The sequence below is a fragment of the Streptomyces sp. SID3212 genome (genome assembly GCF_009865405.1).
Lineage (GTDB): Bacteria > Actinomycetota > Actinomycetes > Streptomycetales > Streptomycetaceae > Streptomyces.
Genome location: NZ_WWJY01000968.1, coordinates 1 through 46,195, shown reverse-complemented (window position 1 = coordinate 46,195; position 46,195 = coordinate 1). Strand labels below are relative to the sequence as shown.

71 protein-coding genes are annotated in these 46,195 nt (G+C 70.3%); 62 read left to right on the top strand and 9 right to left on the bottom strand.

Going from position 1 to position 46,195, the window contains the following annotated elements:
* Positions 1-102: 102 nt before the first annotated feature.
* The 39 genes from GT042_RS29025 (at position 103) to GT042_RS39960 (ending at position 28,840) form a co-directional block, all read left to right on the top strand.
* Positions 103-483 carry a hypothetical protein gene (locus GT042_RS29025; protein ID WP_161311674.1) on the top strand — a complete coding sequence of 127 codons (381 nt, stop codon included), beginning with the start codon at positions 103-105 and terminating at the stop codon, positions 481-483.
* Between the two features lie 157 nt (positions 484-640).
* Entirely contained in the window at positions 641-1,003 is a 363-nt protein-coding gene (locus GT042_RS29020) for a hypothetical protein (protein ID WP_161311673.1), read from the top strand.
* 227 nt (positions 1,004-1,230) lie between these two features.
* Positions 1,231-1,656, top strand: coding sequence for a hypothetical protein (locus tag GT042_RS29015; RefSeq protein ID WP_161311672.1), 426 nt, complete (start codon positions 1,231-1,233; stop codon positions 1,654-1,656).
* A 61-nt stretch (positions 1,657-1,717) separates the two neighbouring features.
* On the top strand, positions 1,718-1,945 hold the full coding sequence (locus tag GT042_RS29010) for a hypothetical protein (protein WP_161311671.1): 228 nt from the start codon (positions 1,718-1,720) through the stop codon (positions 1,943-1,945).
* A 103-nt stretch (positions 1,946-2,048) separates the two neighbouring features.
* Complete coding sequence (locus tag GT042_RS29005) at positions 2,049-2,498, top strand: hypothetical protein (RefSeq protein ID WP_202534085.1); 450 nt, start codon at positions 2,049-2,051, stop codon at positions 2,496-2,498.
* 79 nt (positions 2,499-2,577) lie between these two features.
* Positions 2,578-3,153, top strand: a complete 576-nt coding sequence (locus GT042_RS29000; protein ID WP_161311670.1) for a hypothetical protein — start codon at positions 2,578-2,580, stop codon at positions 3,151-3,153.
* A gap of 311 nt (positions 3,154-3,464) precedes the next feature.
* Positions 3,465-4,016 carry a hypothetical protein gene (locus tag GT042_RS28995; protein ID WP_161311669.1) on the top strand — a complete coding sequence of 184 codons (552 nt, stop codon included), beginning with the start codon at positions 3,465-3,467 and terminating at the stop codon, positions 4,014-4,016.
* 5 nt (positions 4,017-4,021) lie between these two features.
* Complete coding sequence (locus tag GT042_RS28990; RefSeq protein ID WP_161311668.1) at positions 4,022-4,306, top strand: HNH endonuclease; 285 nt, start codon at positions 4,022-4,024, stop codon at positions 4,304-4,306.
* Between the two features lie 2 nt (positions 4,307-4,308).
* On the top strand, positions 4,309-4,524 hold the full coding sequence (locus GT042_RS28985) for a hypothetical protein (RefSeq protein ID WP_161311667.1): 216 nt from the start codon (positions 4,309-4,311) through the stop codon (positions 4,522-4,524).
* Positions 4,525-4,580: 56 nt separating this feature from the next.
* Positions 4,581-5,078, top strand: a complete 498-nt coding sequence (locus GT042_RS28980; protein WP_161311666.1) for a hypothetical protein — start codon at positions 4,581-4,583, stop codon at positions 5,076-5,078.
* A gap of 19 nt (positions 5,079-5,097) precedes the next feature.
* Complete coding sequence (locus tag GT042_RS28975; RefSeq protein ID WP_161311665.1) at positions 5,098-5,343, top strand: hypothetical protein; 246 nt, start codon at positions 5,098-5,100, stop codon at positions 5,341-5,343.
* Positions 5,344-5,347: 4 nt separating this feature from the next.
* Positions 5,348-5,788, top strand: a complete 441-nt coding sequence (locus tag GT042_RS28970; protein ID WP_161311664.1) for an AAA family ATPase — start codon at positions 5,348-5,350, stop codon at positions 5,786-5,788.
* Between the two features lie 253 nt (positions 5,789-6,041).
* Positions 6,042-6,329 (top strand): hypothetical protein, encoded by a 288-nt coding sequence (locus tag GT042_RS28965; RefSeq protein WP_161311677.1) that lies wholly within the window; start codon positions 6,042-6,044, stop codon positions 6,327-6,329.
* The gene (locus tag GT042_RS28960; protein WP_161311663.1) at positions 6,313-7,824 is read left to right on the top strand and encodes a terminase; all 1,512 of its coding nucleotides are present in this window, start codon (positions 6,313-6,315) and stop codon (positions 7,822-7,824) included. Before GT042_RS28965 ends, GT042_RS28960 begins: the two co-directional genes overlap by 17 nt.
* Complete coding sequence (locus GT042_RS28955) at positions 7,821-8,018, top strand: hypothetical protein (RefSeq protein WP_161311662.1); 198 nt, start codon at positions 7,821-7,823, stop codon at positions 8,016-8,018. The genes GT042_RS28960 and GT042_RS28955 overlap by 4 nt, the downstream gene beginning before the upstream one ends.
* Positions 8,015-9,316 carry a phage portal protein gene (locus tag GT042_RS28950; RefSeq protein WP_161311661.1) on the top strand — a complete coding sequence of 434 codons (1,302 nt, stop codon included), beginning with the start codon at positions 8,015-8,017 and terminating at the stop codon, positions 9,314-9,316. The genes GT042_RS28955 and GT042_RS28950 overlap by 4 nt, the downstream gene beginning before the upstream one ends.
* Positions 9,313-10,536, top strand: a complete 1,224-nt coding sequence (locus tag GT042_RS38380; protein ID WP_202534084.1) for an HK97 family phage prohead protease — start codon at positions 9,313-9,315, stop codon at positions 10,534-10,536. Before GT042_RS28950 ends, GT042_RS38380 begins: the two co-directional genes overlap by 4 nt.
* A 64-nt stretch (positions 10,537-10,600) precedes the next feature.
* A complete protein-coding gene (locus GT042_RS28940; protein ID WP_161311660.1) occupies positions 10,601-11,845 on the top strand; it encodes a phage major capsid protein in 1,245 nt (414 codons plus the stop codon).
* Between the two features lie 67 nt (positions 11,846-11,912).
* The gene (locus GT042_RS28935) at positions 11,913-12,317 is read left to right on the top strand and encodes a hypothetical protein (protein WP_161311659.1); all 405 of its coding nucleotides are present in this window, start codon (positions 11,913-11,915) and stop codon (positions 12,315-12,317) included.
* Positions 12,317-13,015 carry a hypothetical protein gene (locus GT042_RS28930; protein ID WP_161311658.1) on the top strand — a complete coding sequence of 233 codons (699 nt, stop codon included), beginning with the start codon at positions 12,317-12,319 and terminating at the stop codon, positions 13,013-13,015. The genes GT042_RS28935 and GT042_RS28930 overlap by 1 nt, the downstream gene beginning before the upstream one ends.
* 13 nt (positions 13,016-13,028) lie before the next feature.
* Positions 13,029-13,841 carry a hypothetical protein gene (locus GT042_RS28925; protein ID WP_161311657.1) on the top strand — a complete coding sequence of 271 codons (813 nt, stop codon included), beginning with the start codon at positions 13,029-13,031 and terminating at the stop codon, positions 13,839-13,841.
* Complete coding sequence (locus GT042_RS28920; protein WP_161311656.1) at positions 13,842-14,309, top strand: hypothetical protein; 468 nt, start codon at positions 13,842-13,844, stop codon at positions 14,307-14,309.
* A 26-nt stretch (positions 14,310-14,335) separates the two neighbouring features.
* Positions 14,336-14,557 (top strand): hypothetical protein, encoded by a 222-nt coding sequence (locus GT042_RS28915; RefSeq protein ID WP_161311655.1) that lies wholly within the window; start codon positions 14,336-14,338, stop codon positions 14,555-14,557.
* A gap of 3 nt (positions 14,558-14,560) precedes the next feature.
* A complete protein-coding gene (locus GT042_RS28910; protein WP_161311654.1) occupies positions 14,561-15,550 on the top strand; it encodes a phage tail tube protein in 990 nt (329 codons plus the stop codon).
* Positions 15,551-15,563: 13 nt separating this feature from the next.
* Positions 15,564-16,085: a hypothetical protein gene (locus GT042_RS28905; protein ID WP_161311653.1), complete on the top strand. Its 522-nt coding sequence runs from the start codon at positions 15,564-15,566 to the stop codon at positions 16,083-16,085.
* Positions 16,086-16,102: 17 nt separating this feature from the next.
* Positions 16,103-16,570 carry a hypothetical protein gene (locus GT042_RS28900; protein WP_161311652.1) on the top strand — a complete coding sequence of 156 codons (468 nt, stop codon included), beginning with the start codon at positions 16,103-16,105 and terminating at the stop codon, positions 16,568-16,570.
* Positions 16,571-16,711: 141 nt separating this feature from the next.
* Positions 16,712-20,182, top strand: coding sequence for a hypothetical protein (locus tag GT042_RS28895; protein WP_161311651.1), 3,471 nt, complete (start codon positions 16,712-16,714; stop codon positions 20,180-20,182).
* 1 nt (position 20,183) lies between these two features.
* Positions 20,184-22,658 (top strand): LamG-like jellyroll fold domain-containing protein, encoded by a 2,475-nt coding sequence (locus GT042_RS28890; RefSeq protein WP_161311650.1) that lies wholly within the window; start codon positions 20,184-20,186, stop codon positions 22,656-22,658.
* A gap of 8 nt (positions 22,659-22,666) precedes the next feature.
* Positions 22,667-23,116, top strand: coding sequence for a hypothetical protein (locus GT042_RS28885; RefSeq protein ID WP_161311649.1), 450 nt, complete (start codon positions 22,667-22,669; stop codon positions 23,114-23,116).
* Positions 23,113-23,607, top strand: a complete 495-nt coding sequence (locus GT042_RS28880) for a hypothetical protein (protein ID WP_161311648.1) — start codon at positions 23,113-23,115, stop codon at positions 23,605-23,607. Before GT042_RS28885 ends, GT042_RS28880 begins: the two co-directional genes overlap by 4 nt.
* Positions 23,608-23,671: 64 nt before the next feature.
* Positions 23,672-23,860, top strand: coding sequence for a hypothetical protein (locus tag GT042_RS28875; protein WP_161311647.1), 189 nt, complete (start codon positions 23,672-23,674; stop codon positions 23,858-23,860).
* A 3-nt stretch (positions 23,861-23,863) separates the two neighbouring features.
* Positions 23,864-24,724: a peptidoglycan-binding protein gene (locus GT042_RS28870; protein WP_161311646.1), complete on the top strand. Its 861-nt coding sequence runs from the start codon at positions 23,864-23,866 to the stop codon at positions 24,722-24,724.
* Between the two features lie 97 nt (positions 24,725-24,821).
* The gene (locus GT042_RS28865; RefSeq protein WP_161311645.1) at positions 24,822-25,001 is read left to right on the top strand and encodes a hypothetical protein; all 180 of its coding nucleotides are present in this window, start codon (positions 24,822-24,824) and stop codon (positions 24,999-25,001) included.
* On the top strand, positions 25,001-25,429 hold the full coding sequence (locus GT042_RS28860; RefSeq protein ID WP_161311644.1) for a hypothetical protein: 429 nt from the start codon (positions 25,001-25,003) through the stop codon (positions 25,427-25,429). The genes GT042_RS28865 and GT042_RS28860 overlap by 1 nt, the downstream gene beginning before the upstream one ends.
* Positions 25,416-25,817, top strand: coding sequence for a hypothetical protein (locus tag GT042_RS28855; protein WP_161311643.1), 402 nt, complete (start codon positions 25,416-25,418; stop codon positions 25,815-25,817). Before GT042_RS28860 ends, GT042_RS28855 begins: the two co-directional genes overlap by 14 nt.
* A 121-nt stretch (positions 25,818-25,938) precedes the next feature.
* Positions 25,939-27,189 carry a helix-turn-helix domain-containing protein gene (locus tag GT042_RS28850; protein ID WP_161311642.1) on the top strand — a complete coding sequence of 417 codons (1,251 nt, stop codon included), beginning with the start codon at positions 25,939-25,941 and terminating at the stop codon, positions 27,187-27,189.
* A 100-nt stretch (positions 27,190-27,289) separates the two neighbouring features.
* Positions 27,290-27,754: a hypothetical protein gene (locus tag GT042_RS28845; RefSeq protein WP_161311641.1), complete on the top strand. Its 465-nt coding sequence runs from the start codon at positions 27,290-27,292 to the stop codon at positions 27,752-27,754.
* Between the two features lie 315 nt (positions 27,755-28,069).
* Positions 28,070-28,390 (top strand): hypothetical protein, encoded by a 321-nt coding sequence (locus GT042_RS28840; RefSeq protein ID WP_161311640.1) that lies wholly within the window; start codon positions 28,070-28,072, stop codon positions 28,388-28,390.
* A 327-nt stretch (positions 28,391-28,717) separates the two neighbouring features.
* Positions 28,718-28,840, top strand: coding sequence for a hypothetical protein (locus GT042_RS39960; RefSeq protein ID WP_272925769.1), 123 nt, complete (start codon positions 28,718-28,720; stop codon positions 28,838-28,840).
* A gap of 96 nt (positions 28,841-28,936) precedes the next feature.
* Here GT042_RS39960 and GT042_RS28835 read toward each other — a convergent pair whose 3' ends face one another.
* The 5 genes from GT042_RS28835 to GT042_RS40195 form a co-directional block, all read right to left on the bottom strand.
* Positions 28,937-29,890: a hypothetical protein gene (locus GT042_RS28835; protein WP_161311639.1), complete on the bottom strand. Its 954-nt coding sequence runs from the start codon at positions 29,888-29,890 to the stop codon at positions 28,937-28,939.
* Between the two features lie 483 nt (positions 29,891-30,373).
* Positions 30,374-30,631, bottom strand: coding sequence for a helix-turn-helix transcriptional regulator (locus GT042_RS39955; RefSeq protein WP_161311638.1), 258 nt, complete (start codon positions 30,629-30,631; stop codon positions 30,374-30,376).
* A gap of 84 nt (positions 30,632-30,715) precedes the next feature.
* Positions 30,716-30,925 (bottom strand): hypothetical protein, encoded by a 210-nt coding sequence (locus tag GT042_RS28825; protein ID WP_161311637.1) that lies wholly within the window; start codon positions 30,923-30,925, stop codon positions 30,716-30,718.
* 271 nt (positions 30,926-31,196) lie between these two features.
* Positions 31,197-32,372, bottom strand: a complete 1,176-nt coding sequence (locus GT042_RS28820; RefSeq protein ID WP_161311636.1) for a site-specific integrase — start codon at positions 32,370-32,372, stop codon at positions 31,197-31,199.
* Between the two features lie 9 nt (positions 32,373-32,381).
* Positions 32,382-32,627, bottom strand: a complete 246-nt coding sequence (locus GT042_RS40195; RefSeq protein WP_237531306.1) for a hypothetical protein — start codon at positions 32,625-32,627, stop codon at positions 32,382-32,384.
* A 346-nt stretch (positions 32,628-32,973) separates the two neighbouring features.
* Between GT042_RS40195 and GT042_RS28810 the strand changes: the two genes are divergently transcribed.
* The 20 genes from GT042_RS28810 (at position 32,974) to GT042_RS28715 (ending at position 42,400) form a co-directional block, all read left to right on the top strand.
* The gene (locus GT042_RS28810) at positions 32,974-33,204 is read left to right on the top strand and encodes a helix-turn-helix transcriptional regulator (RefSeq protein WP_161311635.1); all 231 of its coding nucleotides are present in this window, start codon (positions 32,974-32,976) and stop codon (positions 33,202-33,204) included.
* Between the two features lie 50 nt (positions 33,205-33,254).
* On the top strand, positions 33,255-33,410 hold the full coding sequence (locus tag GT042_RS28805; RefSeq protein WP_345943961.1) for a helix-turn-helix domain-containing protein: 156 nt from the start codon (positions 33,255-33,257) through the stop codon (positions 33,408-33,410).
* Positions 33,411-33,498: 88 nt separating this feature from the next.
* Positions 33,499-33,915: a hypothetical protein gene (locus tag GT042_RS28800; RefSeq protein WP_161311633.1), complete on the top strand. Its 417-nt coding sequence runs from the start codon at positions 33,499-33,501 to the stop codon at positions 33,913-33,915.
* A complete protein-coding gene (locus GT042_RS28795; protein ID WP_161311632.1) occupies positions 33,912-34,301 on the top strand; it encodes a hypothetical protein in 390 nt (129 codons plus the stop codon). Before GT042_RS28800 ends, GT042_RS28795 begins: the two co-directional genes overlap by 4 nt.
* Positions 34,298-35,194: a hypothetical protein gene (locus tag GT042_RS28790; RefSeq protein WP_161311631.1), complete on the top strand. Its 897-nt coding sequence runs from the start codon at positions 34,298-34,300 to the stop codon at positions 35,192-35,194. Before GT042_RS28795 ends, GT042_RS28790 begins: the two co-directional genes overlap by 4 nt.
* Positions 35,191-35,457 (top strand): hypothetical protein, encoded by a 267-nt coding sequence (locus GT042_RS28785; RefSeq protein WP_161311630.1) that lies wholly within the window; start codon positions 35,191-35,193, stop codon positions 35,455-35,457. Before GT042_RS28790 ends, GT042_RS28785 begins: the two co-directional genes overlap by 4 nt.
* Positions 35,457-35,735 (top strand): WhiB family transcriptional regulator, encoded by a 279-nt coding sequence (locus GT042_RS28780; protein ID WP_161311629.1) that lies wholly within the window; start codon positions 35,457-35,459, stop codon positions 35,733-35,735. The genes GT042_RS28785 and GT042_RS28780 overlap by 1 nt, the downstream gene beginning before the upstream one ends.
* Complete coding sequence (locus GT042_RS28775; protein WP_161311628.1) at positions 35,732-36,040, top strand: hypothetical protein; 309 nt, start codon at positions 35,732-35,734, stop codon at positions 36,038-36,040. Before GT042_RS28780 ends, GT042_RS28775 begins: the two co-directional genes overlap by 4 nt.
* Positions 36,041-36,099: 59 nt before the next feature.
* Complete coding sequence (locus GT042_RS28770) at positions 36,100-36,774, top strand: hypothetical protein (RefSeq protein WP_161311627.1); 675 nt, start codon at positions 36,100-36,102, stop codon at positions 36,772-36,774.
* A gap of 213 nt (positions 36,775-36,987) precedes the next feature.
* Positions 36,988-37,401, top strand: coding sequence for a hypothetical protein (locus GT042_RS28765; protein WP_161311626.1), 414 nt, complete (start codon positions 36,988-36,990; stop codon positions 37,399-37,401).
* A gap of 72 nt (positions 37,402-37,473) precedes the next feature.
* The gene (locus GT042_RS28760; protein ID WP_161311625.1) at positions 37,474-37,995 is read left to right on the top strand and encodes a hypothetical protein; all 522 of its coding nucleotides are present in this window, start codon (positions 37,474-37,476) and stop codon (positions 37,993-37,995) included.
* Positions 37,992-38,372 carry a hypothetical protein gene (locus GT042_RS28755; RefSeq protein WP_161311624.1) on the top strand — a complete coding sequence of 127 codons (381 nt, stop codon included), beginning with the start codon at positions 37,992-37,994 and terminating at the stop codon, positions 38,370-38,372. The genes GT042_RS28760 and GT042_RS28755 overlap by 4 nt, the downstream gene beginning before the upstream one ends.
* Positions 38,373-38,384: 12 nt before the next feature.
* A complete protein-coding gene (locus GT042_RS28750) occupies positions 38,385-38,708 on the top strand; it encodes a hypothetical protein (RefSeq protein WP_161311623.1) in 324 nt (107 codons plus the stop codon).
* On the top strand, positions 38,693-39,178 hold the full coding sequence (locus GT042_RS28745; RefSeq protein ID WP_161311622.1) for a hypothetical protein: 486 nt from the start codon (positions 38,693-38,695) through the stop codon (positions 39,176-39,178). Before GT042_RS28750 ends, GT042_RS28745 begins: the two co-directional genes overlap by 16 nt.
* Before the next feature lie 71 nt (positions 39,179-39,249).
* A complete protein-coding gene (locus GT042_RS28740; RefSeq protein WP_161311621.1) occupies positions 39,250-39,687 on the top strand; it encodes a hypothetical protein in 438 nt (145 codons plus the stop codon).
* Positions 39,684-39,893 (top strand): hypothetical protein, encoded by a 210-nt coding sequence (locus tag GT042_RS28735; protein ID WP_161311620.1) that lies wholly within the window; start codon positions 39,684-39,686, stop codon positions 39,891-39,893. Before GT042_RS28740 ends, GT042_RS28735 begins: the two co-directional genes overlap by 4 nt.
* Complete coding sequence (locus tag GT042_RS28730) at positions 39,890-40,972, top strand: hypothetical protein (RefSeq protein WP_161311619.1); 1,083 nt, start codon at positions 39,890-39,892, stop codon at positions 40,970-40,972. The genes GT042_RS28735 and GT042_RS28730 overlap by 4 nt, the downstream gene beginning before the upstream one ends.
* On the top strand, positions 40,969-41,268 hold the full coding sequence (locus GT042_RS28725) for a hypothetical protein (protein WP_161311618.1): 300 nt from the start codon (positions 40,969-40,971) through the stop codon (positions 41,266-41,268). The genes GT042_RS28730 and GT042_RS28725 overlap by 4 nt, the downstream gene beginning before the upstream one ends.
* A complete protein-coding gene (locus tag GT042_RS28720) occupies positions 41,261-41,470 on the top strand; it encodes a hypothetical protein (RefSeq protein WP_161311617.1) in 210 nt (69 codons plus the stop codon). The genes GT042_RS28725 and GT042_RS28720 overlap by 8 nt, the downstream gene beginning before the upstream one ends.
* A gap of 192 nt (positions 41,471-41,662) precedes the next feature.
* Entirely contained in the window at positions 41,663-42,400 is a 738-nt protein-coding gene (locus GT042_RS28715; RefSeq protein WP_161311616.1) for a hypothetical protein, read from the top strand.
* A gap of 13 nt (positions 42,401-42,413) precedes the next feature.
* On the opposite strand, the gene GT042_RS28710 is transcribed toward GT042_RS28715, so the two are convergent.
* The 4 genes from GT042_RS28710 to GT042_RS38375 all read right to left on the bottom strand — a co-directional run bounded on the left by GT042_RS28710 (position 42,414) and on the right by GT042_RS38375 (position 44,853).
* On the bottom strand, positions 42,414-43,001 hold the full coding sequence (locus GT042_RS28710) for a hypothetical protein (RefSeq protein ID WP_161311615.1): 588 nt from the start codon (positions 42,999-43,001) through the stop codon (positions 42,414-42,416).
* A gap of 175 nt (positions 43,002-43,176) precedes the next feature.
* Positions 43,177-43,389: a hypothetical protein gene (locus GT042_RS28705; protein WP_161311614.1), complete on the bottom strand. Its 213-nt coding sequence runs from the start codon at positions 43,387-43,389 to the stop codon at positions 43,177-43,179.
* Between the two features lie 23 nt (positions 43,390-43,412).
* Complete coding sequence (locus tag GT042_RS28700) at positions 43,413-43,757, bottom strand: DUF6233 domain-containing protein (RefSeq protein WP_161311613.1); 345 nt, start codon at positions 43,755-43,757, stop codon at positions 43,413-43,415.
* 52 nt (positions 43,758-43,809) lie between these two features.
* Positions 43,810-44,853 carry a helix-turn-helix domain-containing protein gene (locus GT042_RS38375; RefSeq protein WP_202534096.1) on the bottom strand — a complete coding sequence of 348 codons (1,044 nt, stop codon included), beginning with the start codon at positions 44,851-44,853 and terminating at the stop codon, positions 43,810-43,812.
* A 290-nt stretch (positions 44,854-45,143) separates the two neighbouring features.
* Between GT042_RS38375 and GT042_RS28695 the strand changes: the two genes are divergently transcribed.
* The 3 genes from GT042_RS28695 to GT042_RS28685 all read left to right on the top strand — a co-directional run.
* Positions 45,144-45,395 (top strand): hypothetical protein, encoded by a 252-nt coding sequence (locus GT042_RS28695; protein ID WP_202534075.1) that lies wholly within the window; start codon positions 45,144-45,146, stop codon positions 45,393-45,395.
* Between the two features lie 214 nt (positions 45,396-45,609).
* Positions 45,610-45,921: a hypothetical protein gene (locus GT042_RS28690; RefSeq protein WP_161311612.1), complete on the top strand. Its 312-nt coding sequence runs from the start codon at positions 45,610-45,612 to the stop codon at positions 45,919-45,921.
* Positions 45,921-46,195: hypothetical protein (locus tag GT042_RS28685; RefSeq protein WP_161311611.1), on the top strand; the 275-nt coding region annotated here is incomplete at its 3' end. The genes GT042_RS28690 and GT042_RS28685, both read left to right, overlap by 1 nt.

Genomic DNA, 46,195 nt, shown 5'->3' with positions numbered 1-46,195 from the left:
TCCCCACCCCACTGGTGTTGCAATTCAACACGCGAGGTGTCATACTTGAGACACAAGGGCGGGGCCGCGAACCCCGCCCACCACCCAACCGAAAGGCATACAGTGTCCGATCTCGAAGACGGCGTGATGCAGCGCCTGACCGCCCGCATCGCGTTCACCTACGCCCGGCTGGTGACCGTCTGCGCGGCCCTCCCGATCCCGGTGGCCCTCCCGAAGGGTCAGGTCTCCCACCGGGAGACCGTCCCGGCGGTCCGCCGGATCACCGAGCTGATCACGGAAACCCTCCTCCCGGACGAGCAGAGGGGGCAGCTCGTCACCGCCGCCACCATGTGGCTGATCGCGGTCGACCTGCACATCCTTCTCACGGATGAGGACGGGGAGGGGTTCATCGAATCCCGCGCCGTCGGCGCCCTGGGGGTCCTGATCATGGCCATGGGGGATCTTGACGCCCTGGGTCGCTGGCAGGCGCTCAACCCCAGCTAGGCCCAACCCCCACCCCGCGCGCGCCCCCGGCATCCAGCCGGGGGCGCGCCCCATTCCCCACCCCATTGGTGTTGCAATTCAACACGCGAGCTGCCATACTTGAGACACAAGGGGCGGGGCCGCGAACCCCGCCCACCACCCAACCGAAAGGGATGCGATGTCCGACTTCGAAGAGAACGCCCGGCGGTCCGTGATCGTGCACCTGCACCACGCCTACCTCCACCTGGTGGCCGTCTGCGCCAACCTCCCCGTGCCGATCTCCCTGCCGGAGGACTTCGAGCCGCGAGAGACCGTGGCGGTCCTGGAGCGGGTCGCGGAGATCTCCGACGACCAGCCCATGCCCGAGGACCAGCAGGCCGACCTGTTCACCGGCGCGATCATGATCCTCGCGGCAACGGACCTCGTCGCCGCGATGAACGCCCGGTTTGTCGAGTGGAGGCCCATGGCGGCCATGGCGACCCTTGAGGTTGCCCTGGACGCCCTGCACGACCTGATGGAGTGGCAGGCCGAGAACGACTGACCAACCCCTCGCTGCGCCCCCGGCACCCAGCCGGGGGCGCGCCCCTTTTTGCTGCATGCGAGGGTTGCAATTCAACACGCGAAGGGTCATACTTGAGACCACGGGGAAGAGCAGCAGCAGCCCGGAAATGAAGCGACCGGCAGGACCGGGCCGAGGCCCAGACGCCCCGAGGGGCGCTCGCGAAACCCTGCCGGTCTCACCCAACCCTCCTGAAAGGGTCACGACCAATGGTAGCCACGCCCAGCGCCCGGGACGAAACGCTCGCCGAGATTGCGGTCCGACACGGCCGCGACTACGAGACAGTGCGCGGCCAGTGGGCCCGCCAAGCTGTCTGGCCGCCCGCCACCGGCAAGCGCGGCAAATGGAAGCTCTACGACTCCGCCACCGTCGACGCGGTGATCGCCCGGCACTTCGTCCGGGACACGGGCAGCCTGGAACCCCGCCGGCTGTACACCGCGAAGGAGATCGAGGCCGCCACGGGCATCAGCGCCGGCACCATCCGCACCGACCGGACCAAGCTGCGCGCCGACGGCACACCCCGCTGGCCCGCCCCCGACGACACCAGCGAGAAGGCCCACCGCTGGTACGGCGACACCATCACCACCGAACTGAAAAAGCGGCGCAAGTACAAGCGCTCAGCGCCGAAAAAGTAGCCTCGCCGCCGACCTCCGCAGTTTCCGCACATGCCCGTACGCTCTGCGTCACCATGGACTCATGGCCGACGACATCAACTGGGCTGAGCGAGCTGCCCGACTTCGAGCTTCGTACTACCGATACCTTGCCGCCCGTTCCGACGTCGAGGCAGCAACAGCCCGCATGTCCGTGTCGATGCGGCGCTTCGCCGAAGCCATTCAGCGCGGCAACGATCAAGAGATCGCCCAGCACCCCGACCTCGCTGAGGTCAACGTGATCCTCGACGCGTACTACGACCCACCCGCCTGACGCCCCGTTGTCGGCCCCCGCCGAACGGTGGGGGACATCCCACCCGACTCTGCTGCGCCGCTATTCGGCAGGGCCTCACTCCGTTCCGACCCAAGGAGGACCGTTGATCAGCTCACGAGCCGCCGCAGCAGGCGCCCTCTACGCGCTCACCCGCGTCTCTGCCGACCTTGGCGACCACTGGATCCAAACCCACAACCAAGCCCTTACGAAGGCCCAGGACAGCGCCGCTGGCCGCCGAGCGTGCGCGGCCCACGTCGCCACCTACGTCGCCGCCCAGGCCGTAACCGTCGGAGCCGGAGCACTCCTGCTCGGCATCCGCATCACCCCCGGCCGCGCCATCGCCGCCCTCGCCGTCTCTGGCATCACCCACTACGCCGCCGACCGCCGCGCGCCCGTACGACGCCTGGCCGAGACGATCGGGAAGAAGGGGTTCTACGACCTCGGCGGCCCGCTCGGCGGGTCCTATCTGCTGGATCAGTCACTGCATCACGCCGCCGAGGCTGTGGCTGTCGCCATCCTCGCGACCGGCACACCGCGCGCCTTCGTCGTGTAACGGACCCATCACCCCGGGGACGCGCACACCGCCCGTACGGCACGCTGGCCTCTCCGCACACACAGTCCTGGGGGGACCCATGCGCACCCGCAACACCACTGCCCTCGCCGCCACGATGCTGCTCGGCACGCTCGCTGCGTGCAGCAGCGGCACCGACGACCAGGAGGCGACCAAGGCCTCGCCGGTGTCGACCAAGGCGCCGGCCAAGGCCTCGCCGAGTCCGGCCGCACCGATGCCACTGGGGACGGTCTTCACGCTCCCCGTAGCTGAGGACGGGTCGATCACCACGGCGACTGTCCTCGGCTACGAGCAGGGGACCATCAAGCCCCAGAGGTCAGCCGACGCCGAGTTCGGCACCAAGGGCTACGTCTGGGCGGCCATCGAGCTGAAGGTCTGCAACAAGAAGGGCAACCTTGGCGTCACGCGGTACCCCTGGGCCCTCGCCTACACCGACGGCACCCGCATCGAGCCCAGCGGCGTGACGTACGGCGACTTCCCCAAACCTGAGTACCCGTACGAGGCGACCGTGAAGACCGGGGACTGCGTGCGCGGCAAAACCGTGTTCCCGGTCCCCGGTAACCAGCGACCCGAGCGGGTGCTCTACACCACCGACATCCTGCCCGAGCCCGCTGAGTGGGCCGTCCCCGCCAAGTAGCGTGCCCTGGCGGCCGGGTGGCGCCCCACAGCCTCCCGGCCGCCAGACCGGCAACCTGCGGACCAATTTCGCAGCCCACGAGACCTCTCACAGCCCATGCGCCGCTTGCGTTCTGTGTGATCATCCCGCATATTGGGGGCACGTCCACCGTGCCAGGACACGGACGAAGGCCCGCCCCGAGCGGGCCTTTCGCATGTCCAGGCCGACCCCCAGACCACTCAGGGGCGAGTGGGGCGAGAGGAGAGCCGCCCGGCGTGTGCGGCGCCGGGCGGCCACCCGCCACACCCGAACCAACGTCCCCAGGGGGCCTCATGACCGTGATTGCCGGGCTCGTCCACACCGGCCGTGTCCACCTGGCCGGAGACTCCGCCGGAGTCGGCGGCTACAGCCTTACAGTCCGCCGGGACCCCAAGGTCTTCCGCAACGGCCCCTACGTCATGGGCTTCACGTCCAGCTTCCGCATGGGCCAGCTGCTCCAGCACGCTCTGCGGCCGCCACGTCCCAAGGGCGACCTGGAGGAGTTCATGGTCACCAAGTTCATCGACGCCGTACGTACCTGCCTCAAGGACGGTGGATGGGCGAAGAAGGACAGCGAGCAGGAAGAGGCCGGGATCTTCCTGGTCGGCGTGGTCGGGCGTCTGTTCGTCGTGCACGCCGACTACCAGGTCGGCGAATCCGCCGACGGATACATGGCGGTCGGCTGCGGAGACGACCTCGCTCTCGGCGCCCTCCACGCAACCGCCGCGCTCGACATGAAGCCCAAGGCGCGCCTCACCGCCGCGCTCGCGGCCGCCGAGCGCCACAGCGCCGGCGTCACCGGACCGTACGCGTACGCCAGCACACCCCGCCTGCGCGCGACGTAACGCCCATGGCTGGCAACCTCCGCAACGGCCGCCCGTACCGAGCCCTGTGCGTCTGGCAGCGCAACCTCGGGCTTCCGTGCTGGTTGTGCGGCCACAACATCGCCTACGAGATCACCGGGCCCGAGGCGGGCAAGCACCCGCTCGCCTTCACCCTGGACCACCTCGTGCCCCTGTCGCGCGGCGGCGACCTCCTCGACCCGGCCAACGCCCGCTCAGCGCACAGGAGATGCAACAGCGCCCGCGGCAACCGCACGTCGATCAAGCAACCCCGAGCCTCACGGAGATGGTGACCATGGCCGTACCAGCAGTCCCCGCTTCCTTCCTCGTGCACCTCGCCGACGGGCGCACTTGGAGCGGAGTGCAGTTCATCCCCGGCGGCTTTGTCTGTGTCCACACGCCCGACGACCCCGGCGGCATCTGCACCATCGCTACGTCCACCGATGACCTGCTGGCCGACCGGGCGCCGGGGCACCCGCTCCACGGCGCCCGAGTGGAATGGGCGGACTGAGCATGGCCGGCGGCGAGACCACGGCAGAGATCACCTGTCCTGCCTGCCAAGCAGCAGTGACCGTGCCCGTAACGGTCCGCTACCGACCCGGGGTTGACGCACTGGTAGCCGTCGACACGAGCCGGATGTGGCAGCACCTCGCCGAACACGAGACGGAGATGGCCTCCGAGCCGACCGTGACGTTGGCCAGCGCCTGCCTTCTGTCGAAGTGGGGCTTCAACGACGGCCAAGCCCCCGAGCAGTGGCTCGACTGGTGCGAGGCCAACGGCATCGACTACAACCGGCTCGACTACCCGCTCGCCCGCCTCGTTCGCGACCACCTTGTCCCCGCCCTCGACCAGGCCGTCACCGTCGTGGACATCGGGACCTCCCACAACCCGATCCGCGCCGAAACGGTCGACGGGGCCGACACCACCGAAGCCTGGTACGGACGAGCACCGGAACCGACGCTCACCCCGGACACGGTCGACGTCCCGATGACCGAAGTGCTGCGCCTCGCGCTGGAGGAAGCCGGCCTCGCAGAGCCGCCCCGCCTTCCCCCGAGCCTCCTCTGACCCGCCCGACCTCACGGAGATGGTGACCATGACGGCGGCGCGCCCGAAGCGATCCGACCTGACCACGGTCGCGCTCCTCACGGCAGTCCAGCGCCACGGGTTCAACGCTTGGGAGACTTTGGCCGCCGCATACCCGCCGAAGCTCGTCCAGGCCGCCATCCAACGAGACATCAAGGCTGGGCACCTGGAGTACGGCGTGTCGCTGGAGCGACCCTGGCTGACGCCGCAAGGGACGTGGCGGCTGAACGCCGACAGCCGGAGGTGAGCCCGTGCTGTACGTAGTCACCGGCCCACCCGGGGCGGGCAAGTCCTCCTGGATCCGGGCCCACGCCAAGGCCGTCGACATCGTCATCGACCTGGACCTGATGGCGCTGGCCATGGCCGGGCCGGGCGCTGACCACCACAGCCACACCAAGGCGCTGCTGCGCGTCGTCCACCGCGCCCGCCAGGCGGCCGTGTACGAGGCGGAGCAGGTACTCGACACCACCGACGTCTACCTGATCCACACCATGCCCCAGGCCAAGGCCCGCGCGCGCTACAAGCGGCTCGGCGCGCGGATCATCGTTGTCGATCCGGGCGAAGCGATCGTGCGCCAGCGGGTGCGGGACATGAGGCAGCCCGCGATGGAGGGTGTCGTGACCCGCTGGTACCGGGACCACCGGCAGGGCGGATCGCGTCCCGTCACCACCCAGGCGTCCCGGGCATGGTGACCGCCGGGCACTGACCGACGGTCACGGAGCGCCAGCAGCCGCGCCGGTGATCGCGTCCCGGCGGGGAGAGTGGATTCAAAGTTCAGGGGGAAGGCGGGCGACCCAAACGCCCTTCTCGCCCGGACTTTTGCGCGGCCATTTTTGAAGCCGCTATTCACCCGCAGCTCGACTTGGCCACTTTAGCGACCGTCACAGTCCGTAATCACCCGCCGGTGACCCTGAGTGAATTAGCAGATGGTCACGGGGGGTGACGATGGGGATCGCCGACCAAGTCCGCGCCGAGATCGACGGCCTCGGTGTGGAGTCGGTCGCCCCCGGCCTCGCCGCAGTGGTCGTCCGCCTGGCCGAAACGCTGGACGCGATCCCGGTCGGGGAGGCCGCGACCGCCCAGGCCGTCGTCGCCGACAAGCTCGCCGCAGCCCTGAACCGCCTCCGGGCCCTCGCCCCGCCAGCGACCAAGGGGGACGCGGTCAATGAGCTTGCGGAACGGGCCGAGAAGCGGCGAGCGGCAGCCCAGCAGCGGCATGCCGGGTCCGGCTGAGCCGACTGTCTACGGGTCGCAGGAGCCGCGGATCCGGACCGCGCCGGCGGACTCCATCACCAGCGCCGGCCAGGAGGCCGTCGAACTGGCCGCGCAGGCCGGCCTGCACCTCGACCCGTGGCAGCAGCTGGTGCTGCACGAGGGCATGGGCGAGAAGCCGGGGGGCGGCTGGTCCGCGTTCGAGGTCTGCACGAACGTCCCGAGGCAGAACGGCAAGGGCGGGATCATCGAGGCCCGCGAGCTGTGGGGCCTGTTCCTCGGCGGCGAGCGGATGATCCTGCACTCCGCCCACCAGTTCAAAACGTCCAAGGTGGCGTTCCGCCGCATCGTGGGACTCATCACCAACTGCGATGACCTGCGCAAACGCGTCAAGGCCGTCCGCTACACGACGGGTGAGGAGTCCATCGAACTCCTCGACGGGGCGATCCTCCAGTTCCTCGCCCGCTCCGGGGGCAGCGGGCGCGGGTTCACGGGCGACTGCAACATCATGGACGAGGCGATGTACCTGGGGCGCGACGCCATGTCGGCCTTGATGTTCACGATGGCGGCCATCGCCGACCCGCAGCTGTGGTACTTCGGCTCGGCCGGCGTCGGCTCCCCGTCCGTACAGCTCGCCCGGCTGCGCCGGCGGGCCCTGGAAGCGCTGGAGTTCGGCAGGCCCGACCCGTCGCTCGCCTACTTCGAGTGGTCGATCGACCAACACCGTGACGAGTGCCCGCCCGACTGCGCGGAGCACGACGACCCCGAGTCGCCCGAGGCGGTGCTCAGGGCCAACCCCGGCGTTGGCTACCGGCTGACGCTGGAGAAGTCCATGAACGAGCGCCTCAGCGTGAGCCCCGAGGACTACGCCCGCGAGCGCCTGGGCGTCGGCGAGTACCCGTCGGACGTCGAGGACACCTGGCGGGTGATCCCCGAGGACACGTGGCGGGCCCTCGGTGACGGAACGTCAGTCCCCTCGGACCCGGTGGCGTTCGCCGTCGACACGACCCCCGAGCGGTCACACAGCGCGATCACCGTGGCCGGGCCCAGCGGTGACGCTGTGCACGTGGAGGTGGTCGACCACCGGCCGGGGACCGGGTGGGTGGTGACCCGGCTGGTGGACCTGGTCGAGAAGTGGCGGCCGTGCGCGGTGGTCATCGACGCCGGCGGGCCGGCCGCCTCCCTGATCCCCGCGTTGAGGAAGGCGCTGGTCGAGAAGAAGCTGGACCAGGTCGGCGGTAGGGACCTGCTGGTGGAGATGAAGACGCGTGAAGTCGTCGCGGCCGCCGGCCAGTTCTACGACGCGGTCATCGAGCAGGGCATCGTCCACCTGGACCAGGCGCCGCTGGCCACCGCGCTCGCGGGGGCGGACAAGCGGCCGGTGGGCGAGGGCTGGGCCTGGGCGAGGCGCGGCGTGACCGTCGACATCAGCCCGCTGGTCAGCGCCACGCACGCCGCGTGGGGCTACGCCGAGCGGGCGCACGTGGAGCCGGAAGGGGCGCCGAACCTGTGGTGAGCGAGCGAGCACTGTTGATCGCGGAGGTGCTGTTCGTCCTGGTCGCGGTCGCGGGTATCGCCTTGTGGAGCGTGCCGGCCGGGCTGCTGGCCGCCGGGGTCCTCGGGACGCTGGCGTGCGAGCGCGCGTCGGCCGCCGGCCGTACGGGCAGCGGCGTACGGGCTGAGGACGCGAAGGGGCGTGAGGGCCGGTGAGCCTGTTCGGTCTGTTCGAGGGGCGCGGTATCGAGAACCCCGCGCAGCCCCTCACCTCCGCCTCGGTGCTGGAGTATCTCGGCGGCCGTGAGCTTGAGGCCGGCGTCTCGGTCTCGGAGAGGTCGAGCCTGCACATGCCGGCGGTGTGGCGGTCGGTGAACGTGATCGCCAACGTCGCCTCGGCGCTGCCGCTGCCCACCTACCTGACCGGCACGAAGAAGAAGGACACCTCCCCCCTCCTGGCCGACCCCCACCCGGACCTCACGCCGTTGGAGCTGTGGCGGCTGGGCTACGTACACCGGGTCCTGTGGGGCAACACCTACATGCAGAAGGTCCGCAACGGTGCCGGCCAGATCAAGGAGCTGTGGCCGATCACCCCCGACCGCGTCAAGGTGGGACGGGTGAAGTCTTCCGACGATCTGCCGTCGGGCAAGATCTTCGGCGTCACGGACGACTGGGGCGAGACGCAGCCGCTGACATCCCGGGAGATCCTGCACATCCCCGGGCTGGGGTACGACGGGCTGACGGGCTGCTCGCCCGTACGGCTGGCCGCCCAGGGCATCAGCCTGGCCCAGGCGGCGGAGATGTCCGCGGCCCGCATGTTCGGGTCGGGCAACATGATCGGCGGCGTCCTTCAAACCGAGCAGAGGCTGGACCCGGACCAGGCGAACGCCCTCAAGGAGCGGTGGCGGGCCAAGATGTCCGGCGTCCGCAACGCGCACGAGGTGGCGGTCCTGGACTCCGGGGCGAGCTTCAAGCCGGTGGCGATGCCGAACGTGGACGCCCAGTTCCTGGAGTCCCGGGAGTTCCAGGTGGTCGAGGTGGCCCGCATGTTCGGCGTACCCCTGTTCCTCCTGATGGAGACGGCGAAGTCGACCAGCTGGGGGACGGGGCTGGAGCAGCAGGCACAGGGCTGGGTGACGTTCGACCTGGCACCGACGTGGCTGACGCCGACCGAGCAGCGGATCACGAAGGAGCTGCTGCCGACCGGTGTGCAGTACGCGAAGTACCAGCTCGGCGGACTCCTTCGCGGGGACAGCGCGGGGCGGGCGACCTTCTACCGGGCGATGCGCGACGTCGGCGCGTACAGCGCGAACGACATCCGCGACCTGGAGGACCGGACGCCGATCGGTCCGGAGGGCGACATCTACCTCCAGCCGATGTACATGGCCCCGCTCGGGTCGAACCCGCTGGCCGATTCGCCGGCCGGGGATTCCAGGGCGGCCCGCGCGGCCGCTCTCATTGCGGAGGCACAGCGGCTGATGGCCAGCACTGACGAGACGGGGGACGGCGCATGAACTTGACCAGGACCACGGCCGAGGAGCGTCGGCGTCTGCCGCTGTCCACGGCCGACGTGGCGATCCGGGCGGAGGGCGACGCAGGGGCCCAGAGGTTCCGTGGGTACGCGGCGAAGTTCAACTCCCGTACGGCGATCGGCAATCCGCTGCGCTGGGGGTTCTACGAGGAGATCGCGCCCGGCGCCTTCACGAAGACGCTGACGGAGGGCGACGCAAGGTTCCTCGTGGACCACGACTCGTACTACGTGGTGTCCAGGGTCAGCGCCGGCACGCTCAGCCTGGCGGAGGACTCGCTGGGCCTGCCGGTCGACTCGGCGCTGGACACGGAGCTGAGCTACGTCTCCGACCTCAAGGCCAACGTCCGCAACAAGAACATCACGGGGATGTCGTTCGGGTTCTACGTGATCAAGGACGACTGGACGACGGAGACCGTGGAGACGGTCGACGGCGACTCCGTCGAGGTCGAGGTACGGCGCATCCTGGAGGTCCGGCTGATCGAGGTGTCCGCGGTGACCTTCCCCGCGTACGTGGACACCGAGGCCGAGCTGGCGAGCGTGGCCAGCGCCCTGGTCCAGCGCGGTGACCGCAGCGCGATCGAACGGCGCGCGGCCTACCGGCCGGAGCTGCGGGACCTGTTCCAGATCCTCGACGCGGAGCGGCCCCCGCCCGCCGCGGCCCGCCAGGCGCCGCCGGCGGAGGAACGAGCGGCGATCCCCGCGCACACGACCGACACCTCCGACGCCGCCTGGGACGGTCCGGCCAACGCCGGCGACCTGCCCGCCGAGGAGACGGCGCTGCGCCTGGCGCACGCCTGGGCGGACCCCGACGGCGACGCCGCCGCCAGGTCGTCCTATCGGTTCATCCACCACTTCGTGGGCGTGGACGGCGACGTGGGCGCGGCCTCAACGGTCGCGTGCACCACGGCGATCGGCGTCCTGAACGGCGCCCGCGGCGGCACCACCCTGGCGGACGAGGACCGCCAGGCGGTCTACAAGCACCTGGCCCGGCACCTGAAGGACGCCGGCCAGAAGGCACCAGAACTCAAGCAGGTCGAGGGCGAGCCGGGTGAGTCCACTCGCGAGACCAGCACAACGCAGGACGCAGTCGTGGACGCGGACGACTCCGAGTCGGGAGAGACCACTCGGACCGGCAACGACGCGATGGCCCTGCGCATGAGGGGCTTGGCCGCACGGTACGGCCTACAGCTCAGCTCCTCGTAACCCACTCACCCCGAAGCCCCGGCTCTGTGAGCTGGGGCTTTGTCATGCCTGGAAAGGATCAGACATGCCCGCTCAGCTGGACCGGCTCATCGATGAGCAGAACAAGACGTGGCAGCGGATGCAGGACATCCAGACCCTCGCCGAGCGCGAGGAGCGCGACTGGACGGCCGAGGAGCGCACCAACTGGGACGCCGCCGAGGCGCGGCTGACCGAGGTGTCCGGCGACATCGAGCGCATCAACAAGATGGCCGCGCTCGACAAGATCGACCGCAGCCAGATCGTCACCACCACCGGCGAGCCCGAGGGGCGCCGCGGCGGCGACGCTGCGGAGAAGGCGAAGCGGTACGCCGACACCTTCGGGGTCTACCTGCGCGGCGGCATGGACCGGCTCAGCCCGGACCAGCGGAACATGATGATGGATCACGAGGTCGACCTGCGCGCGATGGGCGCGGGCATCGACACGGCGGGCGGGTTCACCGTCCCCGAGGAGTTCCGCAACATCATGACCGAGACGATGAAGGCCTTCGGCGGCCTCCTCGGCCTGGCCGACGTCATCACGACGTCGACCGGTGCGGACCTGAAGTGGCCGACGAACGACGACACCAGCAACGAGGGCGAGATCCTCGGCGAGAACCAGCCCGCCGGCGAGCAGGACCTGGCGGTCGGCGGGAAGACGCTCAAGGCCCACATCTTCTCGTCCAAGCAGGTCCGGCTGTCGCTGTCGCTCCTCCAGGACTCGGCGTTCGGCCTGGAGTCGTGGGTGCCGAAGAAGCTGGGCGAGCGCATCGGCCGCCGCGCCGCCCGCGCCTGGACCACGGGAACCGGCGTCGACCAGCCCGAGGGTCTGACGACCGGCGCGGCCGTCGGGAAGCAGGGAGCAGGCGGTCAGACCACGTCCGTCATCTACGACGACCTGATCGACCTGGAGCACAGCGTCGACAGCGCGTACCGGCCGAACGGCCGTTACCTGATGCACGACTTCACGCTGAAGGTCATCCGCAAGTTGAAGGACGGACAGTCCCGGCCGCTGTGGACTCCCGTCCCGGCGCCCGGCTTCCCGTCCACGATCAACGGGTTCGAGTACACCCTCGACAACTCGATGCCGATCCCGGCCGCCTCGGCGAAGACGATCGCGTTCGGCGACTTCAAGGCGGGCTACGTCATCCGCCAGGTCCAGGCCGTGCAGACCCTGCGCCTGGTCGAGCGGTACGCCGAGTACCTCCAGGTCGCCTTCCTCGGCTTCGCCCGTATGGACGGCGGGATCCAGGACTCGTCCGCGATCCGCCTGTACCAGCACGCCGCATCCTGACCACCCGCACGTACGGGCCCAGGCTGCCGTGCCTGGGCCCGTCGGCATTCACACGAAGGAGTGCGTCATGAGGGACGCGTACAGCAACATCACCGTGCGGGAGACTTTGGCGATCGCCGCCCGCACCGCCTCGGCGAACGGCACCGGCGTCGACCGCTACCTCAGCGGGGCCGCGTTCCAGGACGTCATGATCATCGTGCACACCGGGACGATCACCGACGGCACGCATGCCATCGACGTGCAGGAGTCCGATGACAACGCCACGTTCACCTCTGTGGCGGCCTCCGAGTTGCAGGGCACCGAGCCGTCCATCGGCGCGGCCGACGACAACAAGATGTTCGTCGTCGGGTACAAGGGCATCAAGCGGTACGTACGCGCGGCCGTCACCGCCTCGGGGACCACGTCGGGCGGTACGTACGGCGCGTCGGTGCTGCTGGCCAACCCGCGTACCGCCCCGGTGGTGCACGCCTGATGGCGCGCATCCGGATCCTGGAGGCGGCCGCCGGCGACAACTTCTCCTGGGCACCGGGCGACGTGGTCGACCTGCCCGAGGAGCAGGCCGCCAGCTGGGCCGACGGACACCGCGCCGTACGGGCCGACGACAGCGGACCGGCGCCGGCCTTCACCGACGAACCGCCGAGGATCACCGTCAGGACTACGGACGGGGCCGACCTGCCCGTCCTCGGCGCAACGTTGGTCGAGGCCCTCGTGGACGACGACGGGTCCTACACCGAGGCGTCGTGGTCCGTGACCGTCGACCTGCCCACCGAGCAGCCGGTCGAGGGGACCCCCTCCTCCGCCGAGCAGCCCGACCCCGTCGGCAGCGAACCGGCCGGCGCGCCCTCGGCGGCCCCTGCCGCCGGCGAGCCGGACGACTCTGCCGAGGCTGACGAGGACGAGGGGGAGGACGTGTTCGATCCGATCGGCCACAACGTCCCCAGCGTCCTCGCCCACCTGGAGGACGCCGACGAAGCGGAGGTGCTGCGGGTGCTGGACCTGGAGGCGGCCGGCGAGGCGCGGAAGACCATCCTCAAGGAGCGGGAGGCGATCCTCGCGCGGGCCCGCGCCCGCACCGCCGGACGGACAGAGGACGAGACCGGGGCGGAGGTCGCGGCCGACGACTCGCGACGGGGTGGTCGCGCGGGCCAGCCCGAGCGTCGCGCGTGGTGACAGGAGGCCAGCCGTGCCGTTCGACCTCGGCTCGACCGCCCGCCTGACGGCCACGTGCCGCGACCCCGGCGGCGCCCCGGCCACCGCCGCCACCGTCACTCTGACCCTCGGTCTGCCCGACGGCACCACCACCACGGTCCCCGCCATCGAGACCGTGACCGGCAGCTACCAGGCCGACTACGTCACCGTCCAGCCCGGGCGCCACACCCTGAGGTGGGTGTTCACCGGCCCGGCCCACGCGTACACCGACGTCCTCGACGTCCAACCGGCCACGACGCACGCGATGTTCTCGCTGGCCGACGGCCGCAAGCACCTGCGACTCACCTCCACGAACGAGGACGAGGAGCTGCGGGAGTGGATCGACACGACGACCCGCGGCGTTGAATGGTTCGTCGGTCCGGTCGCGATCCGTACGGTCACCGAGCTGCACAACGTCCGCCGCGCCGACGTCCTGGCGCTGCGCCAGGTGCCGGCCGTCGAGGTGTCGGCGATCGAGGCAGTCCTGTCCGGGGACAGTCCGTACGAGGTCGCCGACACCGACCTCGACCCCGCGACGGGCATCCTGCGCCGCCTCGACGGAGGCCTGTTCCACGGGCCGCTGCGCGTCGTCTACACAGCAGGCCGGCGCATCGTCCAGGACAACATCACCTCTGCCGGCAAGCTGATCCTCCAGCACCTCTGGCGGACCAGGCAGGGCCCCGGCCGGCCGCAGATGGGAACCTCCGACTACGACGTCACCGAGCCGGTGCCGGGCCTGGGCTACGCCATCCCCAACCGGGCCATGCAGCTGCTGAGCCCGGACCAACTCCCCCCAGGAATGGCATAGATGTACACCTCCGCCGTGCCCGGAGTCATAGATCAACTGATCGCTGTCCTGCGGGCGGACCCCGGCCTGAACGGGATCCAGGTGATCGACGGACCGCCGGCGGAAGACATGTCCGCCACGGAGTTCGTCGCCGTGGGATGGACCCTCACAGACAGCACAGCCGCTGAGCTTCAGCAGCGGTTCAACGCCGCTGGCGCCCGGACCCGGGACGAGGACTTCAGCATCGCGGGCTGGGTCGAGTCCTGGACCGGAGACGCAGAGATCGGCCCGCGCCGACGCAGGGCCTTCGAGCTGCTGGGGCTGGTCGAGGTCGCGCTGCGCGCATCGGACGCGAACCCTGAGGCGCCCACCCTGAACGGGTCGGCCCTCTGGGCACAGCTGGCCAACGCCTCCCTTCAGCAGGCATTCACCGACCAAGGGGCCAGGGCCGGCATCGCCTTCACGATCACCGGCCGCTCCCGGCTCTGACCCGCTCCACCTTCCAGGAGGAACCCATGGCGCGCGTGCGCTACATCGGACCCGTCCCCGTCCACGTGCCGGAGCTGGGGGCGTCTCGCGTCGTCCAGCTGGACGAGACCGTCGAGGTCCCCGACTCCCGGTACGCCGCCTACGTCTGCCAGCCGCAGACGTGGGAGTCGGTCGAGGAGCCCAAGGACGAGACACCGCCCCCGCCGGCGAAGAAGGCCGCGGTCAAGCCGCAGCAGAAGGAGGGCTGATCCATGGGGATCGGATCCGGCCTCGGCGCACAGATCGGCCTGGCCGCCGAGTCGACCTACGGCACCTACGTGGCGCCGACGCTGTTCCCCGAGTTCAGCAAGTCGTCGCTGGCGTACAAGAAGACGACCGCGCAGTCCTCGGGCATCGCGGCCGGCCGGCAGCTGGCAGTGGCGTCGCGGCGTGTGGTGACTCAGAGGGAGGGCGCGGGAACGGTGGAGATGGAGGTCATGAACAAGCTCATGGGCCTGATCCTCCAGAACTTCATGGGCACCACCGTGACCCCGGTGCAGCAGATGGCCACGGCCGCGTACCTCCAGACCCACACCCTCGCCGACGTCGTCGGCAAGAGCCTGACGATCCAGCAGGGAATCCCGCTGACGACGGGCACCGTCACCGACAAGACGTTCGTCGGCTGCAAGATCATCAGCGCTGAGTTCAGCTGTGAGGTCGGCGGGATGCTGACCGTCAGCCTGGAGATCGACGCCCAGGGCGTGGACGAGACGCAGACCCTGGCCGCCGCGTCGTACCCGACGGGCATGGCCCCGTTCCACTTCGCGCAGATGGCCGTGAAGACCGGCAGCTACGGCACGGAGACCGCGCGTGACGGCATCCGCAAGGTGTCCGTCAAGTTCGAGCGCCCGCAGGCGACGGACCGCTTCTACGCGAACTCCTCGGCGACGAAGAAGGAACCGATCTCCAACGACCTGACGAAGATCACCGGCAGCGTCGAGATGGACTACGTCGACACGGTCCTTGACGACATGAACACCTCCGACGCCGGGACCGCGTTCGTGTGGGAGTTCATCGGCCCGATCATCGCGAGCACGTACCGGGAGACGTTCCGGATCAAGTTGCCGGTGATCAAGTTCAACGAGGGGCCGCCGACGGTCGAGGGCTACGAAGTGATCAAGCCGACCCTCAGCTTCGAGGGGCTCTTCGACGGGACGAACCTGCCCGCGATCGAGTACATGTCCACGGACATCACTCTCTGACCGGAGGGGCGTCGTGGCCAGCAGCATCCAGATCCAGGGCACCGGTCAACTGCTGGACCTGAGCCGGCGCCTGCGTGCCGCGTCCGGGGCGCCCGTCCAGCAGAACTTCCAGAGGCGCATCCGCCGCGCGGCCGAGCCGCTGCACCGCGACCTGGTCGACGTGATGACGAACCTGTCGATCACCAGCCCCGGCCGGTCCGCGGGGAAGCGTGGCGGACCGCCGGGCACCAGCCGCCCGCTGCGCCGCACGCTCGCGCAGGCGATCCGCATCAGCGTCCGGACCAGCGGCAACCCCGGGGCCCGCGTGTGGGTCGACAAGGGCCGACTGCCGTCCGACCTGAAGAACATGGCCAAGGCCCTGAACGACGAGTACTCGGGGCGCCTGCGCCACCCCGTGTTCAACAACCGGCGCCGGTGGGTCAACCAGTGGGTCACGCCCCTGTGGTGGACGAACACCGTGCGCCAGCACGAAGCCCGTATGCGCGCCGAAGTGCAGCGCGTCACCGACGACGTCCGCCGCGATCTCGGCGGCTGACCACGCCAGGAGCACCAGTGATCATCAAGTACACCCCCGAGACCGGCGAGCCCGAGCTGTTCGATGCGAGCAAGCTCCTCACGTCGGAGGCCGCGATCGTATGCCGCACGATCGACCGCCAGTGGGGCGAGGTGAAGCGCGGCATCCTCGGCGACGACCCGGACTCGCTGCGGGCGGTGGTGTGGGTGATGAAGAAGCGCACCACCCCGGCTCTTCGCCTCAGCGAGTTCGACCCGACCATCGACCAGCTGCGATCCCAGTGGGACCAGCGCGAGGTCCGCGAGTACGCGGGTGTGGCCCTCGCCGCTGACGTCACCGACAAGGAACGCCAGGAGGAGATCGACCGCCTGGTCCGCAACGCCGCCGACGTCGCGGCGGCGCAGGCCGTGGTCGATGAGCTGACTGCGGCGCAGGACCCCGAAGCGTCGGGCCCAAAAGAGGCGACGCCCGCGACCGGGAGCCGGACCTTGACGAAACGGTCCTGACCTACCTCGGCCAGTTCGCCGAGCGCCTCGGACTCGGCGCACGCGACATCGATGACCTGACCGTCACCGAGTTCTACACCTACGTCGATTACCTCGACCGCCGCGAGGCCCAGGCCAAAGCACAGATGGAGGCGGTCGCGCATGGCTGAGCGTATGACGTTCGTCCTAGACGGACGCGACAACCTCTCCACCACCCTCGACCGGGCAGGGGACTCCGCCGACCGCCTGGATCGGCGGATCACCGGCGCCATGAACCACAGCAACCAGGCCGTCGGCCGGTTCACCCGCGACAGCCAAGGCCGCCTGCATGACGCGCGCGGCCACTTCCTGTCCACCGGCGAGGCGACCCGGGTCATGGCCGCTCACGCCGCGCAGCTCGCCCCGGCCCTGACCCGGGTGGCGAGCGCGACCACCGTGGTGAACAACCAGCTCGGCACCCTGAGCAACTACACCCGCGACGCGAACGGGCGGCTACGCGATGCGCGCGGCCGGTTCCTCGGTGCGGGCGACGGGGCGAACACCGCCGACGGTGCGGTCGGCGGGCTGGCCTCCCGCCTTCGCAGCTTGGTCGGCGCCGGTGACGGCGCTTCGGAATCCCTCGGCAAGGGCGGCGGCCTCAGCGGCAGCATGGGCATCGTCGCGGCGATCGCTGCCCTCTCGCTGCTGCCGGCGCTCGGCGCTCTCATCCCGATGCTGGCGGGGCTCGGCCTGCTCGCGGGCACCGTGAAGTTGGGGTTCAAGGGGGTCGGCGAGGCGGTCGCCCTCGCGACGACCGACAAGAAGGAGTACGCCAAGGCCCTGAAGAAACTGCCCGCGCCCGCACGGGAGTTCACCAAGGCCCTGGTCGGAGTCAAGAAGGAATTCTCAGAGCTGGCCGGGCCGATCCAGAAGGCCATGCTGCCCGGGTTCACCAAGGCCGCGAGGGAAGCCGGCCCGGTCGTTGACATCCTCGGCAAGGGCATGACCGAGCTGGGTGGCGGCCTCGGCGACGCGGCGGCCGGCGCCTCCCGGCTCATGAAGGACTCCGGGTTCCAGAAGGACTTCGGCCAGACCCTCAAGCTGGGCAACGTCTTCGTCAAAGACCTGACGTCCAGCATGGGCCCGTTCGTACGGGCGCTGGTCGACTTCGGCGCGGCCAGCGGCCCCACCCTCCGGTCGTTCTCGTCCGGGATCTCCGGGCTCCTCGGCAAGGGCGGCGGTGGGCTGGCCGGATTCTTCGACGGGCTCAAGACTGGCGTCGGTGGTGCGTCGGCCCTGCTCGACGGGTTGTTCGGTGCGGTCAACCGGGTCCTGCCCGCCTTCGGCCGGCTCTCTGGTTCCGTCGCCGACGCCTTCGGCCCACTCCTCGGCGAGCTGGCCGACTTCGGAGGCAAAGCCGTATCCGTCCTGATGGACGGGCTTGGCGGTGCGGCCAAGTGGCTGTCGCCCGTTTTCCACGACCTGGCCTTCGGGGTGAAGGCCGTGACCACCGTCCTCGGCCTCATCGGTCCGACCGTGAAGGACATGGCCGCCGCGATCTTCGGCAGCTTCATGCCCGCGTTCTCCGAGGTCGACAAGGCCAAGGGCCCGCTCCAGAGCCTGCTCGACAACGTCAACGAGAACAAGGGTGCGATCCAGGAGTTCGCGCGGTCCTTCTCCAGCGGCGTCATCGACATCGCGGGTTCCGTGATCAGCAACCTCCCCGGGATGCTGGGCATCTTCCGCATGGTCACGGGCGGCATGGTCAGCTCGCTGGGCGGCGTCCTGCACGCGGCGGCTGCCACGTTCGGCTGGATCCCCGGTATCGGCGGCAAGCTCAAGTCCGCCGACCAGGCGTTCGCGTCGTTCAAGGACAGCTACGTCTCCGGGCTCAAGTCTGCGGAGGCGTCCACCCGCGAGTTCGCCGAAGGCGCCCTGCCCAAGCTCCAGGCCGGCCGACTCCAGATGAACATCAACAACTGGGAGTCGCAGATCGCGACGGCGAAGGGGCAGCTCAAGTCCGTTCCTGCCAGCAAGCGGGCCGATCTGCTGGCGCGGATCAACGACCTTCAGCAGAAGGCTGCCGCCGCTCGCGGCGAGTTGCAGACAATCAAGTCCAAGACGGTCGACATCCGCGCGCGGGACGCGGCGTCCGCCACAGCCCGTGCGATCCAGGCGGCCATCGCCCGGATCCAGGGCAAGACCGTCACGGTCCACACCATCAACATGACCAGCACCGTCGCCCGGAACAACGCGAACTACCGGGCGAAGGGCGGCCCGATCCACCGCGCTGCCGGCGGTCCGGTGGGCTTCCCCGGCGGGGGACACGTACGCGGTCCGGGCACGGAGACGTCCGACTCGATCGCCACGTTCCTGTCCGACAACGAGTACGTGATCAAGGCCAAGTCGGTGGCGAAGTACGGGCTGCCGATGCTCGATGCCCTGAACGACGGGCGCTTGGAGATGGCGGCGGCCGGTCCGTCCGGTGGCGCCATGTCGAGTGCCGGACGGGACGCAGGGCGCGGCCTGGCCTCCGGGCTCCGGTCCTCGCTGGCCCCGGTGGAGAAGGCCAGCCGCGCGATGGCCGCGGCCGTCGAGAGCGGCATCCGGGCGGAGCTGGAGATCGCCTCCCCGTCGAGGAAGACGAAGGCGCTCGCCGACGACACGGGCAAGGGCTTCGTCGCTGGATTGACCGGGTCCAAGGCCAGGATCGCCGCCATGGCGAAGGACCTGGTGGCGGACATCTGGAAGGCGTGGAAGGGCACCAAGTCCACGAAGGATTCCCAGCTCGTCGCCATGGTCAACCGGGACACGGCGAAGCTCCAGGCGCTGGCCACCAAGAGGGACGTCGTCGCGGCGAAGATCAAGGCGGCGAAGGCGTACGAGAAGGAGATCCGGGACAACGCCCGCCAGGGCGCGGGGCTCAGCAGTCTCGGGCTCCAGCCGGAGGAGGTCACGGCCGGCTCCATCAAGGGCGGCCTCGCGGCGAAGCTCGCCGAGATCAAGACGTTCTCGTCGCGGATCTACGCCCTGTCGAAGAAGGGCCTGAATAAGGGGCTGCTGCGGCAGATCCTCAACATGGGCCCGGAGGCTGGGGGCGCCTACGCGTCGGCGTTGATGGGTGCGGACAAGGCCACGTTCGCCAGCATCAACAAGCTCCAGTCGGACCTCGACGCGAGCACCGCGACCCTTGGCCGGGTCGGTGCGGATGCGCTCTACGACGCGGGCAAGAACAGCGGCAAGGGCTTCCTCGCCGGGCTGGCCGGGGAGCAGAAGGCCATCGAAGCCCAGATGGTGAAGATCGCCAAGGGCATGGAGAAGGCCATCAAGAAAGCCCTGGGCATCAACTCGCCCGCCAGGGTGATGATGCCGCACGGCGAGAACGCCACGAAGGGTGTCGGCGTTGGCGCGCTGGCCGGTATCCCTTTCCTCGACCGGGCGATGAACACGGTGGCCGGCCGGGTCTCCTCGGTCCGCCCGGTGATGGGCGCCGCCGTCCTGCCCAGCGCAGCGATGGCGACGACGGGTACTCACGTGACGTGCCTGCACATCACCATCCCCGGGCTCGTGGTCGACCCGGTGGCAACGGCTCGGATGATCGACACCCTGCAAACCAAGTACGGGCGCTACACCGGAACCGGCGGGAGGCCCTGACGTGGCTGTGCTGATGGAGGTGGGCTGGGGCGGACTGATCTCCGACCCCAGCTCGATCACGTGGACGGACATCAGCCAGCGCGTCCACATGCCCTCGCTGGTCGACATCAGCCGGGGCGCCGCCGACGAGAAGGCCGAGACCCAGGTCGCCACCATGACGGCGGTCCTGGACAACGAGGACGGGGCGCTGACTCCGGGCAACGCGACCTCGGTGTGGTATCCGTTCGTGCGGCGGAACACGCCGGTTCGCTTCGCGGTGACCACGACAACAGCGCGCACCGGCGCCGCACCGTGGCCCCTCGTCCAGTTGGCCGACGACTTCGACAACGGGAGCGTGGACGCGGCGCTGTGGCCCAACAGTTACGGCGGCGCGGTCGAGGTGGGTGGCCGCGCGCGGATCCCGCTGACACCGGGGGTGCCCGCGGCCTACCAGTCCGCGCGCTCCTGGGTGCTGACCGGCAGCCAGTTCAGCATCAAGATCGCCGCCCTGCCCGCCGTGAACGGCAGCAGCGCGGCGTCGGCCAGTGTGATGGTGACCGGCACGACGGCCGGGACCCGGGTGGGGTTCACGTACAGCCCGGTGGCCGCGACCCTGCGCCTGGTGTCCGAGGTGGGCTACTTCGACGCCGGGGCCACCGAGCTGACCGGCAGCGGCCTGGGCAACCTGTGGCTGAGGATCCGCGAGGACTCCGGATCGTTGTACTGGGAGACCTCGGACGACGGCTACACCTGGACTGTGCGCCGCACCCTCGCCACCCCGGCCTGGGTCACCGCACAGCAGGTCGCCGTCGAGCTGGTCGCCACCCGCACCGGCGGCGCCCCGGACTACGTCGAGTACGACCTCGCCAACCACCGCGTGCACAGCAGGTTCTGGGGAGTCCTCAACGACCTGCCCGTCAGGTGGGCGGGCCTGGAGTCGAAGGTCTACATCTCCGCGTCCGACCAGCTGAAACCGATCAACAAGTTGCCCGTCCTCAAGTCCTGCCTGGCCGAGGAGATCCGCACGTCGGACACCCTGACCGGGATCTACTCGTTCCTGTCCGCGTACTACCCGCTCACCGAACCCAGCGGGGCGTTCTCCGCCGGCGACCTGTCCGGCCGGGGCGCGGCGGCCATCGCACAGACCCAGGTCAGCACCGGCGGAACCTTGGACTTTGGCACCGACGGACTGGCGGCGGGCGGTGACACCAGCGTGACCTTCACCCCCGCTAGCACGAGCGCGGGCAAGTATCTGACCGGCGACCTCGGTGGCGGCTTTCAGTCGGACAGCAACGTGACCGACGAGCACACCTCGTTGACCCCCGTGGTGGAATTCTGGTTCAAGTCGACCACTGTCAGCCGGGCGATCCTCGGCCTGTACGAACCCGGGCTGGACCACCAGATCGTCTTCGCCCTCAACGCGTCCGGCGTGCTGACGATCGAGTCGACGGAGACCGGGGACGCGCTGTCCGTGGTGACCACGGGCAGCGGGGTCCTGACCAATGGCCAGTGGCACCACGTCGTCCACGACAACTCGAACAAGACCGTGTGGATCGACGGCTTCCAGGTGGGCGGCACCCTCTCCATCCCCACCATGATCAACCACAGAATCCTGCACGTCGGCGGATACCGGGGCGCCCGGTTGTTCTCCGGGCAGATCGCACACGTCGCGATCCACCACGGCACCGGCCCGGCCGCCCTGGTCTACTCCGACCACTGGACTGCGGGGACCACGGCTTTCGGTGGCGAGCCTGCCGACGAACGGATCGAGCGGCTCGCTCGGTACGCCGGCGTCGACAGCGTCACCATCTTCGGGACGACCCACGACGCGATCGCGGCCCAGGGTGAGGGCGGTACCGGGGCGCTGGCCCGGATGCGTGAGGTCGAGACCACCGAGTCCGGCCGCCTCTACGCGGAGCGGGACTACTTCGGACTCGCTTACCAGTCAAGGGATGTCCGGTACAACCCGGACCCCAGCGGCGAGGTCTTCGTCATCGACCACGCCGACCTCGACACCAATGATCTCGAACTCACCGACGACGATCAGAAACTGATCAACTCGGTGGAGGCGTCGAGCCCCGGAGGTGCGACGCAGCGGGTCACCGCCCCCGAGTCGATCGCCGCGTTCGGCGAATACCCGCAGCAGCTCACCTTGCTGAAGGTCACCGACAACTCTGTGCTGGACGCGGCGTACTGGACGATCTCCCGGTACGCCGATCCCTTGCCTGAGCTGCGTGAAGTCCCGATCCAGGCGTACACCCTTCCGTTCTACGCGGACATCCTCGACGCGGACATCAGCTCGTACTTCACCGTCTACAACCTGCCGCCCCAGACCGCGCCCGAGGCGCGGGTCGTGGTCGAGGGCTACACGGAGAAGATCGGCGAGCAGTCCCACCTGATCACCTTCCGTACCAGCGCCGCCGCCCGCGACTCCGTGTGGGTCCTGGAAGACCCGGTGTACGGCGTCCTCGACCAGACCACCCGCCTCGCCTACTAGGAGTCCCCGTGCCCATCGCGATCGTCCGCAGCGAGACGTACTACCTGCCACCCCCGCGACTCCCACGCGACGCCTGGGTTGGCATCCCCCTGGCCGAGCGGGTCTTCGTGTGGATGGGGTACCGCCTCAACCTGCGCCTCACCCCACCGGAAGGCGACGTGGATCACGTCGCCTTCGCCCGCATCGACAGCAACCGGTGGCTGGTGGAATGCGTGTGCGGGGCGGCGCAGGTCACCAGCCCGGTCGACCCCCGGTCCGCGTGCACGCAGTGCGGGTACGGGTGGTGCGCCATGGTCGTCCCCACCCCGGAGGAAGTCGAGGCGATCGAGGCCGAGTTGCTGGCGATTCCCCAGCCGCATCTTCGGTTCTGGTGGCACCCCGACGACCCGGCCAACCCCGCCACCCCGCCGGACCCCGAGCCGGCTGACCCGCCGGCCGAGGACGAGGAACCGCAGTGACGTTCTCCCCACGCACCTGGTCCGTCGGTGAGATCGTCACCGCGGCAATGATGAACACAGAAGTCCGCGACCAGTTCAACAGCATCTTCGCGGCGTGGACGACGTACACCCCGACCTGGTCCGCGCCCACCCCGCCGACCCTGGGGAATGGGTCGATCACCGGCCGGTACATCAAGGTGGGCCGGACCTGCACCGTGTCGTGGCTGCTGACCATCGGGTCCACCACGACCCTCGGGAGCGGTGCGTATCTGTACGGTCTGCCCTTCACCGCGGCGTCCAGCACGGTGCACTACCTGGGCAGCGCCCGGCTGGTGGGTACGGACGTGTGGCACGGGCAGGTCTCCGTGTCGACCGGGGCGTCGTCCGCGAACTTCACGTTCCCGGCGAGCGCAACGAACGCCCGCTCGGCCAACCAGTCCGCCAGCGTCCCCGAGACCCTGGCCGCCGGCACGACTGTGCGCGGGACCGTCACATACCAGACCGCAACCTGACCCACCCCACCCCGAGCCCCGCGCCGATCCCGGCCCGGGGCTCTCTGCATGCCCGGAGGACCTCATGGCACAGCACGACCCGCAGGACCTGGGCCGCGTCGCATATGCGGCGTACGGCCAGACCACCGACGGTCGTACGTACGACGACCAGCCGCTGCCCACGTGGGAGGAGCTCAGCGACCGGACCCGCGCGGCGTGGGCCGCCGCGGCGGTCGCGGCCGTCCGCGCCACCACCACGCACCCGGAGGGCTGACCCATGGCCACACCGATGACCGCCAAGCGGTTCCTGGAGATCCTCCTGGCCGAGGGCCTGGAGGTTGTCCAGGTCGGCGACTGGCGCACCTACAACCGCAACCACAAGGGCCCCTGGGGCCCGGTCCACGGCGTGATGATCCATCACACGGTCACCAAGGGCACTGCCACCACCGTCGACATCTGCCGGCACGGGTACGCGGCCCTGCCGGGCCCGCTGTGCCACGGCGTGATCGCGAAGGACGGCCGGGTCCACCTGGTCGGGTACGGGCGGGCGAACCACGCGGGCAGCGGGGACGACGATGTCCTCCAGGCCGTGGTGGACGAGCGCGCGCTGCCGGCGGACAACGAGGCGAACACCGACGGGAACCGGTACTTCTACGGCTTCGAGTGCGAGAACCTCGGTGACGGCAAGGACCCCTGGCCTGATGTCCAGCTGGAGGCGATCGAGAAGGCCGCCGCCGCGATCTGCCGGTTCCACGACTGGGGGCCCGGGTCGGTGATCGGTCACCTGGAGTGGCAGCCGGGCAAGGTCGACCCGCGCGGCTTCACGATGGACTCGATGCGGGCCCGGGTCGGCGACCGCCTGGACGCGGCCACGCCCGGCAAGCCCAAGCCACCCACCCGGCCGCCGTTCCCCGGCCGCCAGTTCTTCGGCCCCGGCAAGGCCAACGCGTACGTGACGCAGCTCGGCAAGCAGCTCGTGGCGCGCGGCTACGGGCGGTTCTACAAGGTCGGCCCGGGCCCGAGTTGGGGCGAGGCCGACCGGAAGGCGGTCGCCGCGTTCCAGGCCTCCGAGCCGCAGCTGCGCGCCGACGCCGACGGGCTGCCCGGCCCCCTCACCTGGCACCTGCTCTGGGCCTGACACCCCGGCGATTCGCCATCTCTGACATTCGCGGTTCTTTTACCACCGCGAATGTCAGACCCCTTCTGACCTGCACTCCTCGTAGAACGGAATCATCATGCGAGTCTCCAGCTTCGCGAAGGCCCTCGCGGCCGCGGCCGCGGCCGGCGCCGCCTCCGTCTCGACCGCCGTCCTCGACGGGACCTTCACCACCGGCGAGGGCGTCACCGCCGTCCTCTCCGTCCTCGGCGCCCTGGGCATCACCTACGCCGTGCCCAACAAGCGCCCGAGCGCCTGATGGTGGCCGCGTCCGCCCGGCTCTGGGCGCGGCTGGACTGGCGCGGCACGTCGCTCCTGATCTCCGGGGTCGCCTGGATCAGCTACGGCGCGTCCATCGCCGTCCAGCCCCGCTACGGCACCACCCGAGGCATCGCCGTCCTCCTGGACATCATGCCCATGGCGGCCTGGGGCTGGGGGTGGATCGGGGCCGGGCTGGTGTGCCTCGGGTACTGCCTCGCCCCGGCTGGCCGGGACCTGCCCGGCATCGGCGCCGCGATGGCGCCGCCGCTGCTGTGGGCCGTCGCCTATGCGCTCGGGTGGATGACCGGGACCAGCTCCACCGCGTGGGGGGCCATCGCTCCCTGGGCCTCCCACGCCGCGCTGATCCTGGTCATCGCGGAGATCACCCGCCCCCGGCAGATCGTGGTGCGGTATGGAGTCGGCTAGCGGCGGGTGGCTCGGGGTCCTGGCGCTCCTCGTCTCGACCGGCGGCGCGGTCGCGACCGCATGGCTGGGAGGCCGCACCCGAACCACCCCGCAGGAAGTCGCCGACGCGCAGGAGCCGCTGACCCCGGCCCCGCCGCAGTCCGCTGACACCTGGGTCGTGTCGCCCGAAATGTACAGCTGGTTCCAGGACCAGATGTCCACGCTGCACCGCCGCGTCGGCGACCTGGAGGACGCCGAGCAGGAACAGCGCCAGCGCGGCGACCGCCTGGAGCGGCTGCTCGGCCTGGCCCTCGCGCACATCGACCAGCAGGACCAGCGGATGGTCGCGGCCGGGATGCCGCTCGTACCAATGGACCCCGAACTCACCGCAGCGCGCGGCAGCATGTAGCAAAGCCCCCTGTCCGACCCGTAAGGGCCGGACAGGGGGCGCTCTTTGCGTTCCTGGCGCACATGAGAATGGTCCCGCCCCTAACCTGACAGTGACGAAGCTGTAGGAGAGGGGCGAGACCGTGCAATCTGATGCTACCCCGGACCCGTACGCCAGCCCGATCGCGTTCGGGCAACGGCTGAGAATCCTCCGCACCCGACGCGGCATGACGCGTGAGCAGCTCGGTGGGCTGTGTGGCCGCTCTGCGTCCTGGGTCCGAGGACTCGAAGAGGGCCGACTCAAGACACCCAAGCTGGAAACGATTTTTCGGCTCGCCGATGCGCTGCGCGTACGGGACCTGGCCGAACTCACCGGAGACCAATCCGTGCACGTAGACCTGTTCGCAGGCCCCGGCCACCCACGCCTCGCTGGCGTGAAAGCAGCGCTCGACGCCTTCCCGCTGACGTCCGCCCGCGAGGCGCCGCCACTCGCCCACATCCGGGCCAGGCTCGCCAGCGCCTGGTCCGCCCGGCATGACGCGCCGAACCACCGCGAGGTCGTCGGAGCCCTTCTGCCCGACCTGATCCGGGATGCGCAGCTCGCCGTGCGGCAGGCAGACCGTTCCGACGAGCGGCGTACGGCCCAGAGCGCGCTCTCGGAGGTCTACAGTCTGTCCCAGTTCTTCGTGGCCTATCAGCCGGATGCCGCTCTGCTGTGGCGTGTGGCGGAGCGAGGCATGGTCGCCGCCCAGGATTCCGAGGATCCCCATGCGATCGGCGTAGCGGCGTGGCTCACCGCCCAGGCCCATCGCGACTCAGGCCCAGGGCATTTCGAGGCGGCGGAAGCCGTGACGTCGGAGGCCCTGGCCTACCTCGAACCGCGTCTCCCGGGTGCCTCTGACGGGGTCGTCGCGATCGTTGGGGCGCTCACCTTCGAGGCCGGTTACACCGCGGCGCGAATGCGGGAGACGGGTACGGCGTGGCGGTTCTGGGACGAGGCGAACAAGATCGCCAAACGGTTGCCTGCCGGGTACTTTCACCCGGTGACCTCGTTCTCCAGGGCCATCATGAGCGCGCACGCCGTCACCGTGGCGGTCGAACTGCACCAGGGCGGCGAGTCCGTACGCCAGGCCACCGCGTCGGAGGCGTCCACAATCCCCTCGCGGCCGCGCCGCGCCCGCCACCGGATCGAGGAGGCCCGCGCCTATCAGCTGGACGCGCAGCCGGACGTGGCCCTCGACACCCTTGCGCGGGCGCACGAGGCCGCGCCCGAAACGATCAAGTACAACGGCTACGCGAAGTCGATCATCTTGGAGGAGACGGAGTCCCGGGTGCCGGACCGCCGGCGCCGGGCATCCGAACTGGCGGTCAGGCTCGGCCTCCTGACCGCCTGACCGAGGGCGCACAATCTGTGCGCCTGCCCCCGCCGCCCCGCCCCTACGGTCGTCATCAGAGCCAATCCTGATGACGATAGGGGCAGGCGTGGATAGCAAAATGCGATCCGAACCGGCGGTCACCGAGTGGCTGCTGTCCTCCCAGGACCACCCACGAATCCCCCTGGGGGACTGGAGTGTCGGGCGGCCCGCGCTCCTGCGCGGAGGGCGAGCTTTCGACGCGGTCCGTATGCGGGCGGAACTGGTACACGCTGCGATCGGCTGCACCGCGCCCGCCGACGTGGCCGCCGCCCTGGCCGAGTTGCTCGACGGCCCCGTCATCGCCGACCCGGGCAGCTGGTACTACGGGCTCGTCCCACCGAGGACGACAGAGACGTGGCGCTCCTCGCTCGCAGTAGTTCTCGGTAGCGGCTCCTGGATCGTCGTACCCGTGCTCACCAAGGAGGGGCCGGCAGGACCGTACTGGGCTGTGCCTCCAGCCCAGTACGGCACGCTCTGCGACCCACAGGACTTGGCCGAGCTGCTCCGGGTCGGCGACGTGCGCCTCGGAGGCGTCGCACCATGACGGCCCCCGTGGCGAGTCCGGAGCACCAGGCGGCCTACCTCCTGCTCCTGGACCACGCAGGCGGCTGCACCCCTTGCAACGCCCTCCCACGCCAGGCTTGCGAGGAAGGCGCGCGCCGCCGGCGCGCGGCAATGACGGCCAGGCACGCGGACATCCCCGTGATCCCTCTCTGGAACGGTCCGCCGATCACGCCTGCGGACCAAAGGCGCCACGTTTCCTACAGCCCCGAGCACGGGGTGACCTTCGTTCCCCCCTGGGAGTGAACCGTGCCCGTCCACGAGGTACCCCTGGCGCCAGCAACGCCAGATTGACCCCATGGCCCTGATCTGTCCCCTCTGTCAAGCACCCGAATCGATCGCCTACGTCGAGAACGAAGACGGGAAGACGCCCTACGCCTGTCTCATCTGCGAGCGCTACCCCACCCGCGCGACGCCCTACGCCGTCGTCACGACCGACCCCGCGCCGTGCATCTCCTGCGGCGGACCCATTGTCGACACCTACCGATATGGCGCCACCGGATACCTCACCGACATCCACCGCACCGCATGCCCGCGCTGCGGACGAGACCGCACCGTGAAGGAGAAGGCAAATGCCTCAGATAACGCAGAACGTGCCCTGCCCTACCCCCGGCTGTAACGGGTCCCGCGCCGACGTCTACGAGACCGACGACCGCGGCAACATCGTGGGCCGCATCGCCAGTTACCCCTGCTCATCCTGCGGGAAGTGAAGGCACAGCCCCCGGATGGCTGCGGCGGGTGCTACTCCCGTGGCGCCGACCACGGCTTCCCCGCCGGAGACTCGCGCGGCAACCCGATCCGGCCCGGCTGGTTCACCCTCGGGCCAGCACCGGACGACGCGCCGCGCGCTCACTGACCCCCGCCCCGGCCGATGACTCCTCTCGGGAGAACCCCCGGCCGGGGCGGTGTACCACCGCCTATCCATCCGAACAGGAGGCACACCGCTATGAGTCCCATCACCGACGTACCCGCGACGCGCGCCAGGTCGCTGCTCACCGCCAGGGAGTTCGCCTACATCCGCGCCACGGTTACCGACATCGGGTGGCGCGCAACGACGCACACCGCGTAGGACATAGGCCGGCCCCGCCCACCAGTGCTCTGTGGGCGGGGCCGGCCTATGTCCTATGGCGAGCCTCATCTCACAGCGAGTAGGCGTCCACCCGGCTCAATCGTGGTTGGCCGTCGACCGTCCGTACCACCACATGAGCTGGCTGATCGTCTTCATGCCCAATGTCACCCGCAACTCGGCCAGCTCCTTGTTGATGGTCCGTGACGCCAGGCCGAGCTGCGCCCCCACCTGGTCCTGGGATCCCCCTGCGGCCAGGCCGCGGAGAATGGCGTGCTGCCGTGAAGTGATCGCTGCGCTGGTGGGTTTGCTTGGCGCCCCCCACACGGCCGCCTGTTCCCACATCATCTCGAACAGCGATCTTGCCCACATGACGGTGCCGGGATCGGTCACGTGCCATCCCGCGTGGCGGTCGGCGCGCTGCACCGCGTGGTTCTCGATGAAGAGGTGATCGCTATCGATCACGATCATGCGGGGGAATGGTGCACTCGATGTCCTGACCTCGGCTCCCAGCACCATGACCTCGGCGACGTACTGCTGCGTCTGTGCGTGGTCGCGACCGGCTGCGGGGTAGATCGTACGGACGTGTACCCCGCGGGTGAGGGCGGCGACGGTGCGGGCGGTGCCCATGGCCTGCATCTCGGGGGTGCGGTCCGCAGGGTGTTCGGGTTGAGCGGCGTAGAGCTCAACCGTGGCAGCGCCGGTGACTTCCCCGATCCGCGCGTTCATCTGTTCCCTGCTGGGCAGGAATTCGCCGGCCGCTCCGCCGAAGAACCTGTCGAGGTCGAATGTTCCCTTCAACCCTTCCAGTACCGGCACCAGCGACAGGTTACTGATGGTCGAGGCCAGATCGGTCTGCACCGTCGCGAGCAGCTCGTTGGTGGCCCCGCGCGGGTCCAGCGCGTAGTACTGCCCCCCGTGGCTCTGGATCAGCCCGATGGCGAGTAGTGCACTGACGTCGCGCCCGCCAACTGCCGTGCCAGCAGCGATCATCTTGTACGTATCCACGTCTGTCAGCGACAGCGACGCGTGCCCCGAATCAATGTCTGACATAACCCTTTACTCCCCCTTTGCCGATTGCGGGTTTACGCATGGGCGCATTCTCGCATCTGCGCATGTCTAGATCTCACCGTGGACGCATGCAACAGTGCGGTGAGTGAGCTTCCGCTTGCTCACACGTTCGAGCTTCTGGAGCCTGTCGTGATCAGAATTCGCGCCGTAGCAGCAACCGGGCTGCTGGCAGTCGCCGCCCTCGTCGCCACCGCAGGGGCCGCTCAGGCCGCGCCTGGCGACGTCGGCTGGGTGGCCTCGGCGCCCGCGCCTGGCGACGTCGGCTGGGTGGCCCCGGCGCCCGCGCCTGGCGACGTCGGCTGGGTGCCGCCGACTGCTGCGGCTAGCGACGTGGGCTGGTGATTGGCGCTACCCCCTCCCGCCACCTCGCCAACGCTGCCGCCGACCGATGACGTTGACCGGGGATAGGGCTGGGGCCGCGTTAGGACCTGCGTGCAGGGGCCGATGGTCCGCAACGCCGGGCGTTCAGGAGTGGGGCGTTGAGTCCTCGCGGACCAGCTCCGACGTCGAGACGCCGATGGCGTCGGCGATCCTGAACAGGGTGTCCAAGAGGGGGCTCGCGTGCCCCTGTTCGATTCGGTTGTACGACGCCCGGTCGATTCCGCTCCGCAGTCCCACGGACTCCTGCGAGAGGTTCGCGCGGATGCGGGCCTGCCGGATGCGTTCGCCCACTACCCTGCGCCGGGCAATGATCCGGTCGTCGAGGTGCGGGGACGGGGACACGCAGTCACATTCGGCCAGCTCTGACCGGATGTATGTAGGCGTGACCCTACAGTTTGTGATCTTGAAAGCGGGGGGGACTACATGTCAACGGCGACGGCGGTAGCGGGGCTCGCCTGCCTGATCGCGGGAGCGGCGGCCTGGGTCTCGCTCCGGGGGCAGCGCCAGCAGCGCCACCTCCGGCGAGAGGTCGATGACCTGCGGGCCGAGGTAGCCGCCGCTCGGATAGCCGGGGCGCTCTCCGCCGATGCAACTCAGGGTTGAAGTGGTGCGCCCCCCGGGGAGGGGGCGCACCACTTCCTCTCACACACGTCTCACAATCTGTGTGCGATCCTGCGGAGCGCGAGGCTCAGACCTGGCCGTGACCCGCTTTTCCTGGACTGTATGGACGCCCATGGACACGTTCCATACAACTACGGATCAGAAGGTTGCAGGTTCGAATCCTGCCGAGTGCACGTTAAGAATCTGGTTAAAGGCCAGGTCAGAGGCCCTGAATCGTCACCACGGTTCGGGGCCTTTCGTGTGCCCCGAGGTGCCACGTCTCACAAAATCTCACAATCGCTGTGGATCATGCTTGCTCAAGCAGCCCGGCCAGTTTGTCCGAACCAGCCCTGAGTGACTGCGGGTCGGCATGTACGTACCGGCGCTTCGTGAAGCCCAGGTCGGCGTGGCCGGCCCACGCCGACACCACCGTGTCGGGCACGCCGTTGTTCGCCATCCAACTCAGGCACGAGTGACGGGCGTCGTAGAGCCGGACCTTCCGCATGTCGGCCGCCTCCATCAACTTGTACGCCCGGCGTCGAAGCCAGTCGGTCTTGACCGAGCGGCCCAACTCATCGACCACCACGCGGCCTGACCCGGCGTAGCCATCGCCAGACGCCAGTTTCTCCTTCGCCTGCGCCAGTCTGAGCAGCTTGAGTGCTACCCAGAGGACCGTCGGCATGGGCAGCTTCCGGTAGCTGGCCGCGCTCTTCGTGTCCTTCTCTACGACCGCGCCGGCGACGAGCGTGCGGGTGATCTCCACCGAGATGGTGCGCGCTTCCAGGTCGACGTCCTCCCACCGAAGTCCGCAGACCTCAGCTGGCCGCAGCCCGATCAGGGACAGCAGCATCACCGCGTACAGACGGTCGGTCGACACGAAGGCGAGGAACGACCGGACTTCGGCCTCATCCCACGGCACCCGCGTCCGCGCCGCGGCCGCTGCGTCCTTCCTGGCCTGGCGCGGGATGGTCACGTGTACCGCCACGTTCCGCGTCACCAAGCCCCGCCGGATCCCCAGGTTGAGAGCGGCCCGCAGACGGCCGAGCGTGAGGCTTACCGTCCGCACGCCGACTCCTGTCCCCGGCCTCCCGCCGATCCGCCGCGCGCTGGTCAGCATCCAGTCGATCAACGACTCGACGTCGTCCTCGGTGAGTGTCTGCACCTTCCGGTCGCCGAGGTGCACTCGGACGTACCGCATCGCGTCCTCGTAGCTGCGCTTCGTCGCGGTCTCGACGTCCCGCGTGGCCGTCTTCAGCCACATGTCGATGAGTTCCTCGACCGTGACCTTCGACGGGAGCACGTAGGTTCCCGTCGCCCTCTGGTGCTGGATGCGGGCGTACTCGGTGACCGCCTCCTTCTTGGTGTCCTTCGTGACGGTCTGCTGCCGGCGCTTCCCGGTGGCCGGGTCCTGCCCGACGTCTACCACGAACCTGTACCGGACCTTCCCGTTACCGAGAACGATCTTCTTGATCGGATCGGCCATGACCTCTTCCTAGTCGTCGTCTTCACGGCTTATCTGCCTCCTGGCGTCCGCGCCGACCCGGCGCAGCACCTCGGCCCGGACCCGGGGCGGCAGATCGGCGAGGATGTCCAGCGCCATCTGCACGCGAGGGTCCGTGGGTTCTTCCGGTGACTGTTCTGCGGCCTCCTGTCTTTTGATCTCGCGGAGGATCTCCGCCGCGTCCCCTCGGCCCGCGTCATCCAGCTGTACGGGCTGGACCCCCACCACGTGAGCCATGTGCGCCAGGGTCTTCGCCGGCGCCACTGTTGGCGTGAACGGAATCCGTCGGCTGTAGCCCTGCTCGATGTGGCGCCACCGTCCACCCCCCAGGCGAATCCGAGTTCGCTCCGCAGCCCTCTCGGGACTGAGTCCTCTCGCCATCCGCGCTACGCGGATCACGTCGGCTTCGGGCGGTGGTGCGGGTGGGGACGCGCTCACCACGGGGGTCCTCTCGGGGATGCAGTATCAAACTTCCCTGAACTTTAGGACACCACCAGGTCAGGCAGTAGAGCAACGCCCCTTTCGGGCAAGGATCGGCTTGTTCTTTCTTGTACTTCCTTGAACTTTTGGCTACCGTGCTGCCATGAGAGCCCATTACCAAGACCCCGCGCAAATCCGGCGGCGCCGTATCGAGGCCGGGCTGACACAGGAAGCACTCGGAGCCCGCGCTGGATACAGCAAGGGACATGTATCGGGCGTGGAGCGCGGCATCGCGGGGGCGTCTGCTCAGGCGCTGGCGCGACTGGCCGAGGCGCTCGGCTGTGAGGTCTCCGACCTGATGGCTGCCCCCGAGCACGCGCCCGCGTCGGCATGACCACGGCGCAGGTACCAACCCTCACCGAGGTGAGGTCATGGCCGGCAACTGTGAGTGTCGCCGAAGCGGCGCACGCCCTCGGTGTCAGCAAGTCGCACCTCTACGACTTGGTCAGGCGCGGCGAGGCGCCCGTGCGGATCGTGCCCCTCGGTACCCGCCACCGCGTCGTGACCGCGTCGCTGGTCCACCTACTCGAAACCGCCTGATCTACATGCACGAGGCCGCTCGGACCGGGCCTGGTCCGAGCGGCCCCACCACAACCGGATACCTCATCCACTCAGAAACGAGGACCAGTTGATCACGCAGACTAAGACCCCGGCCCCGCCGGACCAACTCTCCGCACCGTGGCGTACGGCCCAGCAGGCCGCGATGAGCGCCACGTGGGCAGCGACGGGCGCCGTGTCGGTCGACCCAGCGTTCACCACGCAGACCCGGACCAGCAGCGGCTACGTCACCGATGTCCACTACGACGGCCTGGCCGGCGTGCTCGCGTTCGCGACGGCGCACGGCGAGCTGATGCACACCCGCTCCCACCTGGACACGGCCCGGCCGGAACTGCGGACGTATACGGCCAGCACGCTCATCGACGGTGTGAAGGTCACCGCCTGGGCAACAGCGCCCGTCGAGCCGGACCCCGACACGATCGCCGACCCGCCGCCTCCGCTGACCAACGCCGTACGGCTGATCGCCGACCAGGCGGTGCAGGGATGAGCGACAACCTGACCGCCGCGCTGGTGGGGTTGGAGTCCTGGGCGTTCCGTGCCGGGCAGGTGGGCCGCCGTCTCGTCCAGGAGCACCCGGAGCTGGCCTCCGCCGACGTGGCCTCGATGGCGTTCTGGAACTCGGCGAACCTGACTTTGACCGACGTGTCCCTGGGCTCTGGCGAGATCGAGCGGTGGGCGGCGCTCCTCGGGATCGAGCTGACCCACGAGGTGACCCAGTCCCGCAACCCCACCCCTAGCCACGCCGCCTTCGATTGCTTGAAGGGTGAGATGGAGTTCGACGGTGTGCGCGTCGAACTGCGCGGCATACGCGGGCTGACGCAGGAGCAGTGGGACGCCGCCCAGGCCCAGCCCGAGGGCGGGGTGGCGGCATGAGCGCCCGTGAGGCCGCGGTCCAGGCCGTCAAGGACCACCCCAGCACCACGTTCATGGCGCCGTACGAGTCGCTGGCCGACGCCGTCCTCACCGCAGCTGCGCCGCTGGTCCGGGCCACCTCGTTCCTCGAAGCGGCCGACGTGATCAGCAACGACGACGACTGCGGATGCGGCGGCTGCGACAGCTGCATCGCCAACAAGCTTGCCGCGACGCTGCGCGAAGTGGCCGCCGGCGGGGAGGAGAAGAACACCTCGGGCACGTCGCCCGAGGCCGCGTTCACTCCTGTTGACCCGGTGCTGGCCCTGATCATTGCCGACGCGCTCTACGCGTACCAGAGCGTCGCGCAGACCGAGACCCTCCGCCACCTCTCGCAGCGCCGGTGCCTCGCCGAGCACCTGGCCGGTGTGCTGGGTGGTGCGGTGCGGTCGTCGCCGGCCGTCGCCCGCGCGGATCGGGAGCGCGCCGAGCTGGTCACACTGCGGACCCAGGACACGGAGCTGCGGGGGCTGCTGTCTCCGAGCGGGCGGGACCGCCGTGTCCCCGCCCCGGTAGGCGAGTCGGTGACGGCGGTGGTCGCGTGGCTCCTCGATGAGGTCGAGCGGCTGCGGCCGGACACGATGTACGTCGCCGAGCACGAGGGCTTCATGCTCCGTGCCTACGCCACGCAGGAGGCGGCGGCCGCACACATCGAGCACCTCCTGGTCCAGGAGGACGGGCCCGAGGTCAGGCCGCGGATCGTGTGGCAGGTCAGCGATCCCGCCGACCCGATTCGCTGCTGGGACGTGTACGTCATCGACCCGTTCAGCAGGGAGCCGGTGCCGACCGGCTACATGATCACCGCTGCCGGGATCGCCGCCGAGTTCGACCCGGCGTGTGTAGTGGAGGGCGAGTGATCGCGCACTCCACCCGCATCACGACGGCCGCCGTCGTCCTGGCCGTCGCGATCACCGTCGTGTTCGCGCTGATGATGGCGGCGGCCGCCGACGGCCTCGCGCTGCCCCTCCTGTTCTGGCTGGTCGCCCTCGTCGTAGCCCTGGGCGGGGGCGCCCTGATCGCGGAACGGATCGCGCCGACGCGCGAGCAGCTGCTCCTCCGCCGGTTCCGCCGCGCCGCCCGGGCCCGCGCCCGCGCGGCCCACCGCCACCGGAGATCGTGATGGACAGCTCCCGCGCGTGGCTCGACCACGCGGCCTGCCTCGGACACGACCTCCTGTTCGTCGGGACCAGGGACGCCGAGCCCCGGCATCGGGAAGCTAAGCGGATCTGCACCCCCTGCGAGGTACGGCCGGAGTGCCTGGTCGACGCCCTGTCCACGGAGGGGCGCCTGGGCTCGACGGCTCGGGCCGTTGTCCGGGGCGGCATGGGCCCCTACCAGCGGGCGCAGCTCAGCGCAGAGGCGACCGCCCACCTGATCGAGAAAGGGGGCCGGCCGTGACCGCTACAGACCTGATCATCCTCGGCCTGGTGGCGCTCATGCTCTGCACGGGGCTGGCCGTATGGCTGGTCGCCATCGGCGCCGCAGTGCTCGGCCTGGCCCGCTGGACCACCCGCCTCGTACGGCGGCGGCCGCCGTTTCCCGAGCCGGAGCCGGAGCCAGAGCACGCCCGTACCGGCCCGCCGCCGGCCGCGTATCTGGCCTGCCACACCCCGGCCTGCGGCCACATGTCCACACCGCACGACGTGACGCCGACCGGTGGCCTGGCCTGCCGCGACTGCGGCCGTGTCGCCGTCCAGATCTGATCCTTCGCCACGGCGGCCGGTGCCCGCGCACCGGCCGCCCCTCCACCCAGGAGACACCTGTGTCCAGCAAGACTCTGCCCTGGTACGACGGCCTGACCGACGGCGTGCACGCCCTCGGCGAGTCGGCCCGCGAGTACCGCACCGCCCTGACCGCCATCCAGCTGGCAGTCGCCGGCGTCGACATCGACCGCGTGATCAGCCAACCGGGCCTGGCCCAGTTCGCCATCCCCACCGGGACCCACAGGGTGGACGCGGTCAGCACCCGGGAGCCGCACTCCACCGCGCTCTTCCACCTCGGAGACCTCTACCGCCGTACGGAGGACACGCTCCGGGAGAGGTTCGAGGAGGCGTCGAGGCACTACGCGTACGGCGCGGTGTGGGCGGTGCGCCAGCTCGTGGTCGAGGGCGAGATGCCGCCGCTGGTCTGCCCTCCCGCTCACCTGGGCGAGATGCCCGAGCTGAACTGGAACAAGGCGTCGGCCCTGGCCGCGGCGCGGGCCCGGGTCACCGTGTGCAGCCTTGCCGCAGAGTACGGCGAGGAGCTGATGGGCCGGGAGTACGTGAGCGATCACGAGGCCGGCCAGATGACCGATGCCTTGGACGCTGCCGTCGGCATCGGCGAGGCGCTCTACGCGTACGGACAACTCGCCGAAGCGGCAGTGCATTTCGCGCTGCTGGGGCCGAAGGCCGAGTGGCTCGCCGCGCGGCGGGCGGCCGCAGCCTCGCAGGGGTGAGCCGGTGAACGGGTCTCACCGCCCCGTCTGCGAGGCCCTGACGGAGGTCAGGCCGCACGCCTACGGCTACGCCGAAAGGTTCCTCCCCGGATGGCGGTGCCCCGCTCACTCGCCGAACGCCGAGAACAGCCGGCCCGAGCCCAAGCGGATACCGGGCTGGCCGCCCGGCCCGTACTGGATTCCCCGCCACCCCGAACGACAGGACCAGGACCAGTGATCGCTTCCTCCCGGCCGAGTCCGGCCGATGTCGCGGCCCGGATCGCCGACCGCAACCTTGCTGCCCCGGGCGCCCTTGGCCCGGACGATCTCCCGTTCCGTCTCTTGTACGAGCGCGGCATCCTCCGGTCGGGCATGCACCGGCACACCCGCCTGGTCGCCCTCGCGCTCGCGTCCCACGCGGACTACGTCACCGGCACCATCGCGGACCGCGACCAGCCCTTCCTGATCCGCTTGGCCGACGAGACCAGACTCCTTCGGCCTCAGGTCGTGGTCGCGCTCAACACCCTTCTGCAACGCGGCTGGGTGAAGCGTGCGGTCCGGGCGCCCGGTCTCCGCCTGGACTACGAGACCAGCGTGCTGATCCTCACGATTCCCGGGCTCCTCCTGGACGGCCTCAGGGAGGCGTGACCACCGAGCCGGGGCGTGCACACCCGCGCCCCGGCTGTCTCGATCCACGCTGGCACCACCTGAGAGGTCTCTGTGCACGAAGAGCAGCCCGGCCAGGGCGGAGGCGTCCCCAACGCCTTCCGCAACGCGATCTTCTGGCGCTGGTCCAGGACGATGCCGCGCCCCCTGCGCGGCCCATTCCTGACGCTGCTGTACGCCCTCGGAACCGCCGCCAACCCGGGCGGCGCGCTGCGGTTCCGGGACGGCACGGTGATCCGGATCCAGGACATCGCGCGCGCCGTCGGCTCGGACGAGAAAGACGTCCGCCGGATGATCACAGCGGCGATTGCCGCCGGCGTCGTCTCCGTCCAGGGCGCGCGCGGCCGCGGCCGCCGCCCCACCTACGTCATCCTCGTCACACCCTGCCCGGACTGGACGGCCGCCGTCGCGTCCCTCGCCCTCACCCGCCCGAAGAAGAAGCCGGCGAAGTCGCCTTGGCGCGGGCCGGAGTTCGGGGGACCGACCCCCGAACCTGCCGCGTCCCCGAGTTCGGGGGACCAACCCCCGAAGTCGGGCGGGTCCAGTTCGGGGGACCGACCCCGGAACAACCCATGATCACCCAGGAACTACCCCAGGTGACGGCTGATGTGGGTGGTGATCAGCGGGACGCGCGCGAGCCCCTCATCGAGGAGCCGCCACCGACCGCCGAACCCCCGCCGTCCTCGCCGCCGCCGCTGCGCGGGGTGCCGACGCCGCCGGGCGCCCGCGCCGCCGCCCGGGCCCGGGGTCAACGAGGCGGCAGGCAGGGGCCGTTGCTGCTCCCGGTCCGTACGCCCCCGCACGTCAGCCCTGACCGGGCGCAGCTCCGCGCGGCCGCCACACCCGAGGCGATCCGCCGCGCGCTCGCCGACCTCGGCACCACCGGCGCCATCGACCTCTACGGCTGGCGCCTCACCGCCCCGCACGTGCCCGACTTCGACACCGGCACCTGACCGGAGGACCACATGCCCACACTCCCTGAGCACGACGTCACCACCTGCGCGGGCTGCCACGCCCCGATCCGCTGGACCGTCACCGCCGCCGGCCGACCGCTCGCCGTCGAGGCCGAGCCCGACGAGACCGGCACCGGTAACACGGCCTGCTACACCGACGGCACCGGCCGCCTCCGCTCGCGCGGCCTGTCCAAGGAGCGCCCGGCGCTGGAGCACGCGGAGTGGCGGGCCACCCCGCACATCGCCAACTGCCCGAACCCGCCGAGGCCCAGGCGCAGCAGCGGTACGCCGCGCCGCCGTACGGGCGTGCGGCCCGCCCCGTGGCAGCAGCGATGAACCGCGCCCCGGTCGCGGACGCCATCGCCGCGGACATCGCCGCCCAGGCCCTCGCCGCCTTCGACGGCCGGATCACCCGCGAGGAGGCCGACCGGTTCGCTCACGAGGCTGTCGAGTCGCTGCGCCGGGACGGCTGGCACATCGCCGCCCAGCGCGAATGCGCGACGGACGACTGCACCCGGCAGGCCTCGCAGTGGCGCACCATCTGCGAGACCTGCCGCACCCACCTCCGCAGAACCGGCGACCCGGCGAAGGCCCGCGCAGAACCCGACTGGACCGCAGTGGAGAGCGCCGCCCGGGAGCGCCGCCCGCTGCCCGGCATGACCCCCCAGGAACGGCGCCTGGCCGGCGTACGGATGACCGGCCTCGGGCTGTCCGAGGCCGAGATCGCCGACATCTTCGCCGTGAAACCCCGCACCGTCCGACGCTGGCGCGCCCAGGAACGCGACGCCACAGCCCAGGAGCAGTGATGGAACCGCCCTTCCCGTTCTACGGCCACGACGCCCACCCTCTGCCACAACGACCGCAAGGAACATCGGACATGCCCATCAACACGCTTGCCTCCGCTCAGCCCGTGACCGCCCGCGACGCGGCCGAGCAGCTGCTCGCCGACGGCCACCACGTCCACGTCGTCTCCGGGCACCAGACCACCTGCCTCGGTACCGGAGCCGCGCCTGCGACGCGTGTGCTCCCGCCCCGGTTCGGGCGCCGCATCCCGAAGAAGTCCCGCGTCCAGGCGGGCGCGTTCGGGATACGCGAGGTCCGCCTTGCCTGCTTCTGCGCCACCGCCGCGCAGGCCGTGGTCGAGTCCTTCGCCCGGCCCGAGGACACCACCCACACCGTCCGCGCGGACGACCACGAGGTCGTCATCGGGTACGCCGATCTCCGGTGGCCGATCGACGTATCCGAGTGGGCACACACCAGCGGCCACGCGCACACCGACGCGGCGGCCGCCGTCATCACCGCGGTGCAGGCGTGATCGCCGCCCGGGCGCGCGTCGTCCTCCTGGCCCTGACCAGCCTGAGCCTGCTCTCCCTCGGTGTGCTCACGGTCCAGGCCGACGGCATCCCGTACGCGGTCGGCTTCGCGGTCCTGGCGGGGATCACGGCCGACGCGGCGGGCCAGGCCCACCTCGCCTACCAGCGGCGCCGTTCCCTGGAGCGCGGGTGGAGGCGGCGGCCGTGACCACCGGCGAGCCGCAGCTGGTCGTCTACCGGTGGCGCTGCCCGTACTGCACTGACGGTGACATGGGCCCGAGCCAGGGTCGGTGCCTCCACTGCGACGGGACAGGGCTGACCAACGACGTCGACAGCTGGCCCGAGGAGCAGCTCGTCCCGGCCCCCGTCCCGCCGGGCGTGATGCGCCGCCCCTGCGCGGACTGCGCGTACCGGGTCGGCTCGCCGGAGATGGAGGCCAACGGCGCCTGCCTGCCCGAGGACATGCCGTTCTGGTGCCACCACGGCATGCCTCACGGATACGGCCAGAGCTACCAGGCCCTCGGCACCTACCGTCCCGCCGGCGCCGCCCGGACAATTCCCCTCGGGGAACTCCTGTGTGCCGGCTGGTGGGCACTCCAGACCGGCCGCCCCCTCCCGGTCGAACCCTTCCGCGACACCGACATCCCCAAGGAGAAGCACGTGGCCATCGAGAACACCAGCACCCCGTCCAGCCGCGAGGTGTTCGGGCTGCTCGCCATGGCGACCGGCGAGACGAACGCCCTGATCGCCGGGCAGGAGCGGGCCGGCCAGGCGCAGCTCGTCCACTCCGACCAGGTGCCGACCGACCTGCGCTCACCGCGCGAGGAGTTCGAGGCGCTGGGCTTCGTGTTCGGCGAACCCACCCCGGCCGACCCGCTGTTCATGTCCGCGACCCTTCCGGCCGGATGGAAGCGCGAGGCCTCCGACCACGACATGTGGTCGTACGTCGTGGACGAGCACGGCCGCCGCCGCGTCCGCCTGTTCTACAGGGCGGCGTTCTACGACCGGCGCGCCAGCATGGACCTCCTGTCGGTCGACCGCTACGTCGCGGACCAGCTCTACTACGGGAAGCCGGTGGTCAGCGACGACACCTGGGCCACGCCCCAGGCCATCGTGGAAGTGGCGCGCGCCGGCGCCGACAAGGCCGAGAGGCAGCGCGTTGAGTGGGCCTCTCGCGACGGCCTCGACGCCGTCAAGCTCGCCGCCGAGTCCGCCGCCGAGCGCGACGGCTACCAGACCCTCCTCGACCAGTACGCCCCGGCCGCCCCGGAAGGCGCCGGCCGATGACCGCCGACCTGGACCGTCCGTGCCCGCACCTGGACTTCGCCGCCTACGTGGCGGTGAACCGGCTGACCGCCGCCGACGACGACCCCACCGTCGTCGGCTACAGCGCCGACATCACCGTTGAATGTGACGACTGCGGCGAGCCGTTCCGCTGGACCGGCCTGGACGCCGGCGTCTCTCCGGCCGGCCCGACGTGCAGCGTGGACGAGAAGACGATGTGCGCCCCGCTGCGCCCCGCCTCCGCCGACCCCGACTTCGGCCTCGGTCTCCCCGGAGTCGCGGTGATCCGACGTGCCTGAGTTCGTCCGCGGCTTCCGCCTCCACCACCACGGCGTCCTCTACCACGGCGCCCAGTTCCCCTCCGGGCGCGTGATCGCGGTGGACGACACCCAAGTGTTCGCCCACGCGACCGGCGCGGTGTCCGTCGAGGAGCTGCTGCGCGGAGGATTCCACGATGCCCGCATCGAGTGGGCCGACGACCCCGCCCCGGACGGGGGCTGACATGCCGCAGCGCATCACCACCTCCGAGATCGCCGACCGCCTGACCGACGGTTGGAGCACGGCGGCCGCCGCCGGCTGAGCGTCACCCGCCCCTGAACATGCAGCAGGGGGCGTCCTCATAGTCTCCCCAGACCAGGACGCCCCCCAGGTGATCATCACCCTACGCCCCGCCTGCCCCATGGAGCGCCCCTGATGGCCACCACATCCGCCGCCGCACGCCACCTCGACACCGTCATCACCCACTGGCCCGACCTCTACGGCATCCTCGGCACCCGCACCCCCGCCACCTGGCCGCCCGCCGCCAGGATGTCGGAGTTCATCACCAGCCTCGCCGAACTGGACACGGCCACCGCCGAGGCGACCCGCGCCCGCGCCCGCTACCTCCGCACCCAGGAACGCGACCCCGGGCAGATCGGCGCGTCGGACCCGCCACTGCGCATCGCCCTCCTCGACGTGATGCACCCGCTGGAGTCCGGCCTCCTGCGCATGGCCGACGCCGTCGCCCAAGCCGTGCAGCGCCCGGCCTACACCGCGAGCACCGGCCGGGGCTGGACGGATCCCATCCACCGCGAGATGTCCATGCTCGCCGTACGCGACGCCGCCGACCCGCAGCGCTGGAGACCCGACCTCCTCAGAACCCGCAACGCCGTCGCCGCCGCGACCTGGCTGCGCGCCCGCGCCGAGGGGCATCCAGGTCCCGTACGACCGTTGCCCGAGGAACTGCGCCGCCACCTCACCACGGTGGCCCGCTCCGCGGCGGCCGCCGTCGACCGCGCCCTCGACCTGGCCGACCGTACGGCGCAGCTGGTCCGCCCCTGCCCTCTGTGTGGCGGACGCATCGACGTCCAGGGCGGAGGCGGCGTGGACCCGACTGCCCGGTGCCGCCGCTGCGGCCATACCTGGGCCACACCGCCGGCCACCACGGAGTAGGCCGTCGTGGGCGTCAGCGGTGTGGGTTGAGAGCGTTGAGGTGTGCGGTGAATTGGGGGTCCGGGTGCGGCGGAGTGTGGTGCCCGGTGGCCGGGTCGAGGTAGCCCCACGCGCCGCGCTCGCCACGGCCGCAGAGCATCAGGGTCACAGTGTGGCCGGGGGCTGTGTGGATGCCACGCACTTCGTGGTACAGGCTCCGGTCCACACGGTTGGCGTCGCCCTGGTTGTGCTCCGTGCCCATGTCCGTACGGACCACTCCGGAGTGAACGGTGTACCGGTCCTCCGTGTAACCGCCGAGCAGGATCTTCGACTCGAACTGCCACGGGTGGGAGTGCGGGCGGGGAGCACCGTCCGGTCCCCTCAGATCCGGCGCGTACCACATGTTGATCTTGACGGTTCTGTCGCGATCCTCCCTCAAGGTGAGTTCCGCCTTGCTGATGCGCCCGTTCCTGTCCGGGACAAGCCACCATCCGTCCGGCTGAGTGAACGCCTGCCAGGTGAGCGGAGGTAAGGCCGGGGCGTGGGCGGTCACGCCGGCCTGCACGACGTCGTACAGCGCCTCCGTCAGGAGGAGGCCGGGAGCAATCTCGGTGGTCTGCATGGCCGCCACGATGCCCGCACAGGTACCCGCTGACCAGGGATTTCCTCACATTGGAAACGTGGAAACGGCGGAAACTGTCCTGAGCAGGGCCGCTGTCCTCCGGGCCTTGCGAATTGGAAACACGACTGATCATGGAAGCTTGCGAAACGCACCGCCGGTTACCTCGGGGCAGGGGTCAGGTCGCGTTCCATTCGTGGGCGCGGCCGCCCCGCCACGCCACCCAGGCCGGGTCATCGAGCAGCTGCTCGGCGTCCGGCAGGCCGACCCGGCGGAGGAACTCAACCAGGTCGCGATCGTTGTGCGCGAGGCCGAGGATCACACCGCGCACCGTGACCCGCCGGCCGCGGGTCGCGGACGGCTGGTGCACGACTATCGGAGCGCCGCTCATCTCTCCATGCTGCTCCGGGCCGATCACTCCAGCACCCCGAGTGCCGTGTCCGGCCGGCACAGCACACATGCCGGGAGACCCTGCTCGACCAGCGCCCGTACGGCCTGGTCCCGGGTGAGCGCCTCGACCGGCCGTGCGGGCCTCCAGCACGCGCCGGTATGGAGCATCAGCGGCGGGTGGCCGTGGAGCGGACTCCGCTCCAGCCCCCACTCGGGTGGCTCGGGCGGCGGCTGTGGGGGCCGACGGGCGGCCTCATCTGCGACACGCTGCTCCTCCTCGACAATCCAGCGGTCGACGCGAGCAAGGTCGCCGAGCAGGAACCGTCGCAAGAAGTGCAGCTGCTCCAGTCGCGACGACTCTTCGGACATGCGTTCGATAATAGGTCAGGCGGAACCCATGATCGCCCTCGGCTGGCGCTCGTCACGCGGCGCCCAGCATGGCGGGATGGCAGGTCGGGCACAGTTCGCCATCCCGCACCCGCCAGCGAGGATTGAACTCGGCGGCGGGGTGGTCACCGCACCCGCACCACGGCGGCAGCTGCCCCACCCCGGCGGCCGGGCGTACGGGCGGGAGCTTGTCCAGGAGGCGGCGGCGCACCAGTCCGGCCGGTGAGCCGACCTGCTCGGGCAGTCCGGCCGTCAACGCCCGGCGCAGCTGCCCCGCGTCCGCACCCCGCTCCAGCCACACGGCCGCGAGGGGCGCAAGGCGTACGAGTTCCCGCTCCCCCAGCGTCAGCCGTGGCTCATCCAGCGCGATGAGGACCAGGACGTCGTACGCCCTCTGCTCGATGTCGGAGAGCGCAGCACTCCGCCCGCCCTCCCTGCCCTCGGCGGGGGGCGTAGCGGCCGGTGCCTGCGGGGTGGGGGGGAGGGGAGGTTCCTCGGGGGTGATCACAGGGGTGGTTCGGGGGTCTTCAAGTCCCCCCGCCGGGAACTGTGAGTCCCCCCGTACGGGACTCTCAGTCCCCCCGTCGCCTTCCGTACGAGGGGACTGTGAGTCCCCCGGACCACGGGACTGTGAGTCCCCCCGTACGGAAGGGGTCCGCGGCTGGCCGAGGTCGCTGCGCCTCTTCCGGTCCGGCGGCGGTGCGATGTCGGGCCGGTCCTCCATGGTCAGGGGAGGAAGGCCGGCCTGGATGCGCTCGTCGTTCATCCGGGCCGGGTTGGGGAACCAGGCGTACGGGATGAGCAGGTCGTAGACGGTCGGGCGCCGGTCGGCGCGGATGTAGCGGGCGGCGGACTGGTCGCCCTTGGCGATCAGCCCGCGCTTCACCAGGCGCTGGAGTACGCGCTGGACGGTCTTCGGGTCGGCCATCACCGTCGCGGCGATCGTGTCGCGGCTGGGGAACGCGGTACATCCGTCGGCCCGGGCGGCCCGCTCACCGAGCGTGACGAGGATGAGCCGCTCCAAGCTGTCGGCGACGGGAGCGTCCTTCAACGCCCAGAGGATCGGGTCAAGGCTCATGGGCCGGTCCTCAGGCTGGCGAAAGGCGTGTTCGATACCCTCACGGCAGCACCTTTCCTGACAGGGGGGTGTATCGGCGGGCGAGCACCCGCTGGTTCTTCGGCCGGGCGGTTCCCTCCGTCCGGCCGTTGCGTTGCCGGGCCGCTTTCCAGCGGGCCCCGCGCCACCCTAGAATGACCCCATGAAAGGGTCAAGGTCAACTAAGCCACGGAGGACCGGTGCACGCGCTCTTGCTGCTCAGTAGGCGCGATCCGATACCTTTGCCCCCACCACTAGGGCAAGGAGTCGATGTGCCGGAGCAGGGCCGCGCCGCAGAGCTGCCGCTCGACACCGAGGCGGTCGCCGCGAGGGTCGGCGTGACCGCCGGGACGGTACGGCTCTACCTCAAGCGCACCCGCCGCCGCATCAGGGACGGTCACCCCGTACGGCCGCAGGACTTCCCGCTGCCGGACGTGCAGATCGGCCGGTCGCCGGCCTGGGTCGAATCCACCATCGCCGCGTGGCTGGCGCACCGACCCGGTCGCGGGCGCACCACTCCCTAGCGTCCCCGTCTTGACACTCACGCTTCGGCACACCTAAGTTTGACCCCATCGCAGGGTCAAACCTTGCGGGATTCCGCTGGTCGTAGCAGCCCGTGGGATCCGAGAACGGCGGCGTCCGGTCGTAGCAACCGGACGCCGCCGCCACCGTCGCCGCTGCTGTAGCGGGCAGCGTGCGACCACCCGACAGTCCTGCTTGTGACCAGGAGCGTCAGACGTGATGAATCGTATCCGGGGCGGCACGACCGCCCCTGCCCGCACCGACCTGCCCCAGAGCCACGCCGCCCAGCTGCTCATCGAGACGGCCGTACGGCTGGAGGCCGAGACCCCGTTCGTGGTCCTGGCCGAGCGCGACCTCGACGCGGCGTACGACGCAGCGGCCGAGCAGGTGCTCGCCGGCGTCCCCTCGGCCGTCTCCGCCCAGGCCCGCAGTTGCGCCGCCGCCGCCCTTCCCCGGGTGCGCTACGAGTTGCTGGAGACGGCCGGCGAGTACGCCCTCCGCCTGCGCGCCGTTGCGGGGGAGCTGTGATGGACGCCGCCGCCCTGGACATCGTGCTCCGTGCTGCGGCCACCCGGATCGAGGCCATGACCCCGGGCGCCCGCATGCAGCAGAGCGCGCTGCGCACCGCTGTGCAGCTCAGCGTCTGGGACCACCACGGCGTCTACAACGACGCGGCGGTCGGCCCGGACATCATCACGGCGCTCGCCGCCGCCGACGACGTCCCGCTGGCCGGCACCCGCCGGGAGTACGCCGTACGGCTGCGCGCCGCGCTCACCGCGCGCCGGGTCGCCGCCCTCCACCA

Coding starts and splice junctions, on each gene's coding strand:
- GT042_RS29020 (WP_161311673.1), top strand. CDS start 641: ATGTCCGACTTCGAAGAGAACGCCCGGCGGTCCGTGATCGTGCACCTG.
- GT042_RS29015 (WP_161311672.1), top strand. CDS start 1,231: ATGGTAGCCACGCCCAGCGCCCGGGACGAAACGCTCGCCGAGATTGCG.
- GT042_RS29010 (WP_161311671.1), top strand. CDS start 1,718: ATGGCCGACGACATCAACTGGGCTGAGCGAGCTGCCCGACTTCGAGCT.
- GT042_RS29000 (WP_161311670.1), top strand. CDS start 2,578: ATGCGCACCCGCAACACCACTGCCCTCGCCGCCACGATGCTGCTCGGC.
- GT042_RS28995 (WP_161311669.1), top strand. CDS start 3,465: ATGACCGTGATTGCCGGGCTCGTCCACACCGGCCGTGTCCACCTGGCC.
- GT042_RS28990 (WP_161311668.1), top strand. CDS start 4,022: ATGGCTGGCAACCTCCGCAACGGCCGCCCGTACCGAGCCCTGTGCGTC.
- GT042_RS28985 (WP_161311667.1), top strand. CDS start 4,309: ATGGCCGTACCAGCAGTCCCCGCTTCCTTCCTCGTGCACCTCGCCGAC.
- GT042_RS28975 (WP_161311665.1), top strand. CDS start 5,098: ATGGTGACCATGACGGCGGCGCGCCCGAAGCGATCCGACCTGACCACG.
- GT042_RS28965 (WP_161311677.1), top strand. CDS start 6,042: ATGGGGATCGCCGACCAAGTCCGCGCCGAGATCGACGGCCTCGGTGTG.
- GT042_RS28960 (WP_161311663.1), top strand. CDS start 6,313: ATGCCGGGTCCGGCTGAGCCGACTGTCTACGGGTCGCAGGAGCCGCGG.
- GT042_RS38380 (WP_202534084.1), top strand. CDS start 9,313: ATGAACTTGACCAGGACCACGGCCGAGGAGCGTCGGCGTCTGCCGCTG.
- GT042_RS28940 (WP_161311660.1), top strand. CDS start 10,601: ATGCCCGCTCAGCTGGACCGGCTCATCGATGAGCAGAACAAGACGTGG.
- GT042_RS28935 (WP_161311659.1), top strand. CDS start 11,913: ATGAGGGACGCGTACAGCAACATCACCGTGCGGGAGACTTTGGCGATC.
- GT042_RS28930 (WP_161311658.1), top strand. CDS start 12,317: ATGGCGCGCATCCGGATCCTGGAGGCGGCCGCCGGCGACAACTTCTCC.
- GT042_RS28920 (WP_161311656.1), top strand. CDS start 13,842: ATGTACACCTCCGCCGTGCCCGGAGTCATAGATCAACTGATCGCTGTC.
- GT042_RS28915 (WP_161311655.1), top strand. CDS start 14,336: ATGGCGCGCGTGCGCTACATCGGACCCGTCCCCGTCCACGTGCCGGAG.
- GT042_RS28910 (WP_161311654.1), top strand. CDS start 14,561: ATGGGGATCGGATCCGGCCTCGGCGCACAGATCGGCCTGGCCGCCGAG.
- GT042_RS28895 (WP_161311651.1), top strand. CDS start 16,712: ATGGCTGAGCGTATGACGTTCGTCCTAGACGGACGCGACAACCTCTCC.
- GT042_RS28875 (WP_161311647.1), top strand. CDS start 23,672: ATGGCACAGCACGACCCGCAGGACCTGGGCCGCGTCGCATATGCGGCG.
- GT042_RS28870 (WP_161311646.1), top strand. CDS start 23,864: ATGGCCACACCGATGACCGCCAAGCGGTTCCTGGAGATCCTCCTGGCC.
- GT042_RS28865 (WP_161311645.1), top strand. CDS start 24,822: ATGCGAGTCTCCAGCTTCGCGAAGGCCCTCGCGGCCGCGGCCGCGGCC.
- GT042_RS28860 (WP_161311644.1), top strand. CDS start 25,001: ATGGTGGCCGCGTCCGCCCGGCTCTGGGCGCGGCTGGACTGGCGCGGC.
- GT042_RS28855 (WP_161311643.1), top strand. CDS start 25,416: ATGGAGTCGGCTAGCGGCGGGTGGCTCGGGGTCCTGGCGCTCCTCGTC.
- GT042_RS28845 (WP_161311641.1), top strand. CDS start 27,290: ATGCGATCCGAACCGGCGGTCACCGAGTGGCTGCTGTCCTCCCAGGAC.
- GT042_RS28840 (WP_161311640.1), top strand. CDS start 28,070: ATGGCCCTGATCTGTCCCCTCTGTCAAGCACCCGAATCGATCGCCTAC.
- GT042_RS39960 (WP_272925769.1), top strand. CDS start 28,718: ATGAGTCCCATCACCGACGTACCCGCGACGCGCGCCAGGTCGCTGCTC.
- GT042_RS28835 (WP_161311639.1), bottom strand. CDS start 29,890: ATGTCAGACATTGATTCGGGGCACGCGTCGCTGTCGCTGACAGACGTG.
- GT042_RS28820 (WP_161311636.1), bottom strand. CDS start 32,372: ATGGCCGATCCGATCAAGAAGATCGTTCTCGGTAACGGGAAGGTCCGG.
- GT042_RS40195 (WP_237531306.1), bottom strand. CDS start 32,627: ATGGCTCACGTGGTGGGGGTCCAGCCCGTACAGCTGGATGACGCGGGC.
- GT042_RS28810 (WP_161311635.1), top strand. CDS start 32,974: ATGAGAGCCCATTACCAAGACCCCGCGCAAATCCGGCGGCGCCGTATC.
- GT042_RS28795 (WP_161311632.1), top strand. CDS start 33,912: ATGAGCGACAACCTGACCGCCGCGCTGGTGGGGTTGGAGTCCTGGGCG.
- GT042_RS28790 (WP_161311631.1), top strand. CDS start 34,298: ATGAGCGCCCGTGAGGCCGCGGTCCAGGCCGTCAAGGACCACCCCAGC.
- GT042_RS28780 (WP_161311629.1), top strand. CDS start 35,457: ATGGACAGCTCCCGCGCGTGGCTCGACCACGCGGCCTGCCTCGGACAC.
- GT042_RS28755 (WP_161311624.1), top strand. CDS start 37,992: ATGATCACCCAGGAACTACCCCAGGTGACGGCTGATGTGGGTGGTGAT.
- GT042_RS28750 (WP_161311623.1), top strand. CDS start 38,385: ATGCCCACACTCCCTGAGCACGACGTCACCACCTGCGCGGGCTGCCAC.
- GT042_RS28740 (WP_161311621.1), top strand. CDS start 39,250: ATGCCCATCAACACGCTTGCCTCCGCTCAGCCCGTGACCGCCCGCGAC.
- GT042_RS28725 (WP_161311618.1), top strand. CDS start 40,969: ATGACCGCCGACCTGGACCGTCCGTGCCCGCACCTGGACTTCGCCGCC.
- GT042_RS28715 (WP_161311616.1), top strand. CDS start 41,663: ATGGCCACCACATCCGCCGCCGCACGCCACCTCGACACCGTCATCACC.
- GT042_RS28710 (WP_161311615.1), bottom strand. CDS start 43,001: ATGCAGACCACCGAGATTGCTCCCGGCCTCCTCCTGACGGAGGCGCTG.
- GT042_RS28705 (WP_161311614.1), bottom strand. CDS start 43,389: ATGAGCGGCGCTCCGATAGTCGTGCACCAGCCGTCCGCGACCCGCGGC.
- GT042_RS28700 (WP_161311613.1), bottom strand. CDS start 43,757: ATGTCCGAAGAGTCGTCGCGACTGGAGCAGCTGCACTTCTTGCGACGG.
- GT042_RS38375 (WP_202534096.1), bottom strand. CDS start 44,853: ATGAGCCTTGACCCGATCCTCTGGGCGTTGAAGGACGCTCCCGTCGCC.